General features: G+C 54.0%; 47 protein-coding genes and 1 pseudogene (2 of these 48 cut by a window edge). 28 read left to right on the forward strand and 20 right to left on the reverse strand.

The genetic code is table 11. The annotated features are described in order from the left end of the window. The 3 genes in view from B4923_RS03265 to B4923_RS03275 are tightly spaced (at most 36 nt apart) and all read right to left on the reverse strand, a layout consistent with a single transcriptional unit that may run on beyond the window. Window positions 1–535, reverse strand: the start of a protein-coding gene (locus tag B4923_RS03265; RefSeq protein WP_109053060.1) for an acetyl-CoA carboxylase biotin carboxylase subunit. Its footprint begins 851 nt before the window's first position; only the first 535 of its 1,386 coding nucleotides appear in the window; it begins with the start codon at window positions 533–535; its stop codon lies beyond the left edge, outside the window. Window positions 536–571: 36 nt separating this feature from the next. After that, a complete protein-coding gene (locus B4923_RS03270; RefSeq protein WP_109052929.1) occupies window positions 572–820 on the reverse strand; it encodes an acetyl-CoA carboxylase in 249 nt (82 codons plus the stop codon). 26 nt (window positions 821–846) lie between these two features. Next, the gene (locus B4923_RS03275) at window positions 847–1,620 is read right to left on the reverse strand and encodes a 5-oxoprolinase subunit PxpA (RefSeq protein ID WP_109052930.1); all 774 of its coding nucleotides are present in this window, start codon (window positions 1,618–1,620) and stop codon (window positions 847–849) included. 127 nt (window positions 1,621–1,747) lie between these two features. Here B4923_RS03275 and B4923_RS03280 point away from each other — a divergent pair, with 127 nt between their 5' ends. From B4923_RS03280 to yjiA, 4 genes are all read left to right on the forward strand, one after another. Continuing rightward, complete coding sequence (locus B4923_RS03280; protein WP_109052931.1) at window positions 1,748–2,662, forward strand: LysR family transcriptional regulator; 915 nt, start codon at window positions 1,748–1,750, stop codon at window positions 2,660–2,662. Window positions 2,663–2,922: 260 nt separating this feature from the next. Then, window positions 2,923–5,076, forward strand: a complete 2,154-nt coding sequence (locus tag B4923_RS03285) for a carbon starvation CstA family protein (RefSeq protein ID WP_109052932.1) — start codon at window positions 2,923–2,925, stop codon at window positions 5,074–5,076. 146 nt (window positions 5,077–5,222) lie between these two features. Continuing rightward, on the forward strand, window positions 5,223–5,426 hold the full coding sequence (locus tag B4923_RS03290) for a YbdD/YjiX family protein (RefSeq protein WP_109052933.1): 204 nt from the start codon (window positions 5,223–5,225) through the stop codon (window positions 5,424–5,426). 47 nt (window positions 5,427–5,473) lie between these two features. Next, window positions 5,474–6,436 (forward strand): GTPase, encoded by a 963-nt coding sequence (gene yjiA / locus B4923_RS03295; RefSeq protein WP_109052934.1) that lies wholly within the window; start codon window positions 5,474–5,476, stop codon window positions 6,434–6,436. A gap of 82 nt (window positions 6,437–6,518) precedes the next feature. Here the strand turns inward: yjiA and ybaK are convergent. From ybaK to copA, 3 genes and pseudogenes are all read right to left on the reverse strand, one after another. Further along, window positions 6,519–6,997: pseudogene (gene ybaK / locus B4923_RS03300) on the reverse strand (Cys-tRNA(Pro)/Cys-tRNA(Cys) deacylase YbaK). A 31-nt stretch (window positions 6,998–7,028) separates the two neighbouring features. After that, entirely contained in the window at window positions 7,029–7,832 is an 804-nt protein-coding gene (locus tag B4923_RS03305) for a TraB/GumN family protein (RefSeq protein WP_109052935.1), read from the reverse strand. 238 nt (window positions 7,833–8,070) lie between these two features. After that, the gene (gene copA / locus B4923_RS03310; RefSeq protein ID WP_109052936.1) at window positions 8,071–10,791 is read right to left on the reverse strand and encodes a copper-exporting P-type ATPase CopA; all 2,721 of its coding nucleotides are present in this window, start codon (window positions 10,789–10,791) and stop codon (window positions 8,071–8,073) included. 179 nt (window positions 10,792–10,970) lie between these two features. On the opposite strand from copA, the gene cueR reads away from it, so the two are divergent. Continuing rightward, on the forward strand, window positions 10,971–11,399 hold the full coding sequence (gene cueR / locus B4923_RS03315) for a Cu(I)-responsive transcriptional regulator (protein WP_109052937.1): 429 nt from the start codon (window positions 10,971–10,973) through the stop codon (window positions 11,397–11,399). 2 nt (window positions 11,400–11,401) lie between these two features. Here cueR and B4923_RS03320 read toward each other — a convergent pair whose 3' ends face one another. Both B4923_RS03320 and B4923_RS03325 read right to left on the reverse strand, forming a co-directional pair. Then, entirely contained in the window at window positions 11,402–11,857 is a 456-nt protein-coding gene (locus B4923_RS03320) for an NfeD family protein (protein ID WP_109052938.1), read from the reverse strand. Beyond that, window positions 11,857–12,771, reverse strand: coding sequence for an SPFH domain-containing protein (locus tag B4923_RS03325; RefSeq protein ID WP_109052939.1), 915 nt, complete (start codon window positions 12,769–12,771; stop codon window positions 11,857–11,859). Before B4923_RS03325 ends, B4923_RS03320 begins: the two co-directional genes overlap by 1 nt. A 316-nt stretch (window positions 12,772–13,087) precedes the next feature. Here B4923_RS03325 and B4923_RS03330 point away from each other — a divergent pair, with 316 nt between their 5' ends. The 5 genes from B4923_RS03330 to B4923_RS03350 all read left to right on the forward strand — a co-directional run bounded on the left by B4923_RS03330 (window position 13,088) and on the right by B4923_RS03350 (window position 18,193). After that, complete coding sequence (locus B4923_RS03330; RefSeq protein ID WP_109052940.1) at window positions 13,088–13,924, forward strand: ABC transporter ATP-binding protein; 837 nt, start codon at window positions 13,088–13,090, stop codon at window positions 13,922–13,924. After that, complete coding sequence (locus B4923_RS03335; RefSeq protein ID WP_109052941.1) at window positions 13,921–14,766, forward strand: ABC transporter permease; 846 nt, start codon at window positions 13,921–13,923, stop codon at window positions 14,764–14,766. Before B4923_RS03330 ends, B4923_RS03335 begins: the two co-directional genes overlap by 4 nt. A gap of 36 nt (window positions 14,767–14,802) precedes the next feature. Continuing rightward, window positions 14,803–15,774 (forward strand): ABC transporter substrate-binding protein, encoded by a 972-nt coding sequence (locus tag B4923_RS03340; RefSeq protein WP_109052942.1) that lies wholly within the window; start codon window positions 14,803–14,805, stop codon window positions 15,772–15,774. 14 nt (window positions 15,775–15,788) lie between these two features. Next, window positions 15,789–17,159, forward strand: coding sequence for an amidase (locus B4923_RS03345; protein WP_109052943.1), 1,371 nt, complete (start codon window positions 15,789–15,791; stop codon window positions 17,157–17,159). Window positions 17,160–17,401: 242 nt separating this feature from the next. Then, window positions 17,402–18,193 carry an isochorismatase family protein gene (locus tag B4923_RS03350; RefSeq protein ID WP_109052944.1) on the forward strand — a complete coding sequence of 264 codons (792 nt, stop codon included), beginning with the start codon at window positions 17,402–17,404 and terminating at the stop codon, window positions 18,191–18,193. A 12-nt stretch (window positions 18,194–18,205) separates the two neighbouring features. Here B4923_RS03350 and yfaE read toward each other — a convergent pair whose 3' ends face one another. From yfaE to ubiG, 4 genes are all read right to left on the reverse strand, one after another. Beyond that, window positions 18,206–18,466, reverse strand: coding sequence for a class I ribonucleotide reductase maintenance protein YfaE (gene yfaE, locus B4923_RS03355; protein WP_109052945.1), 261 nt, complete (start codon window positions 18,464–18,466; stop codon window positions 18,206–18,208). A 5-nt stretch (window positions 18,467–18,471) separates the two neighbouring features. Continuing rightward, on the reverse strand, window positions 18,472–19,602 hold the full coding sequence (gene nrdB / locus B4923_RS03360) for a class Ia ribonucleoside-diphosphate reductase subunit beta (RefSeq protein ID WP_109052946.1): 1,131 nt from the start codon (window positions 19,600–19,602) through the stop codon (window positions 18,472–18,474). A 124-nt stretch (window positions 19,603–19,726) separates the two neighbouring features. Further along, on the reverse strand, window positions 19,727–22,012 hold the full coding sequence (gene nrdA / locus B4923_RS03365) for a class 1a ribonucleoside-diphosphate reductase subunit alpha (RefSeq protein ID WP_109052947.1): 2,286 nt from the start codon (window positions 22,010–22,012) through the stop codon (window positions 19,727–19,729). 458 nt (window positions 22,013–22,470) lie between these two features. After that, window positions 22,471–23,190, reverse strand: a complete 720-nt coding sequence (gene ubiG, locus B4923_RS03370) for a bifunctional 2-polyprenyl-6-hydroxyphenol methylase/3-demethylubiquinol 3-O-methyltransferase UbiG (protein ID WP_109052948.1) — start codon at window positions 23,188–23,190, stop codon at window positions 22,471–22,473. Window positions 23,191–23,425: 235 nt separating this feature from the next. Here ubiG and gyrA point away from each other — a divergent pair, with 235 nt between their 5' ends. Together gyrA and rcsC are read left to right on the forward strand one after the other, a co-directional pair. After that, entirely contained in the window at window positions 23,426–26,068 is a 2,643-nt protein-coding gene (gene gyrA / locus B4923_RS03375) for a DNA topoisomerase (ATP-hydrolyzing) subunit A (protein ID WP_109052949.1), read from the forward strand. A 148-nt stretch (window positions 26,069–26,216) separates the two neighbouring features. Beyond that, the gene (gene rcsC, locus B4923_RS03380) at window positions 26,217–29,072 is read left to right on the forward strand and encodes a two-component system sensor histidine kinase RcsC (RefSeq protein WP_109052950.1); all 2,856 of its coding nucleotides are present in this window, start codon (window positions 26,217–26,219) and stop codon (window positions 29,070–29,072) included. 124 nt (window positions 29,073–29,196) lie between these two features. Here rcsC and rcsB read toward each other — a convergent pair whose 3' ends face one another. The 3 genes from rcsB to B4923_RS03395 all read right to left on the reverse strand — a co-directional run bounded on the left by rcsB (window position 29,197) and on the right by B4923_RS03395 (window position 33,893). Then, window positions 29,197–29,853, reverse strand: a complete 657-nt coding sequence (gene rcsB / locus B4923_RS03385; protein ID WP_109052951.1) for a response regulator transcription factor RcsB — start codon at window positions 29,851–29,853, stop codon at window positions 29,197–29,199. 155 nt (window positions 29,854–30,008) lie between these two features. Next, the gene (gene rcsD / locus B4923_RS03390) at window positions 30,009–32,711 is read right to left on the reverse strand and encodes a phosphotransferase RcsD (protein ID WP_109052952.1); all 2,703 of its coding nucleotides are present in this window, start codon (window positions 32,709–32,711) and stop codon (window positions 30,009–30,011) included. A gap of 3 nt (window positions 32,712–32,714) precedes the next feature. Further along, window positions 32,715–33,893, reverse strand: coding sequence for an MFS transporter (locus B4923_RS03395; protein WP_109052953.1), 1,179 nt, complete (start codon window positions 33,891–33,893; stop codon window positions 32,715–32,717). Window positions 33,894–34,911: 1,018 nt separating this feature from the next. Between B4923_RS03395 and menF the strand changes: the two genes are divergently transcribed. The 10 genes from menF to copD all read left to right on the forward strand — a co-directional run bounded on the left by menF (window position 34,912) and on the right by copD (window position 45,645). Beyond that, window positions 34,912–36,246: an isochorismate synthase MenF gene (gene menF, locus B4923_RS03400; protein ID WP_109052954.1), complete on the forward strand. Its 1,335-nt coding sequence runs from the start codon at window positions 34,912–34,914 to the stop codon at window positions 36,244–36,246. Window positions 36,247–36,353: 107 nt separating this feature from the next. Beyond that, window positions 36,354–38,030: a 2-succinyl-5-enolpyruvyl-6-hydroxy-3-cyclohexene-1-carboxylic-acid synthase gene (menD, locus tag B4923_RS03405; protein ID WP_109052955.1), complete on the forward strand. Its 1,677-nt coding sequence runs from the start codon at window positions 36,354–36,356 to the stop codon at window positions 38,028–38,030. Window positions 38,031–38,062: 32 nt separating this feature from the next. Continuing rightward, window positions 38,063–38,809: a 2-succinyl-6-hydroxy-2,4-cyclohexadiene-1-carboxylate synthase gene (gene menH, locus B4923_RS03410; RefSeq protein WP_109052956.1), complete on the forward strand. Its 747-nt coding sequence runs from the start codon at window positions 38,063–38,065 to the stop codon at window positions 38,807–38,809. Between the two features lie 5 nt (window positions 38,810–38,814). Beyond that, a complete protein-coding gene (menB, locus tag B4923_RS03415; protein ID WP_109052957.1) occupies window positions 38,815–39,672 on the forward strand; it encodes a 1,4-dihydroxy-2-naphthoyl-CoA synthase in 858 nt (285 codons plus the stop codon). Continuing rightward, on the forward strand, window positions 39,672–40,643 hold the full coding sequence (menC, locus tag B4923_RS03420; RefSeq protein WP_109052958.1) for an o-succinylbenzoate synthase: 972 nt from the start codon (window positions 39,672–39,674) through the stop codon (window positions 40,641–40,643). Before menB ends, menC begins: the two co-directional genes overlap by 1 nt. Continuing rightward, the gene (gene menE / locus B4923_RS03425) at window positions 40,631–42,037 is read left to right on the forward strand and encodes an o-succinylbenzoate--CoA ligase (protein WP_109052959.1); all 1,407 of its coding nucleotides are present in this window, start codon (window positions 40,631–40,633) and stop codon (window positions 42,035–42,037) included. Before menC ends, menE begins: the two co-directional genes overlap by 13 nt. A gap of 173 nt (window positions 42,038–42,210) precedes the next feature. Beyond that, window positions 42,211–42,753, forward strand: coding sequence for a YfaZ family outer membrane protein (locus B4923_RS03430; RefSeq protein ID WP_109053061.1), 543 nt, complete (start codon window positions 42,211–42,213; stop codon window positions 42,751–42,753). 247 nt (window positions 42,754–43,000) lie between these two features. Continuing rightward, on the forward strand, window positions 43,001–44,197 hold the full coding sequence (locus B4923_RS03435; protein ID WP_109052960.1) for a nicotinamide mononucleotide deamidase-related protein YfaY: 1,197 nt from the start codon (window positions 43,001–43,003) through the stop codon (window positions 44,195–44,197). 230 nt (window positions 44,198–44,427) lie between these two features. Continuing rightward, a complete protein-coding gene (gene copC, locus B4923_RS03440; RefSeq protein WP_425428583.1) occupies window positions 44,428–44,751 on the forward strand; it encodes a copper homeostasis periplasmic binding protein CopC in 324 nt (107 codons plus the stop codon). A gap of 3 nt (window positions 44,752–44,754) precedes the next feature. Then, on the forward strand, window positions 44,755–45,645 hold the full coding sequence (gene copD / locus B4923_RS03445; RefSeq protein WP_109052962.1) for a copper homeostasis membrane protein CopD: 891 nt from the start codon (window positions 44,755–44,757) through the stop codon (window positions 45,643–45,645). A 70-nt stretch (window positions 45,646–45,715) separates the two neighbouring features. Here the strand turns inward: copD and B4923_RS03450 are convergent, their stop codons facing one another. The 3 genes from B4923_RS03450 to tesA all read right to left on the reverse strand — a co-directional run bounded on the left by B4923_RS03450 (window position 45,716) and on the right by tesA (window position 48,244). After that, window positions 45,716–46,576: a co-chaperone YbbN gene (locus B4923_RS03450; RefSeq protein WP_109052963.1), complete on the reverse strand. Its 861-nt coding sequence runs from the start codon at window positions 46,574–46,576 to the stop codon at window positions 45,716–45,718. A 178-nt stretch (window positions 46,577–46,754) separates the two neighbouring features. Further along, window positions 46,755–47,531: an SDR family oxidoreductase gene (locus tag B4923_RS03455; RefSeq protein ID WP_109052964.1), complete on the reverse strand. Its 777-nt coding sequence runs from the start codon at window positions 47,529–47,531 to the stop codon at window positions 46,755–46,757. A gap of 29 nt (window positions 47,532–47,560) precedes the next feature. Continuing rightward, on the reverse strand, window positions 47,561–48,244 hold the full coding sequence (gene tesA / locus B4923_RS03460; RefSeq protein WP_109053062.1) for a multifunctional acyl-CoA thioesterase I/protease I/lysophospholipase L1: 684 nt from the start codon (window positions 48,242–48,244) through the stop codon (window positions 47,561–47,563). Between tesA and ybbA the strand changes: the two genes are divergently transcribed. Continuing rightward, a complete protein-coding gene (gene ybbA, locus B4923_RS03465; protein WP_210732687.1) occupies window positions 48,197–48,898 on the forward strand; it encodes a putative ABC transporter ATP-binding protein YbbA in 702 nt (233 codons plus the stop codon). The two genes, tesA and ybbA, sit on opposite strands and share 48 nt — an antisense overlap. Next, window positions 48,895–51,324: a putative ABC transporter permease subunit YbbP gene (ybbP, locus tag B4923_RS03470; RefSeq protein ID WP_109052966.1), complete on the forward strand. Its 2,430-nt coding sequence runs from the start codon at window positions 48,895–48,897 to the stop codon at window positions 51,322–51,324. Before ybbA ends, ybbP begins: the two co-directional genes overlap by 4 nt. A gap of 36 nt (window positions 51,325–51,360) precedes the next feature. Here ybbP and speG read toward each other — a convergent pair whose 3' ends face one another. Next, the gene (gene speG, locus B4923_RS03475; protein WP_109052967.1) at window positions 51,361–51,936 is read right to left on the reverse strand and encodes a spermidine N1-acetyltransferase; all 576 of its coding nucleotides are present in this window, start codon (window positions 51,934–51,936) and stop codon (window positions 51,361–51,363) included. 270 nt (window positions 51,937–52,206) lie between these two features. Between speG and B4923_RS03480 the strand changes: the two genes are divergently transcribed. From B4923_RS03480 to B4923_RS03495, 4 genes are all read left to right on the forward strand, one after another. Then, window positions 52,207–52,995 carry an IclR family transcriptional regulator gene (locus B4923_RS03480; protein ID WP_109052968.1) on the forward strand — a complete coding sequence of 263 codons (789 nt, stop codon included), beginning with the start codon at window positions 52,207–52,209 and terminating at the stop codon, window positions 52,993–52,995. A 4-nt stretch (window positions 52,996–52,999) separates the two neighbouring features. After that, window positions 53,000–53,905, forward strand: coding sequence for a dihydrodipicolinate synthase family protein (locus B4923_RS03485; protein ID WP_109053063.1), 906 nt, complete (start codon window positions 53,000–53,002; stop codon window positions 53,903–53,905). 9 nt (window positions 53,906–53,914) lie between these two features. Continuing rightward, window positions 53,915–55,882: a YjhG/YagF family D-xylonate dehydratase gene (locus tag B4923_RS03490; RefSeq protein WP_109052969.1), complete on the forward strand. Its 1,968-nt coding sequence runs from the start codon at window positions 53,915–53,917 to the stop codon at window positions 55,880–55,882. Between the two features lie 94 nt (window positions 55,883–55,976). Next, window positions 55,977–57,326, forward strand: a complete 1,350-nt coding sequence (locus B4923_RS03495) for a GntP family permease (protein WP_109052970.1) — start codon at window positions 55,977–55,979, stop codon at window positions 57,324–57,326. Between the two features lie 102 nt (window positions 57,327–57,428). Here B4923_RS03495 and B4923_RS03500 read toward each other — a convergent pair whose 3' ends face one another. After that, window positions 57,429–57,671: the 3' end of a TonB-dependent siderophore receptor gene (locus B4923_RS03500; protein WP_109052971.1), read on the reverse strand. It continues 1,878 nt past the right edge of the window; the window shows 243 of its 2,121 coding nt (coding positions 1,879–2,121); the start codon falls outside the window, past its right edge — the gene reads right to left on this strand; its stop codon occupies window positions 57,429–57,431.

The following is a 57,671-nucleotide window of genomic DNA, read 5'->3' on the forward strand; positions in this document are numbered from 1 at the left end:
GTTCCGCCTCATCGGCGACCACCCGAATGCCGCGTCCGCCGCCGCCGGCCGCCGCTTTTATCAGCAGCGGGTAGCCAATCTCTTCCGCACTGCGTAGGGCCTGTTCGAGATTGGCCAGCGCCTCTGAGCCGGGCACGACCGGCACGCCTGCCGTCTGTGCGGTGAGTCTGGCGATGGCCTTATCCCCCATCATCCTGATGGTTTGCGGTGCCGGTCCGATAAACAGCAGACCCGCCTGTTCAACCGCCTGGGCAAAGTCAGCGTTCTCAGAAAGAAAACCGTATCCTGGATGAATGGCGTTGGCGCCGCAGTGGTGGGCTCCCTGGAGTAGCGCTTCCTGATTCAGATAACTTTGGTCGGCACGCGCCGGACCAAGAATGCAGACCTCATCGGCAATACGTGCAGGCAGCGAATCCGTGTCCGCTTCGCTGCACGCCGCCACCGTCGGAATACCCAGACTTTTGGCCGCGTGAATGATGCGTAGCGCTATTTCACCGCGATTGGCGATAAGTAGTTTTTTTATTGGTATTTTCACCTTCTTCATCTCCTCAGAAAAACGTAACTATTGTCGTTATGTATTCGTTTTTATGATGGCTATTACCTGTCCTGGTTCGATCGCTTCACCGTTATTGACGTTAAACGATATTAATTGTCCGGCTTGTTCAGCATAAACTTCACTGAATTGTTTCATGACTTCAATTAAACCAATTATCGTGTTTTCAGTGACAGCCTCGTTTTCCTCAATAAAAACGGCGGCATCCGGCGCGGGCTGTCGATAAAAAACACCGGGCAAAGGCGAACACACCTCATATTCTTTCATCGTTAATTCTCCTTATCTTTATTAAATTAAGTCATGGCTATACCTGGGGATTTAACATGAATATCCGCTTGGTTAAGTCGCTCCCGCGTACGTTTAATTAATGCCAGCGCGCTGGGCGTATCGCTGTGAATGCAGATTGAATCAAATTCGACAGTAATATCATTGCCTTCAATGGTGCGGACTTTGCCTTCCTGACAGGCGCGCAGGACTTTTTTTGCCACCTGTTCAGGATCGAGTGCTCCCATGCGGCGGATAAACACGATCGAACCGCTGTCGTCATATTCTCTGTCGCCATAAAATTCACAGATAACAGGGTGTTGTATCTTTTTTGCTTCCTGCCATATCGCAGAACCATGCAGGCAGAACAGCAGCAAATTGGGTGCCAGCGTATGCAGCGTTTCCACAAATAATTGCGCGGCGGCCTGATCCCGCGCGAGATGCATATACAGTGCGCCGTGCGGCTTTATATGTTGCAACGGTAGCTGATGAAGCGTGGAAAATTCACGTAATGCGCCTAATTGATAAATAATGTCGTTGGTGAGTTCCTGGGGTTGAATATTAATATTGCGGCGTCCGAAACCCACTAAATCACGGAACCCTGGGTGAGCGCCAATCGCGACGCCATGAGATTTTGCCAAGGCAATGGTTTGGCTCATGGTATTCGGATCGCCGGCATGAAAACCGGTGGCAATATTGGCAGAACTTATATAAGACATTATTTCTTTATCGACGTTATCGCCAATTGTCCACGGGCCAAAGTTCTCCCCCATATCGGAATTTAGATCGACTTTATATTTCATAATTATTTCTTATTTGTAATGGCTTTGTTTAAAAATAATATAGAGTGAATTTTTTCCATTCGGAAAGAAGTATTTTCAGATGAATGTGTATCTGAAAAACAGAACGCTTAAAATATAAGGGAACGCTATGATCACATTTCGTCAGATTCGATATTTTGTGGCCACTGCCGAAATGGGCCAAATATCTCAGGCGGCTATTCAGTTGAATATTTCACAGTCAGCGGTCACCACGGCGATTCAGGAACTGGAGCACATGTTGGGAAAACCGCTGTTCCTGCGATCGGTTCACGGTATGACGCTGACCGAAAATGGCAGTTACTTTCTGAATCACGCCTATTCCATTTTGCGCAGCGTTGACGATGCGATGAGGATGCCTCTCACGGATAACCGTATCAACGGAACGCTGAATATGGCGGCGAGTTATACGGTAATGGGCTATTTTCTGCCGTTTCATCTGCAACGCCTGTCCTATGGTTTTCCGCATATCACCATCAATCTGAATGAACGGGAACGCAGTGATATTGAACAGGGGCTGCTCAATCGTGCCTTTGATATCTCGCTGGTATTGACTGATAACCTTACTCACCCGGAAATTGTTTCGGAAAAATTGTTTAATTCCGAGCGGCGCTTGTGGTTACCCAGTCGTCATCCGCTGTGTAAAAAGCCGGAAGTGAGTCTGGCTGATGTCGAGAAAGAGCCTTTCATCATGCTCACGGTCGATGAAGCGGATCACAGCGCCATGCGCTATTGGGATTTGAGCGGATATCGGCCGCGTACCATGCTGCGGACCAGTTCGGTAGAAGCCGTGCGCAGCATGGTGGCTAATGGGCTGGGCGTGGCTATTTTATCGGATCTGGTTTACCGGCCCTGGTCGCTGGAAGGGCGGCGTATCGAAACCCGCTCCCTGAAAGATGTCGTGCACCCGATGAGTGTCGGGCTTGCCTGGCGCCGTGATGCGGATTTTACCCCGGCGATGCAGGCTATGCGCGAATATTTCCGCAGTGTGTTCCTGACGCCGCAACTGAATGTGTCACGACGCTGATATCGATGTCGCTATCGGCGCTTTGCCTGCGGGTATTTCCCGCGAACCGCTCACCGGGCGATTCTAACCGCTTAGCTCGCTATTCTGCCTCCTACTCAAATACCCACCGTCCCCCCCCACGCGATGCCGTAATGTGCCGCCATTATTTTCTGTATCCGAACGAGGCGATAACCCGTGTTATCGCATGAGGTGTTACCAGGGTTTACCTTTCCACAGCTAACTAAATCAAACAATGACGATTTTCAATTGAAGGATGTCTTATGAAGAGCAGTACTATTCTTAAACACATCCCCTGGATGATCCTTGGGGTCATAGGGGCTGCCTGTCTTGGCGTAGTCGCACTGCGCCGCGGCGAGCATGTCAGTGCGTTATGGATTATTGTCGCTTCTGTCGCCGTCTACCTTGTGGCTTACCGATACTACAGCTTGTATATCGCGCAAAAAGTCATGCAGTTGGATCCGACCAGAGCGACGCCGGCCGTGGTCAATAACGACGGCCTTAACTATGTTCCGACCAACCGCAATGTGCTATTTGGGCACCACTTTGCCGCTATCGCGGGCGCGGGTCCGCTGGTTGGGCCGGTACTGGCCGCGCAGGTTGGTTATCTGCCGGGCACGCTGTGGCTGCTGGGCGGCGTGGTGCTGGCGGGTGCCGTTCAGGACTTCATGGTGCTGTTCATTTCGACCCGTCGTAACGGCGCGTCGTTAGGCGAAATCGTTAAGAAAGAGCTGGGTCCGATTCCAGGCACGATCGCACTGTTTGGCTGCTTCCTTATCATGATCATCATTCTGGCCGTACTGGCATTGATTGTGGTTAAAGCGCTGGCAGAAAGTCCGTGGGGGGTGTTCACCGTGTGTTCCACGGTGCCGATCGCGCTGTTTATGGGCATTTACATGCGCTTTATCCGTCCGGGCCGCGTTGGCGAAGTTTCGGTTATCGGGATTGTGCTGCTGGTGCTGGCGATCTGGTTTGGTGGCGTTGTCGCGCATGACCCGTACTGGGGTCCGGCGTTGACCTTCAAAGACACCACCATCACCTATACGCTGATTGGCTACGCCTTTGTTTCCGCGCTGCTGCCGGTATGGCTGATTCTGGCGCCGCGTGACTATCTGGCCACTTTCCTGAAAATCGGGGTTATCGTCGGTCTGGCTATCGGCATCGTGATCCTGAACCCGGATCTGAAAATGCCTGCGGTGACGCAGTTTGTGGATGGCACCGGCCCGGTATGGAAAGGCACGCTGTTCCCATTCCTGTTTATCACCATTGCCTGTGGCGCGGTCTCTGGCTTCCACGCGCTGATTGCTTCCGGTACGACGCCGAAACTGCTGGCTAACGAAATGGATGCGCGTTTCATCGGCTATGGCGCCATGTTGATGGAGTCCTTCGTCGCGGTAATGGCGCTGGTTGCGGCCTCTATTATCGAACCGGGTCTGTACTTTGCGATGAACACCCCGCCTGCGGCGTTGGGTATCACCATGCCGGATCTGCACCGACTGGGTACGGCCGATGCGCCGATGATCCTGTCACAGTTGCAGGATGTTTCCGCGCACGCTGCTGCGACGGTCAGTTCCTGGGGCTTTGTCATTTCTCCTGAGCAAATCCTGCAAACGGCGAAAGACATTGGTGAACCTTCTGTTCTGAACCGTGCGGGTGGCGCGCCGACGCTGGCGGTGGGTATTGCGTACGTGTTCCATCAGATCATTCCAGGCGCCGACATGGGTTTCTGGTATCACTTCGGTATCCTGTTTGAGGCGCTGTTCATTCTGACCGCACTGGATGCGGGTACGCGTGCCGGCCGCTTTATGTTGCAGGATCTGCTGGGCAACTTTGTTCCATTCCTGAAGAAAACCGACTCGCTGGTGGCGGGTATCATCGGTACGGCTGGTTGCGTGGGGCTGTGGGGTTACCTGCTGTATCAGGGCGTTGTCGATCCGCTGGGCGGCGTGAAGAGCCTGTGGCCGCTGTTCGGTATCTCTAACCAGATGCTGGCGGCTGTGGCGCTGGTATTGGGTACGGTTATCCTGATTAAGATGAAACGTGCGCAGTACATCTGGGTGACGTTAGTACCGGCTATCTGGCTGCTGATCTGCACCACCTGGGCGCTGGGCCTGAAACTGTTCAGTGATAATCCGCAGTTGGAAGGCTTCTTCTATATGGCCAACATGTTCAAAGGCAAGATCGCCGAAGGCGGCGCCGATCTGAGCGCGCAGCAGATTGCGAACATGAACCATATTGTGACCAACAACTACACCAACGCGGGTCTGAGCATTCTGTTCCTGATCGTGGTGTACAGCATTATCGCGTACGGTATCAAAGCCGCGCTGGAAGCCCGGAAAGCGCCGGGGCGTACGGATCAGGAAACGCCGTATGTGCCGGTTCCTGAAGGTGGCGTGAAAGTTTCTTCCGGTCACTAAGTATCACTATCCCGTCAGATTTTGAGAGACGGCCAGCACGGTCGGAACGCAAAAGATGACGGGTATGTCTACCCTGTATAATGTATAACGTTATACAGGGTATTTTTCATATAGCGACCGTCGTTTGCGGTGGCCCGGAGGTGATAATGTTTGGCAATCTGGGAAAAGCAGGAAAGTATTTGGGCCAGGCGGCGCGTATGCTGGTTGGTATGCCGGACTACGATACCTATGTGCAGCATATGCAGACTAACCACCCTGATAAACCGATGATGACTTACGAAGAATTTTTCCGCGAGCGCCAGCAGGCGCGTTATGGCGGAGATGGCAAAGGCGGGATGCGTTGTTGTTAACAAATAAATGGTTAACAAAATAAGCTGTTGGCAAATCGGGAGCAGTTATGACTCAACCACTCTATGTAACCATACTTACCGGCTTTCTGGGCGCGGGCAAAACCACGTTGTTACGCCATATTCTGAATGCCGATCATGGTTACAAGATTGCCGTAATTGAAAATGAATTTGGTGAAGTACCGATTGATAATGCGCTGATTGGCGAGCGGGCAAGCCAAATCACGACGCTGAGCAACGGCTGTATCTGCTGTAGCCAGGCGAATGAACTGGCGGACGCGTTGCTTGATCTGTTGGATGGCGTTGATAGCGGCAAGCTGGATTTCGATCACGTCATCATTGAATGTACCGGCATGGCCGATCCTGGTCCGGTGGCGCAGACGTTCTTCTCCCATGAGGTGCTCTGCGAGCGCTTTGTGCTGGACGGCATTATTACGCTGGTTGATGCGGTACATGCTCAGCAGCAGCTCGATCAATTTACTATTGCCCAGTCGCAGATTGGCTACGCCGATCGGATTCTGCTGACGAAAACCGATGTGGCGGGCGAAGATGATACCTTGCTTGCGCGCCTCCAGCGTATCAATGCCCGCGCGCCGATCTATCCGGTGATACATGGCGATATCGATCTGGGCGTGTTGTTCAATATCGAAGGCTTTATCCTTAATGACAAGCTGGCGGTGAAAACACCGGTGTTTCGCTTTATCGCGCCGACGGAAAACAATGTTCAGTCGATAGTCGTGTATCTGGATAAACCGGTTGAACTGCCAGCCGTATCGGATGTGATGGAGAACCTGCTATTGCAGTTTTCCGATAACCTGTTGCGTTACAAAGGCATTCTGTCTATCAACGATGATGCCCGCCGCCTGCTGTTTCAGGGCGTTCAGCGTTTGTATAGCGCTGACTGGGACAGAGAATGGCAGGACGGCGAGGAAAGGCAAAGCGTGCTGGTCTTCATTGGTCAGGATCTTCCTGAACAGGAAATTCGCGACGCATTTGCTCGTCTGACGGCATAAATGATCCTCCTTGTCGCTGGCCTTGTCAGGTCAGCGATGCGCTTTCTCTCTTGACATCTTCTTGCCCGGCATACCCGGTTGATCAATCGTGTTTGGCGATATCGGCGAAGGTGGCGCGTAACAGACGCGCCAAATCATCGGCGGCCAGCTCGATATCCAGCCCGCGTTGCCACCCGAAATAAAAATCGTACTGAACTGGCGAGCCGGTTCGTCAATCACGGTGGGCAACAGTTTTTTCTGTCCCAGTGGACTGATGCCCCCCACCAGATAACCGGTGACCCGTTGAGCAATGGCCGGATCGGCCATATCGGCTTTTTTCGCCGAGAGGGCACGTGCCACTTTCTTTAAATCCAGCATTCCGGCAACCGGCGTCACGGCCACCGCCAGATTTTTGGCGTCGCCATTCAGTGAAACCAGCAGCGTTTTATAAACCTGTTCTTTATTTAATCCCAGTTTTTGAGCGGCTTCTTCGCCAAAGTTCGTTTCTTCACTGTCGTGGTGATAGCTATGCAGCGTAAAAGCAATCTTGTTTTTCTCTAAGAGTTTTACTGCCGGTGTCATGATTCAAATATCCTTACGGGCGACGTTTCGCTCAATTTGCCTGTAACAAGGTCGGTAGGTTGTCATCACCATATAAATGCAGCGCGCCCACGGCAACCACATAGTTACCGGAAGGCAGCGCCTGAAGTTGTTTCTGCCAGCGACGGTTGCGCTGATTCATCAACAAATCGGTCATTTCATTGCTGAACGTGGCCGGCATCTCCGGTGGGAGCTTGCCGGGCTTACGCTCCAGCCACCAGCCAATCATCGTTTGCAGCAGACGGGCGTTGGTGTGCCAGTGCCTGATCGTATCTTCCAGCAACAGCAGTCCGCCCTGTGGCAACTGCTGTAACAGCGCGATCTGGGTATCCTGTCCCTCAAGCTCGATGATGGGCAAGCCTTGAGATTTTGCCGCCGTAATCAGTTGATAATCAATGCCGTAATCGGGTCTGAGCCCCAGTCTCTGAGCCTGATGCGCCTGTAACATCAGAGCGGCCTGCCAGGCTGGCAAATGGTCGATGGTGTTTTCACCGATCGGCAGCGATTCGCAGATTTGCTGTAATTGATGATAGTCGGCCGGATTCAGCCGCTGTGAAAGTGGAACGTCGATTTCCGACGGTGCAAAAGGAAAACCGGTATCCGAGATGTCTGCTTCGACAATCAGGGCGGTGGCACGCTGTAGCTGTTGCAGCAGTTCGCCGGGTAATGGCGACATATCCAGACTGCCCATATGAATACTGCCAACCAGGTGAAACTGGCGTTCGTTCGCAAGTTGAACATCGATCGCGGGATAGGCATAAGTCAGCGGCGAAATAAACCCAAGGAACGTCGCTATCCTGCGCAGTTGCTGCCACATAAATTCTGTCTCCGGACGTGAAGAACCCTATGCTAAACGCTAATGCAATCAAGTTGTACTGGTTATCGGATGAAAAATGCAGATGCGGGTAAATCGGGTGGCAAATCAGGGCAGGGGGCCGTTACGTCTGGCTGCGTCCGCCGTACTCGGGTCGTCATGCCTGCGCACAAAAACAGGTTCAGTGTCGTTGTGCGCAGGGACAATGTTGTTGCATATGGCTTTATGCCGGTAAAGCCGATCACGACTTCGGTTTGAAGCGCAATAACCGATTGGCGTTACTGACGACGGTAATGGATGACAATGCCATCGCCGCGCCGGCAACGACCGGGCTCAACAGCGTACCCGTCAGCGGATAGAGCACGCCGGCTGCAATGGGAATACCGAGCGAGTTATAGATAAAGGCCCCCAGCAGGTTCTGTTTCATATTACTCAGCGTGGCTCTGGAAAGGGCCAGCGCGTCGGCAACGCCGTGCAGGCTGTGGCGCATCAGGGTAATGGCCGCGGTTTCGATAGCAATATCGCTGCCGCCTCCCATGGCGATCCCTACGTCAGCCTGCGCCAGCGCAGGCGCATCATTAATGCCGTCGCCAATCATGGCCACGCGTTTCCCCTGTGCTTGCAGCTTTTTGATGGCGTCAGCTTTGCCGTCCGGCAGAACGCCGGCAATCACCCGATCGATTCCGGCGTCTTTGGCGATGGCATTCGCCGTCAGCGGATTATCACCCGTCAGCATGACCAACTGGTAACCTTGCTGATGCAGACGTTGCAGCGCCGTAACGCTGTCCTGACGTAGCGGATCCTGAATGGAAAACACGGCGGCAATATGACCGTTTGCCGCCAGCAGCACGGGGGTAATACCACGCCGCGCCTGCTCATTAATCCAGCTCTCTCCGGCCTCGATATCTATCTGATGCTGTTTTAGCAGCGCCGGATTGCCGAGTAACAGCGAGTCATCGCCGATGTCGCCACTGACGCCAAGGCCGCGAAGGGTCCGGAACTGTTCAACCGCTGTCAACGGCGATTCTGCGGCCCGTTCGACCAGCGCTTTAGCCAGCGGGTGGCTGGAACCCTGCTCCAGCGATGCCGCCCAGATCAGCGCCTGTTGTTCGGTTATCGACCCAAACGTATGCACATCGACGACGCGCGGCTGCCCTTCAGTGAGCGTGCCGGTTTTATCGAACACCAGAACGTCCAGTTTACTGGCCTGTTGCAGAGCGTCGGCATCCCGAACCAGCACGCCCAGTTCTGCCGCACGACCAACGCCGGAAATGATCGACATCGGCGTTGCCAATCCAAGCGCGCACGGGCAGGCGATGATCAGAACCGTCGTGGCAATGACCAGCGTATAGACGATTTGTGGCGGCGGCCCGACGAAATACCAGATTGCACCGCTGATGATGGCAATCGCGACCACGACGGGCACAAACACCGCAGAAATACGGTCGGCCAGTTGGCCGATCGCCGGTTTGCTGCTCTGCGCCTGCCTGACCAACCGGATGATGCGTGACAGCGTGGTTTGATTGCCGATGGCATCCGCCCGGAATAATGCGCTGCCATCGGCGACCAGCGTACCGGCATGCACCGTATCACCGCGGGCTTTCTGCTGAGGAATGGGTTCGCCGGTCAACATGGCTTCATCGACCCACAATTCCCCTTGCAGGATTTCGCCGTCAACAGGAATGCGATCGCCCGTTGTCAGTCTCAGCGTCATTCCGGCCTGCACGTCGGACAGCGGGATGGTTTTCTCTCCGTCCGGCGTGACAACGCGGGCGCCCGGCGGCGTCAGGTCCAACAGCCTTTCCAGCGCGCGTGAAGAACGTTGGCGGGCACGCTGTTCCAGAGCATGGCCGAGATTAATCAGACCGATAATCATGGCGCTGGCTTCATAGTAGAGATGGCGCGCCGCCATAGGAAACACGTCCGGCCACATGTTGACGGTAATGGAATAGAGCCAGGCGGCGCCGGTGCCGAGTGCGACCAGCGTATCCATCGTTGCGCCGCCATTTTTCAGGCTACGCCAGGCGTTGCGATAGAAATGTCCTCCGGCGAAAATCATCACGGCCAGCGTCAGCAGACCGACCACCAGCCACGGCGTGCGGCTTTCCGGCGTCAGCGTCATGCTGCCGCCCAGCACGCCCCAGATCATCAGCGGTACGCCCAATAGCAGGCCTAATGCGGCCTGCCATTGGAAGCGGCGGATGTTTTGTTGCGCGGTTTCCTGCTGACGTGCCCGGCGTTCGTCTTCATCCAGAATGATTTCTGCGCCATAGCCTGCCTGTTCAACCGCCGCAATCAAGGCTTGGTGTGTGGCGTGTCCGCTGACCAGCGCGCTGCGTTCCGCCAGATTGACGCGTGCCTGCGTCACGCCTTCGACATTCAGCAAAGCATGCTGAACGCGGTTAACGCAGCTGGCGCAGCTCATGCCCTGAAGCAGAAGCTGTACGCTGTCATCATGATCGCTATCCGCGGTGAGCGTTGCCGGAAGATCGTTCTGGGCCGCTGGCAGCGCTTCCGGCGCGATCGCTACCTGTGCCAGCGGCTCAGTTTTTGGGTGAGCGGTTTCCAGTACGCTGGCCTGATAGCCGGCCTGTTCGACGGCATTAACCAGGGCGACAGCGTCAGCATCGCCATAGATTTGGGCCTGTTCTTTTGACACTTCAGTCGCGATAACGCCCGGAACGGCTTCCAGAGCCTTGCGCGTGGAAGCCACGCAGTGATTGCAGCTTAACCCTGAAAGCTGTAATGAAACATCGGGCGTGGTGGCGCGATTGGCTTCATAGCCCGCCTGCTCGATACTGTGAATCAGTGCCTGCACATCCGTATCGCCGGTGATTCTGGCGTAGTTGAGCGTGACCTCGGCCTGTTCGACGTCAGGCATCGCTTCCAGCGTTTTTTTGACTCGTTGTATACAATGTCCACAGGTGAGACCCTGTAATGACAAGACGGTCGTTTGTGACATAATCTTCTTCTCCTGTGAGTTCAGCCGTGGTTAACGGTGGACTTCATCTTGTAGTCTTTCAGGTTGCGGAAAAAAGACAGTGGAAAAAGATAAAACCATGTATCTCGATCGGCTGTCTGATTTCTGTGACTGTTGAACAGGTTAAACCTTCCAGCAAGGGGAGGGTCAAGGGGGAAATGATGAATATCAGCGATGTGGCAAAAAAAACCGGCCTCACCAGTAAAACGATTCGTTTCTATGAAGAGAAAGCGTTGATGACGGCACCGCTACGTTCTGAAAACGGCTATCGTAGCTATGATGCTCATCATGTCGAAGAACTTACTCTGCTGCGTCAGGCTCGCCAGGTGGGGTTTAATCTGGATGAGTGCCGGGAGCTGGTGGCGCTGTTTAACGATCCTTTGCGACACAGCGCAGACGTTAAAGCCCGCACCATGCAGAAAGTACATGAAATTGAAGTGCATATTGAAGAACTGAAAGCGATGCGCCAGCGTTTACTGCTTTTGGCGGAACAATGTCCGGGCGACAGCGGCACGGATTGCCCGATCATCGACAATCTTGCAGGGTGTTGCCATACGGAAGGAACGTATCCTTCCGATAATGACGACTGAGATTAAGACTTCACTTCGCGCACGTACAAGGTTATGCCTTCAACGGCAATCACTTCAATGTGCGTACCGGCAGCCAAATCCTGTGCTGATTTTACCCGCCAGGTGCTGTCGCCGATGCGGGCCCGGCCAAAACCATTGACGACGGGCTCGCTCAGCGTCGCGCGCAGACCAACCAGCTGTTTCCCGCGTTGATTCAGCACACTCTGTGGTTGCGCAAGCGTTCGCCTGCGTAGCCAGTACCACCAGAGCAGAGCGGTGATGATCGTCAGCACGGAAAAGGCGATGCCTTGCCACGGCCACGAAAATGGTACGGCCCATACCAGCAGACCGACCAGTATCGCAGAGATACCGCTCCAGAGCAGATAGCCGCTGGCTCCCAGCATTTCGGCCGCCAGTAACAGGCCGCCGAGCGACAGCCAGAACCAGTGCGCATTTTCCACCACCAGTTCGATGTCCATTATTGGCCTCGGCTATCTTTACTGTCTTTGATCAATTCGGTGATACCGCCGATAGCGCCCATCAGATTACTGGCTTCCAGCGGCATCATGATGACCTTGCTGTTATTGGATGAACCAATCTGTTGCAGGGCATCGGTATATTTCTGGGCGACAAAGTAGTTGATTGCCTGAATGTTACCGGCGGCAATCGCCTCTGATACCATTTTGGTTGCCTGCGCTTCCGCTTCTGCCGCACGTTCACGCGCTTCAGCTTCAAGGAACGCGGACTGACGCTGGCCTTCCGCTTTCAGGATCTGCGACTGTTTTTCGCCTTCAGCGCGCAAAATAGCGGCCTGACGCACCCCTTCCGCTTCAAGAATGTCAGCACGTTTGTTACGTTCGGCTTTCATCTGGGCATTCATTGCCGCAATAAGTTCGGCCGGCGGGCGAACATCGCGGATTTCGATACGGGTAATTTTCACGCCCCACGGATTGGTTGCCTCATCGACAATGTGCAACAGGCGGCTGTTAATGCTGTCACGCTGAGAAAGCATTTCATCCAGTTCCATTGAGCCCAGTACGGTACGGAAGTTGGTCATGGTCAGGTTGACGATGGCCTGTTCCAGATTACTGACTTCATAGGCCGCGCGCGCGGGATCGATAACCTGAATAAAGCAGACCGCATCGATCGCCACATTGGCGTTATCGCGCGAAATGACTTCCTGAGACGGGATATCCAGCACCTGTTCCATCATGTTGATTTTCCGGCCAATGCGATCCATGAACGGCACCACCAGATTAAGACCCGGCATCAGCGTTTTGGTGTAGCGGCCAAAGCGTTCAACGGTCCATTGGTAGCCCTGGGGCACAATTTTAATGCCTGACCAGACGAGGATCAGTGCGACAAAGATCAATACAGGAATCACGGTAAGCATTATCTAAAACCTCCCAGTTGTTTTATCAGATGTTAGTGTAACCCAAGCGTAGCCGGAATCCGTTGCGCTGTGGTTATTTTCCACCGTTTTGTCGCTTTCGGCAGTCTTTGTCCTGTTCTTGTCCCGTTAGTGAAAAACCGGGGCAGGGGAAAACCAGCGAAAAATATGACAGCTTTGATAAGTTTGTCATATTAGACAAGTTTGGAAAGTTTTTGCTACGGTGAATCGACTTCATTAATCCTTGGTCTATATATCCGGCGATACGCCCGTGCTGCGGCAAGGGGTATCCGGAGATGCTGTTAATCAGGAGTATGTGATGAGCCCTTCACCTGCAATAAAAAAAGCGCCGCCTAACGATCCCGCCTCGCCTCCGGTAGCCATCTCGATGAAAGGAGTGAAAAAGCAGTTTCTGGATCACGATGAAAACGTGGTGGATGTGATTAAAGACATCTCAATTGATATCTATCATCGGGAGTTTATCAGTATTGTCGGCCCCAGCGGATGCGGCAAGACCACCATGTTCAACATGATTGCCGGACTGCTGACGCCCACTTCCGGTGATATTCAGGTGTTTGACCAATACTACGCCATTCCCAAGAAAGGGCGGGTGGGTTACATGCTGCAAAAGGATCTGCTGTTTCCCTGGCGCACCATCCTCGATAACGTCTGTCTGGGGCTGGAAATCAGTGAAGTGCCGAAGAAAGAGCGCCATGAGCGCGCCATGGACTACCTACAGAAATATGGTCTGGGCGATTTTGCCCATGCTTATCCCGCCACGCTTTCCGGGGGGATGCGCCAGAGGGCGGCGCTGATCCGTACGCTGGTGATCGACCCGGACATCATCCTGCTTGATGAGCCGTTCTCCGCACTGGATTACCAGACCCGTCTGGTGCTGGAAGAAGAGATCCTGTCGATTCTTAATGAATACGGCAAAACGGTGGTGCTGATCACCCATGACATTGGCGAAGCGATCTCGATGTCCGATCGCATCGTGGTGATGTCGCAGCGGCCGACGTGGAATAAAAAAACCTATGAAGTCGGTCTGGCCAAGCAACATGGCTCTGCCATGGGCGCCCGTAAAGATCCGCGCTATCAACAATTTTTCGACGCGATATGGGCCGATATGGACATTCAACTGGGAGGCCGGCCATGAATACGCCTGTTACCGCTGCGGATAAAAACCGTTCCCGTCTGTCGGCCCTGAGCCGTCGGCGCAAAAAGAAATTTCAGTCGCTGCTGAAAGATAATGGCTGGCGGGCGCTGATCCTCATCACGCTGGTGGCGCTGTGGCAATACGGCGTAGACACCGGCATGGTTAATGCCTTTCTGATGGGCTCTCCGGCGGGGATCTGGCAAGAGTTTGTCCGGTTGCTGGCGAACGGCGAACTGCTGACCAATACCTATGTCACGGTTTACGCCACGGTGACCGGCTTTGTGCTGGGCAGTCTGCTGGGGTCGTTGTCCGGGCTGCTGCTGTGGTATTCACCTACGCTGGCGCGCATCCTCGATCCGTTTTTTATTGCTCTGAACGGACTGCCGAAAATTGCGCTGGCGCCCATCATTATCATCTGGTTCGGCTCCGGGCTGTTTTCCAAAATCGCGCTGGCGTTTATCGCGACTTATATCGTCGCGCTGCTGTCGGCGTGGCAGGGAACGCGCCAGATTGATGACAATCAGGTGAATTTGATGCGTTCGCTGGGGGCCAATAAGAATCAGATTTTCCGCAAAGTGGTGATCCCGTCCACGCTGCCGTGGATCATCTCAGCCTTCCGCCTGAACATCGGTTTCGCGCTGATTGCCGATATCGGTGGGGAATTTATCTCCTCTGATTATGGCCTGGGCAAAATGATTTTCGTCGCCGGTAACCTGTTCAACCTCAATGTGGTGTGGGTCGGCGTCTTTACCCTGCTGTTTGTCGCTATTGTGCTCTATCTGCTGGTTATCCAACTACAGCGCTGGCTGCTGCCCTGGGAACGCCAGTCCGGTAATCGTTAGTCATGCCTTTAACCCATTAATCGAAGGAATTCACAGATGAATAAAATTGTTTCATGGCTGTGTGCCGCCGTCTTTACCCTGGGCTCTGCCGGCGGTTTCGCCGCCGATGGCAAGGCCGATCGCGTACTGGTGACCGAGGCGTTTCACACGCTGTTGTATCTGCCGGTTTATGTGGCGAAACATCAGGGGATGTTTGCTCAGAATCAGATTGATGTGACGACCATCCGCTCGGCCGGCTCCGGCCCTACCGCGCTGGCGGCCGTGCTGTCCGGCGAAGCGCAGTTCTCGGTTCACGGGCCTGAGCATGTGGGATTCGCTCAGCAGAAAGGCGGCAAAGCCAAAGCCGTCAGCGCCGTCGCCAATAGTGCGCCGGTGTGGATACTGGCCAGGCCGGACTTTACCTTTAACTCACCCGCCGATCTGAAAGGTAAACGAGTGGTGTCGGGGCTGGCGCCCGGCACGTCCAATACGCTGCTGCTGCGTTTGCTACAGCAACAGGGTCTGAACGCGAAGCAAGATGTCACGATTGAAGAGGTACAGAACGGCTCGGAGCTGGGACCGTTGCTGGCCGGCAGAGCGGACGCGGCGGTGGTCTATGAGCCTCAGGCGGATCAGGGCATCGGGCAGGGGTTGAAAGTGATTTACGACTTTACCCGCGATTACCCAGAGTATGCGTTCTCCACCATCAATACCTCAGAGAAAATCATCGCCGATAATCCGCAGCTGGTTGCTCGTTTCGTCAAATCCATCAATGAATCGCTGGCCTTTATTCACCAGCATCCGGATGAAGCGAAAAAGGTGGCCCGTCTGGAGTTTGCCTCTCTGGATAGCAAGGTGGTGGATGCCGCGGTGCAGCGCATGATCGACAGTAATGTCTATCCCGCGAACGCGGTTATTTCACCTTTGGCATTCACCACCGCGATCGATATTCAAAAATTCGTCGGCAATATCACGCAGGATATGCCTTATGAACAGATTGTTGACGGTCAGTTCGCCAGCCAGCCCTGATAAGGATCGGTTCTATGAATAATGTGTTAGACCATTCTCCTTTTGCCACGCTTGCCGCCACCCGGCGGCTGTTGGCGGCAGGTAAAGTCTCGCCAAGCGAGTTGCTGAATCACTTTCTGGCGCGTATTGATGAGCGCGATGGTCAGATTAAAGCCTGGCGTTATCTCGACCGGGACGGCGCCAGACGACGGGCGGCGGAGCTGGATCGGCAGATGGCGGCGATTGCCTGCAAACCGGCGCTATTTGGCATTCCCTATGGCGCCAAGGATATCTTCCACACCCGCGGGCTGCCCACCGAGGGCGGTTCTAAAGTTTGTCAGGGGGTGATCTCCACCGAGAACGCCAGCGTTATCGACCGGCTGGATGAGATGGGGGCGCTGTTGCTCGGTAAGCTGACCACAACGGAGTTCGCCAATTTAGGCACGCCGCCGGAAACCGGCAACGCCTGGAATCCACAGCATACGCCCGGTGGTTCAAGCAGCGGTTCCGCGGCGGCGCTTGGCGCGCGCATGGCGCTGATGACGCTGGGTACGCAGACGGCCGGATCGCTGTCCCGTCCGGCGGCGTTTAACGGGGTTACGGTGCTCAAGGCAACCTATGGCCGTATCAGCAAAGCCGGGGTTATCCCGGCCAGTTGGTCGCTTGATCATGTCGGCGCCTTTACGCACACCGTTGAAGATGCGGTGTTGGTGTATAACGCGCTGTCAGGGCCGGACCCGCGGGATGAAACCACCCAGACGCTGCCTTACACGCCGTTGCAACTGAGGGAAAAACACGATTATACCGTCGGCATCGTGGAACATCCGTGGTTTGACTGCGTGGATGATGAGATCGGCGTTGCCTGCCGGAAGGCGATGGACGAACTGGCCGGACGCGGCGTTCGAGTGCGGCGCATCGGTCTGCCGGAGAGCTTTGAGGCGGCCTGTCAGGCCCATCAGATTGTGATGCAGGCGGAATGTGCGGCCTATCACCGCACGACATTCCTGCAAACGCCGACGTTGTTCGGCGCCTATTTACAGGAATTTCTGCAACAAGGTCTGGCTATTTCCGCCCATGAGTATCTGCAAGCTCAGCAGACTCGTGCCCGTTACCGCGCGGATCTGGCGGCGCTGTTTGACGGAGTGGATCTCCTGATGACGCCGGCTGCGCCGACGCTGGCGCCTTATAGCCTGGAACGCACCGGTTCGCCGGCGTTTAATATGCCGTTCACCAATGCCGGCGTGCCGACGCTGACGCTGCCGGTCGGTTTTTCCCGTTCGGGATTGCCCATCGGTATGCAGTGGGTGGCCCGGCACGGTAATGAACAGGCGCTGGTGGACCTGGGGTTATACTATCAGCAGATGACCGACTGGCATGCCTGTTTACCTCCGGTCTGTCAGCACTGAAAATAACCCGCTCGCTGGTGTAGTCTGGTCCAGCAGGCGGGAGACAAACGCATGATGATTTTTTTGATGACGGGTCGTCACGTTGTGACGTTGAAAAACGCTTCCGGCGTTTTTTTATGACGGGCTATCCCTGCCGTCCCCCTGTGGGCCGTCGCAAGCGACGTTAAAAAATGCTCCAGACGTTTTTTTAAGCGCACGGTCTGTGCGCGGTAGTCTTTTCCGGTTAACCAGGATGGCGTGTTATGTACGATAAATTATTGACGGTGTCTGATGCGGCAAAAATGTTGGGGATTTCCGCCAGCACCTTAAGGCGTCTGGAGGAAAATGGTGAGGTGAAAACCTATGGCCTCAAGGTGGTTTATACCCCCGGCGGCCAGCGCCGCTATCTGGCCGATGAAATCCAGCGTATTTATTCACAGACGGGGTTTGCCAGCCAAATTGGTTTCGGCTCTAAAGCGGCCATTCTGATACGGGACGTGACCTATGCCTTTATGGATTCGGGTTCCACGCTGGCGATCAACACGTCGTTCAATAAAATCGCCCTGCGTCAACTGCTGGAAATGGCGAAACAACGTCAATTGCCGACGGTTTTTACCCGCACGGTTTATCAGGAAGATCATCCTTTTTCCCGCATGTGGGGGAAAAAGTTTTCCTCCATTACCGTCCTGACCGATGGGGCTTATCTCAACCGGATCGATGCGGCGCTGGAGGATATCTCGTTCGATCGGATGCAGTCCACGTGCTATATCTCCGATTTTCACGGCCACGATCTGGCTAACTGGTTAAAGCAGCGGGACGTTGATACGGTAATTCTGGGGGGCGTAACCGCCAGCGGCAGTTTGCGCGCCACGGCGATTGAAGCGTTTCAGGAGGGGTTTCATGTGGTGGTGCCGCGGGAGCTGGTCGGCGACAGAAGTCAGTCGGTACTGGATTTTACGCTGTTGGATCTTAATGCCCGCTATGCCGATGTGCTTGGCATTGACGAGGTATTTGGCTGGCTGGCCGATCAACCGGTTCTGGCGGAACCGGTGTAACCGGTCGATGCGTCACATATCCAGTTCGATATCGTTCAGCGGCATACAGCAACAGGGCAGGATTTCCCCCTGTTGCAGGCAAGCTAACGGCGTCTGGCGATAAGCGACTTTGCCTTTGAGCAGACGCAGGCGACAAGAGCCGCAGTACCCGGATCGGCACTGGTATTCGACGCTCACCTGATGAGACTCCAGCACATCCAGCAATGAATGCCCGTTGTCGGTGCAGGCGATCTGCGCACCTGACGTGCGCAGCGTGATGGTTGCGTTATCCATGGCGGTTAAAGCTGGAAATCACTCAGATCGTCAGCATTCATTTCAGAATCAATCTGACCGACCAGATAAGAGCTGACCTCGACTTCCTGCGGCGCGACCTGAACATTATCGGAAACCAGCCAGGCGTTAATCCACGGAATCGGGTTGGTGCGCGTTTCAAACGGCAACGACAGACCAACGGCCTGCATACGGATGTTGGTAATATATTCCACGTACTGGCACAGAATATCTTTGTTCAGGCCAATCATCGAACCATCGCGGAACAGATATTCCGCCCACTCTTTTTCCTGCTGTGCGGCGAGCACGAACAGGTCGTAGCATTCCTGCTGGCACTCTGCGGCAATTTTAGCCATCTCCGGATCATCATTCCCGGAGCGCATCAGGTTCAGCATATGCTGGGTGCCGGTCAGATGCAGCGCTTCATCGCGGGCAATCAGCTTGATGATTTTGGCGTTGCCTTCCATCAGTTCACGTTCCGCAAAGGCGAATGAACAGGCGAAGCTGACGTAGAAACGGATCGCTTCCAGCGCATTGACGCTCATCAGGCACAGATAAAGTTTTTTCTTCAGTTCATACAGGTTAACGGTAACGGTTTCGCCATTGACCTGATGCGTTCCTTCTCCCAGCAGGTGGTAGTAGCTGGTCATTTCGATGAGCGAGTCGTAGTAACCGGAAATATCTTTGGCGCGCTTCAGAATTTCTTCATTGGTAACGATGTCGTCAAAAACCAGCGACGGATCGTTAACGATGTTGCGGATAATATGGGTATATGACCGGGAGTGAATGGTTTCGGAAAACGCCCAGGTTTCTACCCAGGTTTCCAGCTCAGGAATGGAAATCAGCGGCAGCAGCGCTACGTTCGGGCTACGGCCCTGAATGGAATCCAGCAGAGTCTGGTATTTCAGGTTGCTGATAAAAATGTGTTTCTCATGCTCAGGCAGCGCCTGATAGTCGATACGGTCACGGGATACGTCAACTTCTTCCGGGCGCCAGAAGAAGGAAAGTTGTTTTTCAATCAGTTTTTCAAAGATCTCATATTTTTGCTGATCGAAACGGGCAACGTTAACCGACTGACCGAAGAACATCGGTTCGAGTAACTGGTCGTTTTTATTCTGTGAAAAAGTGGTATAGGCCATGGGTCTCTCCGAAAAAAATGCCTGGAGCATTTTTTAACGCCGCTTATGGCGGCCCGTAGGGGGGCGGGCAGGGATTGCCCGCCATAAAGGATAAAAGGCTGCCGTGCAGCCCCTTGATACTGGCTTAAATCTTACACGCGCCGCCTTCGCAGCCATCATCCTGCGGTTCTGCCAGCAGGTCATCCTGCGCATCTTCCGCGCCGTCGCGGGTGTTCTGGTAGTAGAGCGTTTTTACGCCGAACTTGTACGCCGTCAGCAAATCTTTCAACAGTTGCTTCATCGGCACTTTCCCTGACGGGAAGCGTGACGGATCGTAATTGGTATTGGAAGAAATTGCCTGATCGACAAATTTCTGCATCACGCCAACCAGTTGCAGATAGCCGTCGTTGTTTGGCATTTCCCACAGCAGTTCATAAGCGTCTTTCAGCGTTTCATATTCCGGCACAACCTGACGCAGGATGCCGTCTTTTGACGCTTTGACGCTGATGTGTCCGCGCGGCGGCTCAATGCCGTTGGTGGCATTGGAGATCTGCGAAGACGTTTCGGAAGGCATCAGTGCCGACAGCGTCGAGTTGCGCAGGCCGAATTCCTGAATGTCTTTACGCAGCGCTTCCCAGTCATAATGCAGCGGTTCGCTACAAATCGCGTCAAGATCGCGTTTGTAAGTGTCAATCGGCAGCACGCCCTGAGAGTAGGTGGTTTCATTGAACCACGGGCAGGCGCCTTGTTCGCGAGCCAGCACGTTAGAGGCTTTCAACAGGTAGTATTGAATGGCTTCAAAGGTTCTGTGAGTCAGGTTGTTGGCGCTGCTATCGGAATAACGCACGCCATTTTTCGCCAGATAGTAAGCGAAGTTAATCACGCCGATACCCAGAGTACGACGTCCCATTGCGCCTCGCTGGGCTGCCGGAATCGGGTAGTCCTGATAATCCAGCAGGGCGTCCAGCGCGCGAACCGCCAGCGTTGCCAGTTCTTCCAGATCGTCCAGACTGTCGATGGCGCCGAGGTTGAACGCGGACAGCGTACACAGGGCAATCTCGCCGTTTTCGTCATTCACGTCATCCAGCGGTTTGGTTGGCAGCGCAATTTCCAGACACAGGTTGGACTGGCGCACCGGCGCGACCTGTGCGTCAAACGGACTGTGCGTATTGCAGTGATCCACGTTCTGGATATAGATTCGGCCAGTGGACGCGCGCTCTTGCATCATCAGCGAGAACAATTCGACCGCTTTGATCCGCTGTTTGCGGATGCTGTCATCCTGCTCGTATTGCACATACAGACGTTCAAATTCATCCTGATCGGCAAAGAAGGCGTCATACAGTCCCGGAACGTCAGATGGGCTGAACAGCGTGATGTCTTCACCTTTGACCAGACGCTGATACATCAGCTTGTTCAACTGTACCCCGTAGTCGAGATGACGAACGCGGTTGCCTTCAACGCCGCGGTTGTTTTTCAGTACCAGCAGGCTTTCCACTTCCAGATGCCACAGCGGGTAGAACAGCGTAGCGGCGCCGCCGCGCACGCCGCCCTGAGAACAGGACTTCACCGCGGTCTGGAAATGTTTGTAGAATGGGATACAGCCGGTATGGAAGGCTTCTCCGCCGCGGATCGGGCTGCCGAGCGCACGAATGCGGCCTGCGTTGATACCAATCCCCGCCCGCTGGGAAACGTATTTCACGATGGCGCTTGAGGTGGCGTTGATGGAATCCAGGCTATCGCCACATTCGATCAGTACGCAAGAGCTGAACTGACGAGTGGGGGTGCGCACGCCGGCCATGATGGGGGTTGGCAGCGAAATCTTGAACGTTGAGATCGCATCGTAGAAGCGTTTGATATAGCCCAGACGGGTTTCTTTGGGATAGCCGGAGAACAGACAGGCGGCGACCAGAATATACAGAAACTGGGCGCTTTCGTAGATATCGCCGGTTACGCGGTTCTGAGCCAGATATTTCCCTTCCAGCTGTTTAACTGCGGCATAAGAGAAGTTCATGTCACGCCAGTGATCGATAAAGGCGTCCATTTCAGCGAACTCTTCCGCACTATAGTCTTCCAGCAGGTGTTTGTCGTATTTTCCCATCTCGACCATTTTGGCGACGTGATCCAGCAGTGCCGGCGGTTCAAACTGGCCGTAGGCTTTTTTGCGCAGATGGAAGATCGCCAGACGCGCAGCCAGATATTGGTAATCCGGGCTTTCACGGGAAATCAGGTCGGCAGCCGCCTTGATGATGGTTTCATGGATATCAGAGGTTTTGATGCCGTCATAAAACTGAATGTGGGAGCGCAGTTCCACCTGAGAAACGGAAACATTGTGCAAACCTTCTGCGGCCCAGGTAATGACGCGATGGATCTTATCCAGATTGATTTTTTCTTTTGTGCCATCACGTTTGGTAACGAGCAAGCTCTGGTTCATGAGAAGTAACACCTTTGGTTTTTCTGCCCCATCCTTCGTGCGTGCGAAAAACGGCACGGCGGGCACACTTGTGCCTTTCTGCCAGAAGCAAACACTATATGTAGGGGGTTGGGTTTGGTTTGACAACAAGATAATGAGAAAAATGTGTTATTGCAAGTGAACAAAACCGCGGTAATTTGTGGATAACTTAGGGAGGAAATGTTATTGATTCGCTAACTGCCTGTTTGCTCGGGCTCTCCGGTATTGTCAACCGGTGGGGAGAAAAAACGAAATAATTGATCGGTTGGCGTTTTATTGTGCGTGTCGAAAATTATCATATTGATCAAATCGTAAAGCGGAAAAATAAACTCGGACTTATCTGATGATTAAGGCTGAGGTTTTGGCCGGCCTGCGAACCGGTTCCGTCATCCCCGCGAAGACAGAAAGTCGTTCACTTCGCGGGGGATGGGAGAACGTATTTATGCTTCGTGCCGGGTATGCAACATATAGTTCACATCCACATTCGGGCCGAGCTTGAAGTGGTCCATCAGCGGGTTGTAATGCAGTCCGATGATATGTTTCTCACGCAGCGGGGTGGTATCAATCCACGCCATGAGTTCAGCCGGACGGATGAATTTTTTTATGTCGTGCGTGCCGCGCGGCACCATTTTCAGAACATATTCTGCGCCGATCACCGCCATCATCCAGGCTTTGGCGTTGCGGTTGATGGTGGAAAAAAAGACATGGCCGCCCGGTTTGACCAGCCTGGCGCAGGCCTGAACGACAGACTGCGGATCGGGAACATGCTCCAGCATTTCCATACAGGTGACGACGTCGTATTCGCCGGCGTGCGCCTGCGCATGGGACTCTACGGTTTCCTGCACATAATTTACCGCCATGCCGCTTTCCAACGCGTGCAAACGTGCAACCTGTAAGGGTTCCGCTCCCATATCCAGACCGGTTACCTCGGCGCCTTCACGCGCCATGCTTTCGGCCAGAATGCCGCCGCCGCAGCCGACATCCAGGATTTTCTTGCCAAACAAACCTTCCGCCCGCTGGGCGATATAGCCCAGGCGCAGTGGGTTGATGCGGTGTAGCGGTTTGAATTCGCCTTCCAGATCCCACCAGCGGGAAGCGATCGCCTCGAATTTGGCAATTTCCTGATGATCGACGTTTGGGGTTTGATGTTCAGCGTTCATTTACAATCACGACCTTTGGTTATCTTCAATTAAACGCGAGTATATCGATACCGTTCACGATGTTGTAGCGCTCATCGATTTGCTCCCGGGATGATTTAGCCACTGTCCGTTATTTCTGCTGGTGCGAAGTATCACGTCATTGATTGCGGGGAGTTTCCCCCGAAACGGCGGTTTGTGATATAATTTTCCACCTTTTGAACTCGGGTAGATGCATAAATAGAGGGATAGCGGCTCCATGAGCGACCTTGCCAGAGAAATCACACCGGTCAACATTGAAGAAGAGCTGAAAAGCTCGTATCTGGACTATGCCATGTCCGTTATTGTCGGGCGTGCGTTACCAGATGTTCGTGATGGACTAAAACCGGTACACCGTCGCGTACTGTACGCGATGAGCGTATTGGGGAACGACTGGAATAAACCTTATAAAAAATCGGCCCGTGTTGTCGGGGACGTGATCGGTAAATATCACCCGCATGGTGATACTGCGGTCTACGATACCATTGTGCGTATGGCGCAACCTTTCTCACTGCGTTATACGCTGGTGGACGGGCAGGGTAACTTCGGCTCCATTGACGGCGACTCCGCGGCGGCGATGCGTTATACCGAAGTTCGTATGGCGAAAATTGCCCATGAACTGCTGGCCGATCTGGAAAAAGATACGGTTGATTTTGTGCCTAACTATGACGGCACGGAGCAGATTCCTGATGTTATGCCAACCCGTATCCCCAACCTGTTGGTCAACGGGTCTTCCGGTATTGCGGTTGGGATGGCGACCAACATTCCGCCCCATAACCTGACGGAAGTGGTGAACGGCTGTCTGGCCTATATCGACGACGAAAATATCAGCCTTGAAGGCCTGATGGAGCACATTAAAGGGCCCGATTTCCCGACGGCCGCCATCATCAACGGCAGACGAGGTATTGAAGAGGCGTACCGCACCGGGCGCGGCAAGATCTACATTCGCGCGCGCGCTGAAGTAGAAGCCGACGCCAAAACCGGACGCGAAACCATTATCGTGCATGAAATTCCTTATCAGGTGAACAAAGCGCGCCTGATTGAGAAGATTGCCGAACTGGTAAAAGACAAGCGAGTTGAAGGCATCAGTGCACTGCGTGACGAGTCTGATAAAGACGGTATGCGCATTGTCATTGAGATCAAGCGTGACGCCGTGGGCGAAGTCGTCCTGAATAACCTTTACTCTCAGACGCAACTGCAAACGTCTTTCGGCATCAACATGGTGGCACTGCATCAGGGCCAGCCTAAGATCATGGCGCTGAAAGACATTCTGGCTGCTTTTGTGCGCCACCGCCGTGAAGTAGTGACGCGCCGTACCATTTTTGAACTGCGCAAAGCTCGCGACCGGGCCCATATTTTGGAAGGCCTGGCGATCGCGCTGGCGAATATCGATCCGATTATCGAACTGATTCGTCGCGCGCCGTCACCGGCAGAAGCGAAAGCCTCGCTGATTGCCGAGTCGTGGGAGCTGGGTACGGTGGCGGCCATGCTGGAACGTTCGGGTGATGATGCTGCGCGTCCTGAATGGCTGGAACCGGAATTTGGTATCCGCGAGGGCCGCTATTATCTGACCGAGCAGCAGGCTCAGGCGATTCTGGATCTGCGTTTGCAGAAACTGACCGGTCTTGAGCATGAAAAACTGCTGGATGAGTATAAAGAACTGCTGACTCAGATCGCCGAGTTGCTTTATATCCTGAACAGCCCGGACCGCCTGATGGAAGTCATTCGTGAAGAGCTGGAAGCGATCAAAACGCAATACAGCGATGAACGTCGTACTGAGATCACCGCTAACACGGCCGACATCAACATCGAAGATTTGATCAACGAGGAAGATGTGGTGGTGACCCTGTCTCATCAGGGGTATGTGAAATATCAGCCGCTGAGCGACTATGAAGCCCAGCGTCGTGGCGGTCGCGGTAAGTCTGCCGCGCGTATTAAAGAAGAAGATTTCATCGATCGTCTGCTGGTGGCCAACACCCATGACACGATCCTGTGCTTCTCCAGCCGTGGTCGTCTGTACTGGATGAAGGTGTATCAACTGCCGGAAGCCAGCCGTGGTGCTCGCGGTCGTCCGATCGTCAACCTGTTGCCGCTTGAGGCGGATGAACGTATCACGGCAATTCTGCCGGTTCGCGAATATGAAGAAGGTCGCCATGTGTTTATGGCAACCGCCAGCGGTACGGTGAAAAAGACCGCACTGACGGAATTCAGCCGTCCGCGTAGCGCCGGTATTATCGCCGTCAACCTGAATGACGGTGATGAACTGATTGGCGTCGATTTGACCGACGGTCAAAACGAGGCGATGCTGTTCTCGGCGGAAGGGAAAGTGGTGCGCTTCTCTGAAGGCGCGGTACGCTCTATGGGCCGGACGGCTACCGGGGTTCGCGGCATCAACCTGCAAGGCGAAGATCGCGTCGTATCGTTGATTATTCCTCGCGGTGAAGGCGATATTCTGACCGTGACGCAAAATGGTTTTGGTAAACGTACCGCCGTCAGCGAGTACCCGACCAAATCCCGCGCCACGAAAGGGGTTATCTCCATCAAGGTGAGCGAACGTAACGGTAAAGTGGTTGGCGCCGTTCAGGTTGACGCTGCCGATCAGATCATGATGATCACCGATGCGGGAACGCTGGTTCGTACGCGGGTGTCTGAAGTCAGTATTGTGGGCCGTAACACCCAGGGTGTTACGTTGATCCGTACGGCGGAAGATGAACATGTCGTCGGTCTGCAACGCGTTGCTGAACCGGTCGAGGATGAAGAGTTGGATGGCGTCGTAAACGTTGAAGGTGAAATAGCCGAAGACGAAGACATCGCCGACGATATCGACGCCGATGATGACGTAGCGGAAGACGACGAAGATTAAGTTTTCGTTATACCCTGGAGTTTGGCGGGGATATCGGTAATAAACCTGAGCCAGCGCGTGATGCGCTGGCTTTTTTTATGCAGGATCGGTAGTGTATCGGCAGGTGTGCAACACTGGTTAATCTTTTTCTCAATTCAACGGTATCCACTTGAAATATCTCGCCTCGTTCCATACGACATTAAAAGTCTCCCGTTATTTATTTCGGGTGCTGGCAATTATGCTATGGGTGCTCGGCGCGCTGATATCCGTGTTTTATATCAGTAACGTATTGAATGAAAAAGAATCGGATTTACGTCAGGAATATAACCTGAGTTTCGATCAATCGCAGGGATATATTCGCCACGCGGCTGATATTGTTCGTGAGCTTAAATATCTGGCTGCCAATCGTCTGGCGAGTCCGGCAGAAAAAACGGATAGTCCGATAGATAACGATCCCGGTCTATCTATTTATCCGATTTTGCCAGGTGCTGATTGTTACGATGGGGATCATAATCACTCACTGGTGTCGTTAAGTGATTTTTTTGATGGCTGGCGAGAAAACTTTTCAGCGGTATACGATCTCAATCGGGTATTTTTTGTCGGGGGCGATCAGCAGTGCATGGTGGATTTTGGCATCCGCAACCAGTCGCTGGATCGCGATAATCTGTTTAAAAATGTCCAGAATCGTTTTCAGGAACAGAAGAATGCTATTCGGTCGGCATCTCAGGATGAAACGGTCTACTGGATTACACCCGCACAGGCACCCGATGTCGGTTATTTATATGCGCTGACGCCGATTTATGTAGGGAATAAGCTTGAAGTTATCATGGGGATTGAACAGACAATCCGCCTGGATGATTTCGTGTCGGTCGGGAAATTCCCGATCAGCGTGCAATTGATTAACCAATATAACCAGCCGATTCTGCATTTTTCCGAAAGCAAAAGCCGCAACGTTCCTTCCGCCAGCACAAACCCGATAGACCACAACTATTTCGGCTATGTGAACGGCTATGATGAAATCATCCTGAAAAAGAGCCTGCCTCCCACGGCGTTCAGTATTATCTATTCGCTTCCTCTGCGAGTATTGCTGTCCCATATCAGCACTCTGATCATTAATATGGCGCTGTTCAATACGCTGTCAGCCATATTGCTGTTTGTGCTGGCCTGGATCTTTGAACGGAAAATGCTGTTGCCCGCGGAAGTGAATGCTTTCCAGCTAGAGGAAAACGAGCAGTTCAACCGTAAAATCGTGGCCTCTGCGCCGGTGGGCATCTGTATTCTGCGGATTAACGATGGCACCAATATTCTCAGTAATGAGCTGGCGCATAATTATCTGAATTTGCTGACCCATGAAGATCGGCTGCGTATTACCCGTATTATTTGCGAGCAGCAATCCAAATTTGTCGATGTGCTGACCAGCAGAAATCATCATCTGCAAATCAGCTTCGTCCATTCCCGCTATCGTAATGAGAATGTGGCGATCTGCGTACTGCTTGACGTCAGCGCGCGCGTAAAAATGGAAGAGTCGCTACAGGAAATGGCCAATGCCGCCGAGCAGGCCAGCCAGTCCAAATCCATGTTTCTGGCGACGGTAAGCCATGAATTGCGCACGCCGCTGTATGGCATTATCGGCAACCTGGACTTATTACAGACGAAAGCGTTGCCTAAGGACGTGAGTCGTTTGGTCGCGGCGATGAATAACTCCTCATCGCTATTGTTGAAGATCATCAGCGACATTCTCGATTTTTCCAAGATCGAGTCAGAGCAGCTGAAGATTGAACCCTGCCAGTTCGCTCCACACGAAGTGATCAGCCACATCACCAGCAACTATTTGCCGCTGGTGGTGAAGAAACACCTTACGCTGTACTGCTTTATCGATCCCAATGTTCCGGTCAGTTTGTCTGGCGATCCCGTTCGTTTGCAGCAGGTACTTTCCAACCTGCTGAGTAATGCCATCAAGTTCACTGATACGGGATGCATTATTTTTCAGGTGGAATGTCGGGATGGTTATCTGGAGTTTCTGGTGCGTGATACTGGCGTGGGGATCCTGCCGCGTGAAGCAGCGAAGCTTTTTGATCCCTTCTTTCAGGCTGGTAGCGGGGTGCAGCGCCATTTTCAGGGCACTGGGCTGGGGTTGGCGATCTGTGAAAAGCTGGTCAATCTGATGGATGGCGATATCTCGATCGAATCGGAACCTGGACTGGGCAGCCAGTTTGGTATCAGAATTCCGCTCTATAAGGCACATTATGCTCCGGTCCCCATCAATGCTGGTTTGCAGGGGAAAATGTGCTGGCTGATGGTGCGCAATATCCGGCTGGAGTCTTATCTGCTCGCCTTTTTACAGGAGCACGGTTTGCGGGCTTGCCGTTACCAGCGTCAGACCATTGGTAGTGATGATGTGATTATCAGCGATTCCGACGTGTCTGAATCGCTTGATGCCCGTGCACGGATCGTTATCAGTGGTTCACATACGGGGTCTGCGCAGGAAATCAGCCCGGGATACTGGCTGCACAGTACGTCTATGCCGCAGTATTTGCCGGATTTGCTGGAAAGAATATATCGTCCGCAAACGGAAGATGGTTCGTCCGCGGCGCTTTCAACGCCGTTGACCAACTATAGCCGGACCGAGAACGGCGATGTCATGATTCTGGTCGTTGACGATCATCCGATTAACCGACGGTTGTTGGCGGATCAGCTTGGCTCACTGGGTTATATGGCCATGACGGCAAACGATGGGGTTGATGCGCTGAGCGTGTTGGGTAAAAACGATGTCGATATTGTGCTGACGGACGTCAATATGCCGAATATGGATGGTTATCGGTTGACGCAATGTCTGCGGGAGCAGGGACGACATTTCCCGGTCATCGGCGTGACGGCGAATGCGTTGGCGGAAGAGCGGCAGCGCTGTTTACAGGCGGGAATGGACAACTGTTTATCCAAACCTGTAACGTTGGATACCCTGCAACAAACGCTGTCCTATTACAGCGATGTGGTGCGTCAATCCAGAGCAGCCACTGAAACCTGAATGACCCGGACTTTCCCCCGTGAAGAGAAGCGCCCGGGATAAACCAAACCAGAAGGTTGGTCATCAAACCCAGGCAACGTTATCTGTTGCCTGGTGCGCACCGGCTATGGCGCTTTGGCTCAACTTACTCTTTTTCTGTCGAGGTGGAGTTGATGTTCACAGAAGAAAGGTAGTTCAGCAGCGCGATATCGTTATCGACGCCGAGTTTTGTCATCGCTGATTTCTTCTGGCTGCTGATGGTTTTGATGCTACGGTTAAGTTTTTTGGCAATCTCGGTTACCAGAAAACCTTCGGCGAACAGACGCAGCACTTCGCTTTCTTTCGGAGACAACCGTTTGTCTCCATAGCCGCTGGAGCTGATTTTTTCCAATACTCTGGTGACGCTTTCCGGCGTGAATTTTTTGCCTTTTTGCAGTGCGGCCAATGCCTTGGGTAAGTCGGTTGGCGCACCTTGTTTTAGTACAATCCCTTCAATATCCAGATCCAGAACCGCACTTAAAATAGCCGGGTTATTGTTCATGGTCAGAACGATAATGGAGAGATGGGGAAAATGACGTTTAATGTATTTAATTAAGGTAATACCATCGCCATATTTATCACCCGGCATGGACAAATCGGTAATTAAAACGTTAGCGTCCAGTTTTGGCAGGTTATTGATCAGCGCGGTTGAATCTTCGAATTCACCCACGACGTTGACCCACTCAATTTGTTCAAGTGACTTTCTGATGCCAAAAAGGACAATAGGATGGTCGTCGGCAATAATTACGTTTAGGTTACTCATCGGTTAGGTTACTCATATTGTTGGCTACCTTGCTGTATATCCTTCATCTTTCAAGTTGCAGGTGTGCTGGCTTCATCACTTGGCTCTCTCTGGGCCTCACGGCTACCGGCAGCGTTCAAATCCGCGCCAGGCAATTTGTTACCCGAATTACATACTCAGGTAAGCCCATCGGGGCGCTTTCGGTCGCCGCCTTCCTGCTTCCCGGAATCTATTGGGGATAGTAATGCACTGACAAATTTTTCAATTTCATGAAGGTCATTTTCGATCTGTGCACCATCGTGCGCGGTAATATGTTGTTCAAGTCGCTCACACAACTGTTTGCCAGGATGCAGGTTTAACATGGCAAACACGCCTTTCAGCCGATGTGCCGTTTGTGAAAGTGACATAAAATCGCCATTTTCCGCTTCAGTATACAGCCTCTTTAAATCATCGGGTACTGTCTCAATAAACAGGGAATAATAATCACTTGACGCCAGCTGACCGGCGTAGAACGCGTCATCATGCTCATCGTCTGTTAGCCCCGTATCGGTTGGCGCTTCCAGTTGTTGCTCAATCAACTTAAGCAATGCCCCCAGCAAAAGCTGACTGATATTATAATTCGCTCTCAATCGATGAGGACCCAGCGGAATTATGGCCGGGTCATCACCACTTAGTAATATAGAATAATCAGCGGTTCTTTCCGGATCGTCGGTGATGCAGATATCCACTTCCTGATTAATCTGCCGTTCATCACTGATGAGATAATTGGCTCCCCAGCCAGTGATAAGATGGCTGACAATATGTTGCACCTCATCGGCGGTGATATCCAGTAATACGGTAATGCCATCCAGCAGCTTTTCTTCCTCGGCCGGAAGGGGATCTGGCGTCATTTTTACCGTCAGGATGTAGTGTGTGCCGAGTCCTTTCTTACTGTGAATATTTAACTGGCCGCCAAGTTTATTGCACAGCTGATTGCACAAAAACAGGGTTAATCCCGAGTTTTGGCCAAAGCGGTCCGCCGTGGTCGGATTCAGGAAGGGATGATTGAGATTATCCTGTTCCGTACCCGAAATGCCTGCTCCGGTATCACTGATTTGTACGATTAGTTTTTCCGGCGCGGTTTGGTCACTGGCGATCGAAACGGTAATTTTTCCATATTCGGTATTGGTAATGGAATAATTCAGCAGGAGCGACAGGGTCTTTTTCAGCAGTTCACTATCACCCACATAGGTTTGATTGATATCCAGTTTGTAATGACTGAACAGGCAAAGCCCTTTCTGATTAATACGGGGGAGCCACGCCAGCAATAAACTGTCTATCATGGTCAGTGGAGAGAAACTCTCGTTAACCAGTTTCCACTCCTGAACTTCCAGTTTTTCCTGTAGGGCAATATTATCCAGTAGTTCGATAGCACAGGCGGTATCGACCGTAAGTTGTTCAGTTAACTGCTGCTGTTCGCTTTTGTCATTGGTATGGCGCATCGCTTGTAAATTTTTATGCAGCGACAGCAAGGGTTGTTTGAATTCGCTCAGCAGGTTTCTGAACAGGCGCTTTCTGGCCTGCACATTTTTCTCATATTCACGCTGCGCCAACTGGAGCTTTCGATTGACCAGAATCTCTTTGTCTTGCTCGCGCAGCAGGAACAGGCAATAGTCGGCGGAGTATTGGCTGCGGAACTGGCGAATTTCAAACATCTCATTATTCACCGTTACCTGAATCACGCCTTGATGTTCATCCGCCATATTGGCGACTTTTTGCAAGCTCAGGTGCGGCAGTAAATGTTCCGCCTGTTCATTCTGAACAATCACTTTGTTACTGCCAAAATCATAAATCAGCACGCCCATCGGAATACGACCGATAGTCTCATGATAAATGTTGAGCTGCTTTCTCAGCCTGTGGGAAAGATCTTCATCCGGATGGGAGTATTTCTGGCGGAAAATATAAAAACCGGCGATGGAAAATAGCAATAACGCCAGATTAAGCAATAGCAGCCAGACATTATTGCGCAGAATGTCAATGAGCAACACTTTTATCGGGGTCTGAAACACAATTTTCACTGGCGCATTCACCAGCGGCGACGATATTTCAATCAGCGATCTACCCAACTGGATATCCGTCATATCTTCGCTGCTGCTGTTCGTATCAATATTATTGGCCGAAGGCGTGTCTTGCCTCAGTTGGAGGCCTTCGCGCGGCAGGATGGACGGAATCAAATCGTTAATCGGTAAATCGAAAGCAATAATGGTTGCCAGATGACCGGGCTGATTAAACGTGGTGCGCAATGTGAAGTAGTAATCATCATAAAAGCGCAGCTTGCGCAGCGGAGAGAAACTTTCACGTTCATCCAGTGCGTTGGCCTGTTGCAGCATTTCCGTTCGGCGCGCCTCGGCAATTGCCGTAATGTAACTTCCGCGGAATTGGGATGAGATATCCTTCAACGTCTGCGTTGAGATCATCGTCAGGCTATTATCCACCCCGTTCAGGTAATACATGGAATACACGTTAGTTTCCGCCCCCCACAGAATATCCAGCGAGCGGGAGATCCGGCGAACGGAATGGAGCGTCGATACATCATGCTGACCAAATATCAGGGCATCCGTTTTCTGGCCGTTCTTTTCTACGTAAAAAACGTTGGGCATCAGGTTGATGGCGTTGATACCCTCCTCGCTGGAGAGCGGATCGTTATTCAGGTCACCATAAATCTGGTAAGTGAAAAAGCGGTAGGCATCAATACGTTTCTGCACACCCTGGGTCAGATCGATCAGGGCAAGCTTCTTTTCCGCCAGCCAGTTACTGAAGTAGTTATAGCCAAGCGCGCCGGTTACGAAGCACAGTAGCAGGGTAAGCAGAGCAAAATAACGCATGATGATGGCTGGCATTGATCAATGTTCCTGATTACGGGTAATGGCTCGCGCACTGGCGCAGACAATCAGTAACAGCAATGCCACACATCCAAACGCGAGTGACAGGCTGCTGAGTTGAGCGATGAAACCCAATAGCGTCGGGCCAGCCAGAATACCAGCGTAACCTACAGTTGTAATGGATGCGATAGCCAGATTTGCCGGCATGATTTTCTGATTGCCTGCCGCGCTGAACAGAATCGGGACTACGTTTGATGCGCCGATCCCCACCATGACGAAACCGAGAATCGACGTCAGCGCGTTGTCGATACTGATGGTCAACAACAGACCCAATGCGGCGCAAAGACTACCGCCCGCAAGGATCGCGTAGCGTCCGAGCGCATTGACCACGCGATCGCCGTTCAGTCTGCCGAGCGTCATTGCGACAGAAAACGCGGCGTAACCGATACCCGCTTGCGCGCTGCTCAGGTGACGTTCGACGGTTAAAAACAGCGCGCTCCAGTCCAGAATTGCGCCCTCAGCCAGAAACATGATGAAGCATAGCAGGCCGATAAACATGACCCAGCCGCGTGGAATCACAAAGAACGGACCGCCCTCGCCCTCATTAGTGGTACGCAGCAGATGCGTTTGCGCCATCGACATCAAGACCAGCAACAGTGCAACAATGACCCAAATGGCCATCAGCGGTGACAGGCCAAGCCACAATAAGGCGCTGACGCCACCGGCCCCGGCAATCCCGCCAACGCTAAAGAAACCGTGGAAACCGGACATCATGGCTCGACCGCTTGCGCGCTCGACAATAACGGCCTGAATATTCATTGATACGTCAATCATGCCAATTGCCGCGCCGAAAAAGAGCAGAGTCACGGCCATGACCGGGATCGTACCTGCCTGCGTCAGCATCGGCAGAATCACACACAGTAAGGCACTGGCGATCAGAATGACGGTGCGGCAGCCGAGTTTGCCGGTGAGTAATCCGGCAAACGGCATTGCCAGTAGCGAACCAATGCCCAGAGAGAGCAGCAGCATGCCCAAAGACGCGTCGTTGATGTCCAGACGATGCTTAACAAAAGGAACCAGCGGCGCCCAGGAAGCCATAGCGAAGCCTGCGACAAAAAAACAGATGCGAGTTGCCGCCTGCGCTTTTCGGCCGGGTTGCTGTTCGGTATATAACGATTCGGAATTCAGCGCTGAGCTCATATCCTTGACGACACTATCGGGTAGACGTAATAAGGGATTCTTTCTACCATAATTAAGTTATTGAATCGAAGGATTCATGATCCGTCGATGTCCTATGGACGTATTATCAGATAAGTTAACGTATGTTGCACGCAAGATATCCGCACGCTCAGTGCGGTTGATAACGTCTGTGCTTCAACCTAGGGTGAATAGTCCTGATGTTGTGTCGGTAATACCATATGGATGTCATATCGTATGAGGACCTCTGATGAGGGAAAGAAAAAGAAGCAGGCGTATAACCCTCAAAAAATAAAAAAATGCCGGTTAAAAAAACCGGCGAAAGGAATAAGGTTAATTAGAGAAATAATGATGAGGGATTATTCTAATGGTAATGCGTAATATTGTTTTGTCGTTTCATGCGATCAATGCCTCGCCTGGTCAGAATGTTTAATTGGGATGTGACAGTCACTATTGGTAACGATATGAGAAAAGCGGGGGCAGCTATAATTGGCGTTGAATAAAATAATGCTTTCACCTTGTTAATGTTTAATCTTTCTTATTTATATCAATGTGTTGTTATTTTGGTGGTATGTCGGGTTATTATTTTTTTGTGCAGACTTCATTTAAATTGTCAATGCGTTTTTTCTGATAAAATAAACTTATTCAGTAATGATAAATTCTATCTATAGTTGGATTCGTTATTCCAAATTATTATTATTTCATGACTTATGTGGCGCTGACGATTAAAAGATTGGCGTTTTGTCCGTATTACGTGGCGACAACGGCGGTTATTATCTGACGGGAATGGCATCAGCGGCTGGAAATGCTTTGATGCCCAATCAGCGCCATCCGATTCTAACGCTGGCGACGGGGGATGTCCTTTTGCCAGATGCTTAACATGGCTTCATTCATTTCTCATCTTGTGAAGCGGTTAACCTGATGGCGCGTATTACCATTTTTTATCCTGAATAACCTCTCACCCAAAGTGTCTTTTTTTACCGTATAATCCTGTGCTTTACGTTAGGTTACCGGGGTTAGGGTGAAACAACTTTCCGACCTGTTGTGGCATATGCAGCAGGATTTACGCGAACCACAGCCTGAGAGTGCGGGTTTCAGACAGATAACACGTTCATTGATCCTCAGTGAACGTGAACCGTCCGGGTTGCTGTCATGGCTGGCAACTCAGCCTGCGTATCCCCAGTTTTACTGGCAACATCGTCAGGACGATGAGGAAGCCGCCGTGTGTGGTCTGGTTTGTGGTTTTCATCACGCTCAGGAAGCGGAAGATTTCCTTTTGCAGCATGGCTGTGACAGCCATGTGCGTATCTGGGGATTGAATGCCTTCGACCAGACGCCGCGTGAGTATCGGTCTGGAATTTCCCCCAGCTATCTTTTTCTGCCCCGCGTGGAGCTGTTGCGTCAGGGGAATACGCTGAGCCTGCGAATTAATTTATTCAGTGGGGCATCGCTACAGCAGGACGCTGATGAAGCCTCTGCATTCATCAAGTTCTTGCTGCCGATACGGCCGCTGCCGCCCTTGCAGGCGGAAGTGGACGTGGTTGACCATCGGCCGGATCGGCAGAATTGGATCAAACTGTTGCAACAGGCGCTGCACAATATTGCGACCGGGGAGATGGAAAAAGTGGTTCTGGCAAGAAAGACCACGTTGACCCTGAAACAGCCGCTGCAAGCAACAACCTTTATGGCCGCCAGCCGGGCGGCCAACCATCATTGTTTTCATTTTATGCTGGCGCATAATGCCCGACAGGCTTTTCTTGGCTCCAGCCCGGAGCGGCTTTATCGCCGTGATGACACGCGGCTGGAAACCGAAGCGTTGGCGGGTACGGTTGCCAGCGACAAGGATGATGAAAAAGCGGCGGCATTTGCACATTGGCTGATGAAAGACACCAAAAACCAGTGCGAGAACATGCTGGTGGTGGACGATATCTGTCAGCGTTTGCAACAGTCGGCGCTATCGCTGGATGTCATGCCGCCGGAAGTGGTGCGGCTACGCAAAGTGCAGCATCTGCGCCGCGCGATTCAGGCGACGCTGAGACAGCCGTCAGATGTCGTTTGTCTTGATAACTTGCAACCGACCGCGGCCGTTGCCGGATTGCCAAGACGGGTCGCCCGGCGCTTCATTGCTGAGAAGGAACCTTTCGAACGCGGCTGGTATGCGGGGTCTGCGGGTTACCTGTCTCGTCGACAGGCCGAGTTTTGCGTCGCACTGCGTTCGGCAGAGATCAATAACAACATTTTGACCTTGTATGCCGGAGCCGGAATTGTCGCCGGATCTGATCCAGAACAAGAATGGCAGGAACTGGAAAACAAAGCTGCGGGTCTGAAATCGCTGTTAGACGGCGATATGTCATAGTTTTGTTTTATCTTTGTTGTATCAGGTACTGGTTTATATCAAAGTTGGCGCTGTAAAAAAAAATATAATTATTTTCGGAATCCGCAACCTGAGCTGTTGAGTAAATCATGGCAACAAGTGTATTTAATCGTCGCTGGGCCGCGTTGCTGCTTGAAGCGCTGACCCGTCATGGTGTCCGCCACATTTGCATTGCGCCCGGTTCCCGTTCCACACCGCTGACACTGTCAGCGGCCAATCATGATGCGCTGACGTGCCATACCCATTTTGACGAACGGGGATTGGGGCATTTGGCTTTAGGGCTGGCAAAAGGCGCTCATGAACCGGTGGCTATTGTGGTGACCTCAGGTACGGCGGCCGCGAATCTCTATCCGGCGATCATTGAAGCGGGTCTGACGGGGGAGCGGCTGGTGGTCTTGACCGCCGATCGTCCTCCCGAACTGATTGATTGCGGAGCCAATCAGGCTATCCGCCAGCATGGGCTGTATGCCTCCCATTCAATGGCCGCGCTGAATTTGCCGCGGCCGACGCCGGACATTCCTGCCAGTTGGCTGGTTTCCTCGCTCGATAGCGCCATGGCGCAGTTAACGCACGGCGTGTTGCACATTAATTGTCCGTTTGCCGAGCCGTTATATGGCGCGGATGATGACGCGGCTTTCCAGGACTGGTCACTGACGCTGGGTGACTGGTGGCAAAGCGGGGAACCCTGGCTGCGTGAAATGCATCAAACCACGCTAACGGTTCAGCCGGACTGGCATGAATGGCGGCAAAAACGCGGGGTGGTGATCGCCGGTCGCATCAGCCCGGAGCAGGGGGCGCTGGTTGCGCAGTGGGCGAGCGAATTAGGCTGGCCGCTGATTGGCGACGTTCAGTCACAAAGTGGTCAGCCCTTGCCCTGCGCGGATATCTGGCTGGCGAACGCCGCCGCGCAGGAACGATTGCGGCAGGCTGAAATTGTCGTGCAATTCGGCGGTAGCCTGACTGGAAAACGTCTGCTGCAATGGCAGGAAAAATGTCAGCCACAGACGTTTTGGCTGGTGGATGAGCTGCCGGGGCGTCTTGATCCCGCACATCACCGTGGTCGCCGTCTGATTGCCGACGTCAGCGACTGGCTGGCCGCTCATCCCGCTATTACACAAGCCCCCTGGGCGGACGAATTGAACGGCATCGCCCTTCATGCCCAACAGCAGGTTACCGAATATTTGAGCGATCGTTTTGGCGAGGCGCAACTTGCCCAGCGGCTTCCTGAACTGCTTCCCGGCGACGGTCAACTGTTTGTGGGTAACAGTCTGGTTGTGCGTTTGATCGATGCGCTGGCGCAACTGCCGGCACATTATCCGGTATACGGTAACCGTGGCGCCAGCGGTATTGATGGGTTGATCTCGACGCTGGCCGGCGTTCAGCGTGCGACGGGCAAGGCTACGCTTGGCATCGTGGGCGATCTTTCCGCGTTATACGATCTCAATGCGCTGGCTTTACTGCGTCAGGCGCCCGCGCCGCTGGTGCTGATTGTCGTCAATAACAATGGCGGACAGATTTTTTCGCTGCTGCCGACGCCTGCTGAACAGCGGGAAGCATTTTACTGCATGCCGCAACACGTCGAATTCGGTCACGCGGCTGCCATGTTCGGCCTTAACTATGTCCGCGCCGAACGCTGGGAACAGATAGCGGATACCGTAGCCAGAAGCTGGGCGCAGGGTGGCGTCACGCTGCTGGAAGTGATGGTGCCGCCGAAAGATGGGGCGGAAACGCTGAACGCGCTGGTATCACAGGCGGCAACGTGGTGACGCTAAGCTGTCGGAGGTTCACGCCGGCGGCGATGACGCCCGCGCAGCCGTGGCTGATATGCTTACATGGCCTGCTGGGCAGTGGTGAAGACTGGCGGCCCATCATGCCTTTTTGTCATGAATGGCCGTTGCTGCTGGTGGATTTGCCGGGACACGGCGCATCGCGCAACGTGGCCGCGGGGGATTTCGCACAAATCAGCCAGCAACTGGCATCGACCATCGCGCAACAGGGCATTGAGCGCTATTGGCTGCTAGGATATTCGCTGGGCGGACGGCTTGCCATGTATCACGCTTGCTTTGGCCGGCATCAGGGCATGCAGGGCCTGCTGGTGGAAGGCGGTAATCCCGGACTTGACGATGCTCGCCAGCGCGAGGCGCGTTTATTGCACGATGCCCGCTGGGCGCGGCGCTTTCGCGATGAGGCGCTGGAAACGGTGCTGAACGATTGGTATCAGCAGGAGGTGTTCGCCGATCTGGATGCCGCACAGCGGAATGCGCTGATTGCCCGGCGTCGCCATAATCATGGCGCGGCGGTGGCGGCGATGCTGGAGGCCACCTCGTTAGGGCATCAGCCCTGGCTGGTGGACAAGCTTCGGCAGTTGGTTATCCCATTTGGTTATCTGTGCGGCGTCAAAGACATGAAATTTCAGGCGCTGGCAATGCAGTATGGTCTGCCCTTAATGCGCGTGGCGCAGGCCGGCCATAACGCACATCAGGCGAATCCGGCGGAGTATGCCGCCCGGATATTTTCTTTTATTTCGCATCCCGTTAAGGATTAATACTTATGCTTTATCCCAGTGAAGAACTGCTTTACGCCCCGGTAGAATGGCACGATTGCAGCGGTGATTTCACCGATATCCTCTTCCATAAATCGACGGATGGCATTGCCAAAATCACCATTAACCGTCCGCAGGTACGCAATGCTTTCCGCCCGCAAACGGTAAAAGAGATGATCCACGCGTTGGAAAACGCGCGTTACGACGACGGGATTGGCGTGATTATTCTGACGGGCGCCGGTGACAAGGCATTCTGTTCCGGCGGCGATCAGAAAGTTCGTGGCGACTATGGCGGCTATCAGGACGACAGCGGCGTACATCATCTGAATGTGCTGGATTTCCAACGCCAGATCCGCACCTGTCCGAAACCGGTGGTGGCAATGGTGGCGGGCTATTCCATCGGCGGCGGCCACGTGCTGCACATGATGTGCGACCTGACGATTGCGGCGGAAAATGCCATTTTCGGTCAGACCGGGCCGCGCGTGGGGTCCTTTGATGGAGGCTGGGGCGCATCCTATATGGCGCGTATCGTCGGACAGAAAAAAGCCCGCGAAATCTGGTTCCTGTGCCGCCAGTATGATGCCGCCCAGGCGCTGGATATGGGGTTGGTCAATACCGTCGTTCCGCTGGCCTCCCTGGAAAAAGAAACCGTTCGCTGGTGCCGTGAAATGCTGCAAAACAGTCCGATGGCGCTGCGCTGCCTGAAAGCGGCGCTGAATGCCGACTGTGACGGACAGGCTGGGTTGCAGGAACTGGCGGGCAACGCCACCATGCTGTTCTATATGACTGACGAAGGTCAGGAAGGCCGCAATGCCTTTAATGAAAAACGCCAGCCCGATTTCAGCAAATTCAAACGGAATCCGTAATGCGTCAGGTTAAGGTTTATCGCTACCGTGTGCCGATGGAAGCGGGGGTGGTGCTGCGTAATCAGCGCCTGAAAACCCGCGACGGGCTGATCGTCTGCTTGCAACAGGGTGAGCAGCAAGGCTGGGGGGAAATTGCGCCGCTGCCGGAGTTCAGTGTGGAAACGTTGGCGGAAGCCGAATCCGCCACGCTTGAACAACTCACGCGTTGGCTGGCGGGTGATACATGGTCTGACGCACTGCCGCCGTCCGTCGCGTTTGGCCTGAGCTGCGCGGCGGCAGAGCTGGAACAGCGCTTGCCGGTAGCGGCGGATTACCGTAAAGCGCCGCTTTGTAATGGCGATCCTGACGAACTGTTCGCCATGTTACAGGCGTTGCCCGGTGAAAAAGTGGCGAAGGTCAAAGTCGGTCTGTATGAAGCGGTCCGCGACGGCATGATCGTCAACGTGCTGCTGGAAGCGTTGCCTGACCTGAAGTTGCGTCTGGATGCCAACCGCAGTTGGACGCGAGCCAAGGCGGATGGCTTTGCCCGTTATGTCGCGCCCGCCCTGCGTTCCCGCATTGCATTTCTGGAAGAGCCTTGCAAGACCCGTCAGGAATCCCGCGAGTTTGCACAGGAAACCGGCATTCATATCGCCTGGGATGAAAGCGTGCGCGAAGCGGATTTTCGAGTGGAAGCCGAGCCGGGCGTGAGCGCGATTGTGATCAAGCCGACGCTGGTGGGCAGTCTTGCCCGTTGCCAGCAGCTGGTACAGGATGCGCATCAGGCGGGATTAACGGCGGTAATCAGTTCCAGCATTGAATCCAGCCTGGGGCTAACCCAGCTGGCGCGGCTGGCGCACTGGCTGACGCCGGACACTATTCCCGGGCTGGATACGCTGGATTTGATGCAGGCGCAGATAATACGGCCGTGGCCGGAAAGTCCGTTACCGCTGCTGCCAGCCGGGCAACTGGAACGGGTATGGCAAGCCTGACCGACTGGCCCTGGCATTATTGGGCCGGACAGACGCCATCTTCCGTCGCGTTGATTGATGGAGAGGTCCGCTGGCGTTGGCGGCAGCTTGCCCAGCGGGTGAATCAGTTGGCCGCGGGGTTCGAACAGCAGGGAGTGATGCCCGGTTGTGGCGTGGTGTTGTGCGGTAAAAACAGCGGGACGATGTTGTGCTGCTATCTGGCGCTATTGCAATGCGGCGCGCGTTTGTTGCCGCTTAATCCTCAGTTGCCCGAATCATTAACCGAAAATTTGCTGCCTTCCCTCAATATGCAATACGGGCTGTTTCTGGATGAGCAACCGTTGCCGCCTGATTTGATCGCTTTGTCGTGTGTATCGGATGCGTTTCCCTCGGCATCTCAATCCGCTTTACCGCGCTGGCAACCCGATCAACTGGCGACGCTGACGCTAACTTCGGGGTCGAGTGGATTGCCTAAAGCCGCCGTGCATACCTTTTCTGCCCATCTGGCGAGTGCGGACGGCGTGCTGGAAATGATGGCTTTCTCCGCAGAGGATAGCTGGCTGCTGTCACTGCCGCTGTTTCATGTTTCCGGACAGGGAATCGTGTGGCGCTGGTTGGCGGTCGGGGCGACGATTGTCGTACGGGCGCATCAACCGCTGGAATCCGCTTTGCGGGATTGTACCCACGCTTCTCTGGTCCCGACTCAGCTATGGCGTCTGTTATCGCAAAATACGCTCCCCCCCACGCTGAATGCGGTGTTGCTGGGCGGCGCGATGATCCCGCTGGCGCTTACGCAGCAGGCCGAATCCCTCGGCGTTCGCTGTTGGTGCGGCTATGGCCTGACGGAACTGGCCTCCACGGTGTGTGCCAAGCGCGCCGATGGTCGGGGAGGGGTAGGATTACCGCTGCGCGGACGTGAAATTCGTCTGGTTGGTGAGGAAGTGTTATTGCGCGGTAGCACACTGGCTGCCGGCTATTGGCGTGATGGCCGGCTTTTCCCGCTGGCGGATGAAGCGGGGTGGTTCCACACCCGGGATCGCGGCGTTTTTGACGAGGGCGAATGGCGCATTCTTGGTCGTCTGGATAACCAGTTTTTCAGCGGTGGGGAAGGCATCCAACCGGAAAATATCGAAACGGCGCTGCTGGCGCACCCCGATATTCAGCAAGCCTGTGTGGTGCCGGTTGATGACGCAGAGTTTGGCCAGCGTCCCGTTGCCGTTGTGGAAATCACCGGCACAACGACGTTGGCGGCCATTCGCGATTGGCTACTGCCGCAGCTCGCCGGATTTCAGCGTCCGGTAGCCTATTATTCACTGCCTGAGGAATTAAAAAACGGCGGAATTAAAATCTCCCGTCAACAGGTGAAGGCGTGGGTGCAGGCGACGGCCCGCGAGAGCGATCGCAAAAAAGGGTAAGCAGAGGAATGATGCTTATCAGACGACAGTTGTCACAACTTTTCAGATGATTAAAAGAATAAATTGGGTTTTAGGCCGATTTTGTACTGGAGCATAGGGACGTTTGCGGTAAAATCGCCGAGGATATCGATATGTTTTGCACGGCGTTTAATGACTATTTTAAGGATATTGAAATGAAAAAGTTTGTAATTGCCTGTGCAGGAAGCTTGCTGCTCGCCAGCGCTTCTGTACATGCCATTAGCCTTTCAGGGGAAGCGGGGCGCGACTATTCCGGCGCCAATGTCGGGTTTGGTTTGGGCGTACCCGGACTGGCCGGCAGCGTGAGTTATTCCCACGGCGACAACAACAACGATGTCTACGGGTTTGGATTAGGCTATACCATTCCTGTCGGCCCGTTGAAACTGACTCTCGGCGGCAAAGCGTTGTATCTGAATCAGGATCGCGCCACTGACGGTCATGCGCTGGCGCTGGGCGGTGGTCTGCAATGGCCGATTAACCGTTACTTCTCCATCTACGGCGAAGGTTATTATTCCCCGGACGCGTTTTCCAGCCACGTCGATCACTACGTTGAAGGCAAAGCGGGCGTTCGCTGGCAGGTCTTCGGCCCATTAAACGTGGATGTGGGTTATCGCTACATCAACCTGGCGGGCGAAAGCGGTCGTTCAGATAACAAACTGGCTGATACGGCCTATATCGGGGTTGGTTTGAACTTCTGACGGCCAGTTGAAAGACGCAAGGTCACTAAAAAGAGCGTGAATCATCACGCTCTTTTTACGTTCAACATCTTTTACATTCAACCTCCGCTAGCTGACGGAGGGCAACCAGCCGGCTACCGTCGCGCATTGAATCATAATGATGCTTCATCTATCGGGGAAAATCGCCGGAGGTATTGCCAGAAAGAAACGTTGTGTTTCACCAACCGAGTTTTTAAAGTGGGTAAAGCGTAATCACGAGGAGTAAAAGATGCTTAGGGTCGAGATGTTATGTACCGGCGATGAAGTGCTGCATGGTCAGATTATTGATACCAATGCGGCCTGGCTGGCGGACTATCTGTTTCAACAGGGATTACCGATGACCAGCCGTATGACGGTTGGCGATGACCTCGATGCCTTGGTGACAACGATTACACAACGTAGTCAGATTGCGGATGTTCTGATTGTAAATGGCGGACTGGGGCCGACCAGTGACGATCTCAGCGCGTTGGCGGCTGCCACGGCCGCCGGGGAAGGCTTGGTTGAACATGCTGAATGGCTGGCGCGGATGGAGGCATTTTTTACCGAACGGGGACGGGTAATGGCGCCCAGTAACCGGAAACAGGCGCAGATCCCCGCCAGCGCCGAAATGGTCGATAATCCCGTGGGGACGGCATGCGGCTTTGCAATGCAGCTCAATAAATGCCTGATGTTTTTTACGCCGGGCGTACCCTCGGAATTCAAGGTGATGGTGGATCAACAGATCATGCCACGTCTGCGCGATCGTTTTGCCATTTCCGAACCGCCGCTGTGTTTGCGGCTCACCACGTTTGGGCGATCTGAAAGCGATCTGGCCAGTCAACTGGATGGACAATCACTCCCGCCGGGGGTGGTTCTGGGCTATCGTTCTTCCATGCCGATTATTGAACTGAAACTAACCGGACCCGCCGCGCAACGGCCGGCAATGGAACGGCTGTGGGAACGGGTGCGCACCGTGGCGGGTGAAAACGCCATCTTTGAGGGGACGGAAGGCCTGCCGGCGCAGCTGGCGCGCCGGTTGCGCGAGCGGGATCTTAAGCTGGCGATCGGCGAAGACTTTACTGCCGGTTTGCTGAACTGGCAGTTACAGTCCGCCAGCGTGCCATTAGCGGGGGGTGAACTGCGGGTGAATAGCGCTGAGCAGGATTTGCAGCCGTTTGCCGATGACGCGCGTCAGCTGGCAGAGCGTCATGGAGCGCCGCTGGCGCTGCGAGTAGGAGGCCGGCGGGGCGACCGGCTGGTGATTGCCCTGCATACGCCGCAAGGCACATTTGCGCAGGCCATACAGTATAACGTTCCGCGCTATAGTCTGAACACGCATCAGGACGTTGTGGCCATGTTTGCCATGAACATGTTGCGCCGCTGGTTGAATGGCTGGTCTGTTTACGGCGGTCACGGATGGATCAATGTACTGGAGACGTTAGCGTAAGAGACCTCTGATTAATCGGATGGCCGCTCGCCGGCTTTTGCCGGCGACAGGGACGAATAACTGCGGCGTGATTTTTTACCCTTTTTAGCGTGCAAAACTTTTCTCATTTTCCCTTTGTGGGCTGTCGTGGATTTTTTTACTGGTTTCCCATTTCTGATGCAACAGGATGAATGAATATGACATTGAAGCTGAAGAGCTTGCTGGGCGGCGCTCTGCTGGCCGCCTCGACGATGGTGTTTTCTCCCTCGGTATGGGCGCATGCTCATTTGAAAAGTCAGGTCCCGGTAGCCGACAGTACCGTTGAAACGGCGCCCGATGCGCTTACGCTGACCTTCACGGAAAATATTGAACCCGCGTTCAGCGGCGTTGAAATCATTGATGACGCCCGGCAATCGCAGTCAATAAGCAAAACCTCGGTTACGCCTGAAGCGCGTAATCAGATGAATGTGACGTTGGCGAAACCGCTGGCAAGCGGGCGTTATCAGGTCAACTGGCACGTTTTGTCCGTTGACGGCCATAAACTCAAAGGTAGCTACCGTTTTACGGTGAAATAACCGGTGGCGTTGGATAGCCTGTATGTGGCGCTGCGCTGGGGATATTTTTCTGCCCTGATGCTGACAACCGGCGGCGCCTTTTATGTTGTCTGGCTGGCACAGGGCGATTTCAGGCGCTATCTGGCCGGTCGGCTGAATCTGGTATTGCGAAGTACCCTGTGGGTTACGCTGGGATGCGCGAGTGTCATCCTGTCGCTGCAACTGGTTATCATGAGCGGCGACTGGCGCAACCTGACGGAGAGCGATATCTGGCAGGCGGTGCTGACCACTACGGTCGGCAAGGCATGGGGCGTACAGATATTGCTGGCGCTATTGGCGTGTCTGGGGCTGATTGCGCATGATGTTTCCCGGTACCGGTTTATCTTGCTGGTTTGCGTAACGCAGTGGTGCGGCATGGCGTATATCGGACATGCCGCCGGGCTGGAAGGCGGGTTGGGAATGGCGCAGCGGGCTAACCATGTGCTGCATCTGATCTCGTCAGCATTATGGGCCGGCGGTCTGCCGCCATTGCTGTACCTGATGGCTGAAGGGCGAAATCCGGCAATGCGTAAGGATGCCATTGCCACAATGATGCGTTTTTCCCGCTACGGGCATGTTTGGGTCATGCTGAATATCGTGACCGGTGCGTTCAGCGCCCTGCTGCTATTGGGATGGCCTCCGCCGGTTAGCCTGTACAGTGGGTTATTGCTGGTCAAGGCGGCGTTAGTGCTGGTGATGATCGCGCTGGCATTGTTCAATCGGTATTGGCTGGTTCCCCAACTGGGGAGAGAGAACGGAGAATCGGTGTTGCGTAAGCTGGTCACGTACGTTTGGATAGAGATTGGGCTGGCATCGCTGGTGCTTCTGCTGGTGAGCTATTTTGCTACGCTGTCTCCCTATCCGGTAAACGGCTAACAACCAGAACGGCACGATATTCCCCTGTTGAATTCTGGTGGATGTCGTGCCGAAATCTGTAAAGCCGCAATCAGTAAAGCAGGGAGTAGAGCTGGCGGCGGTAGCGGGCGGCCAGTGCGTCGCCGGTACCCAGCGCGGCCATAATATCCATCAGCGTCTTGCGGGCGTTACCGTTGGCGGCCCCCAGATCTTTCGTCAGAAAACCCATCAACAGCTCAAGGGACTCTTCATTGCGTCCAACCTGATGCAGTTGCAAAGCCAGTTGTACCGCCAGATCCGCGTTTTGCGGGTCAGCGTCCAACTGCTGCTGTAACTGTTGAATCTCCGGCGTATCCGCGGCCTGCTTGAGCAATTCAATCTGCGCCACCAGACTATGGTAACGGGTATCCTGATCCTGCAATGGAACCGTCGCCAGCACCGCTTCGGCGTCTTCGCTGCGGTTAAGCTGAATCTGGACTTCCGCCAACATCAGACCGATATCGCTGCGCTGTTGGCTCAACTGCCAGGCTTCTTTCAGCAGCGGCATGGCCTCTGGTAACTTACCTTCCTGAATCAACTGCTGCGCTTCAGCTACCTTCAGCTCTTCTTCTTTCGGCAGCGCGCGTTTTAACAGTTCACGCACCGCTTCTTCCGGCTGCGGCCCCTGAAAACCATCCAGCGGCTGACCGTCTTTAAACAGATAGACGGTTGGAATGGCGCGCAAACCAAATTGGGCGGCAACGTGCTGTTCCGCATCGCAATCGACTTTTGCCAGAATAAATTGCCCGGCGTATTCCTGCGCCAGTTTGTTCAGTATCGGTTCCAGTTGCAGACAGTGCTGACTGCGTTCGGACCAAAAATAAAACAGTACGGGTAATGTCGTGGAATGTTCCAGCACCTGATGCAGGTTGGATTCGTTGACATCAATGATATTGGCTTGTTGTTCTAGCATTATGCGTTCTCTCTTATCCTCGTCCGTCTTGGCTATTAATGGGGGCGAAATGCGCCACTTCAAGCCAATCCCCGTCATCTTTCAGGTTGCCGGTGTGTTGGCTACGATCAGCGATTCGGCCCACCCGTTGGCCCCGATCCGCTGGGGCAGCTGCTTGCCGCCTTCCTGCAACGCGATATCAGGAGCGGGTTCGTAATACATTGTCCAGATAGCGTCCCGGCAGCAGGCGGCGTAGCCATGATAACGAGTGGGCAACCAGCGTCACGGGGTAGCGCAGTCTGGGCCGGGGACTTTCCAGCGCGTGATACAGTTTAGGCAATACGGCTTCCGGCGGCAGCGTGAATCGTCGGGCGATGCCGGGATTGGTAACCGGTTTGTCCGTTTGCGTCTGATCGACATTGTCGGTAAAACGCGTGCTGAGCGGTCCGGGTTCAATCAGGCTGACGTGCAAACCGCTGCCATACAGTTCCATCCGCAGGGCATCCGACCAGGCCTCCAGTGCGAATTTGCTGGCGGCATACGCGCCACGCCCCGGCGTGGCGACCAGTCCCATCACCGAACTGGTCTGAATAATCCGTCCTTCGCCGTGTGGCAGCATGGCGGGCAGCAACAGCTGCGTCAACTGATGCGTCCCGAACAGATTGCTGGAGAACTGATGTTCCAGCTGTTGGCGCGATATACTGTTCAGCGGCCCGTATAATCCGTATCCGGCGTTATTGAATAAGCCATACAATCGATTATCGGTCAGTCTGATGACGTCGGCGGCGGCGTTTTCAACGCTGGCGGCGTCATCCAGATCCAGTTCAATCCCTTCCAGCCCCAGCGCGGACATACGTGCGACGTCATCGACCCGGCGGCAGGCGGCAAGCACGCGATAGCCGCGCTGTTGCAGAGCCTGTGCGGCAATCAGACCAATACCGCTGGAACAGCCGGTAATGAAAACCGTTTTTTGCATAACTTTACCTAATTCAAAAGCCCTATTTATCAAGACTCATGGTTAACTAAGGGTTCCAGCTGTTGCGCCATCCAGTCAGCGATAAACGGTTGGGCATCACGGGTGGGGTGGATGCCATCCTCCATTATCCACTCGGGTTTTTGATAAACCTGCTCCATAAAAAAGGGTAGCAGCGGAAGCGCAAACTGCTTCGCCAACCGGGGATAAACGTCGCTGAACGATTCCGTATAGCGGCGTCCATAGTTGGTCGGCAGACGAATTTGCATGAGCAGGGGTTCGGCGTTGGCCTGCTTGACCAAGGTGATGATTTTGGTCAGGTCCTGTTCGATATTTTGCGGAGGAAAACCCCGCAGTCCATCATTGCCGCCAAGTTCGATCAGAACCCAGCGCGGCTGATGCTGTTCCAGCAATGCCGGAAGACGTGCCAGCCCTTGTGCGGCGGTATCGCCGCTGATGCTGGCATTAACCACGTTGGCGCCTTTTTGCCGGCTCTGCCACTGTTTGTTCAGCAAGGCTGGCCAGGCGTTGGCCGCCGGCATCTGGTAGCCCGCGCTGAGGCTATCGCCCAGAATCAATAAAGTGTCCGCGGCGAAAGCGCGTACACTGCATAATCCCAGAAGCAAAAGGACGAAAACATGTTTGCAAAGACCAGTCCAGCGAGTGCTATGCCAACCAAAACCGGGCCCGCGGAAAACATTCTTGAAGTTCATCATCTTAGTAAGCACGTTGGTCAAGGAGAGAATCGGCTTTCCATCCTTACCGGAGTTGAGCTCATTGTCAAACCCGCACAGACAATTGCGCTGATCGGCGAGTCTGGATCGGGTAAATCGACGCTACTGGGCATTCTCGCCGGTCTGGATGATGGCAGTGAAGGTGAAGTCAGCCTGATGGGCGAGTCATTAAGCAAACTGGATGAGGAAGGGCGCGCGGCGCTGCGAGCCAGAGACGTGGGATTTGTCTTTCAGTCTTTTATGCTGGTGCCGACGTTGAATGCGCTGGAAAACGTCCAACTCCCCGCGCTGTTACGCGGCGAGAGTGATAGCCATAGCCGCGGTCAGGCAGAGCAACTGTTGCAGCAATTGGGGCTGGGTGAACGCTTACATCACCTGCCGGCCCAGCTTTCCGGCGGCGAACAGCAGCGCGTGGCGCTGGCGCGGGCTTTTAGCGGTCGTCCCAAAGTGCTGTTTGCCGATGAACCGACCGGGAATCTGGATCGCAAAACTGGCGAGCGTATTGTCGATCTGCTGTTTTCTCTGAACCGCGATTATGCCACCACGTTGATTCTGGTCACCCATGATGAACAGCTTGCGGCTCGCTGTGAGCGCCGGCTGCGTCTGATAGATGGCAAGCTGAGGGAGGACGCATGATCTGGCGGTGGTTCTGGCGCGAATGGCGCTCTCCTTCCTTATTGATTGTCTGGCTGGCGTTAACGCTGGCCGTGGCTTGCGTGTTGGCGCTGGGCAATATCAGCGATCGCATGGAAAAAGGGCTGAGCCAGCAGAGCCGGGATTTTCTGGCTGGCGATCGGGTGTTACGCGCATCGCGTCCGGTGGATGAAGCGTGGCTTCAGACGGCGCAACAGCAAGGGTTGACGCTTAGCCGGCAGATTTCATTTATGACCATGACGTTTGCGGGCGATACGCCTCAGCTGGCGAGGATCAAGGCGACCGATCGGCGTTATCCGCTGTACGGTCAATTACAGACGCGACCGGCCGGGTTGCATGCCGAAGCGGGAACCGTGCTGGTGGCGCCAAGACTGCTGGCATTGCTGGGATTGAACGTCGGCGACATGCTGGACGTGGGAGATACCTCCCTGCGTATTGCCGGGGAACTGATTCAGGAGCCGGACGCCGGGTTTAACCCGTTTGATACCGCGCCGCGTGTCTTGATGAACCTGGATGATGTGGAAAAAACCGGGGCCATCCAACCCGGCGGCCGGATTACCTGGCGCTATATGTTTGCCGGAGATGAGCAGCAAATCAGCAGGTTCAGTGATTTCGTCAAGCCGCAGCTCAAACCCGATCAGCGCTGGTACGGCATGGAGGATTCCGAAGGCGCGCTGAGTCAGTCGCTGAAGCGTTCTCAGCAATTCCTGTTGCTGTCGGCTCTGCTGACGCTGTTGCTGTCCATTGCGGCGGTAGCGGTTTCCATGGGGCATTATTGCCGCAGCCGTTATGATCTGGTGGCGGTGCTAAAAACGCTGGGAGCAGGGAAAAAGGCGCTGCAACGGTTGATTGTCGGCCAATGGCTATCGGTGCTGGGACTGGCGGCGCTGTGCGGCAGCCTGGTCGGGCTCGGGTTTGAAGCGTTGTTGATGAAAATGCTGGCGCCGGTATTGCCTGCGGCATTGCCCGCATCGGGACTATGGCCGTGGATCTGGGCGCTGGGTTCATTAGTGCTGATTTCATTGCTGGTCGGGCTGAGGCCTTATCGCCTGCTGCTGGCGACGCAGCCGCTGCGCGTATTGCGTCAGGACGTGGTGGCGAATGTCTGGCCGCTGCGTTATTACCTGCCGATAGTGTTGGCGATAGTGGTTGGTCTGCTTGCTATTCTGTCCGGCGGCGGTTCGCTGCTGTGGGCATTGCTGGGCGGGATGGCGGTACTCTCGTTGTTATTGGGCGTAATTGGCTGGGGCGGATTGCTGCTGTTACGACGCCTGACGGTCAAGCGGCTGGCGATGCGGCTGGCGATTAACCGTTTGTTGCGCCAACCCTGGTCGACGCTCAGCCAGTTGGCGGCATTTTCACTGTCGTTCATGCTGCTGGCTTTGCTGTTGGTGATGCGGGGAGATTTACTGGAGCGTTGGCAACAACAGTTGCCGCCGGGCAGCCCGAACTATTTTCTGCTGAATATGACCGCAGAACAGGTGCCGCAGGTCAAAACCTTTCTTGAACAGCATCAGGTCGATCCGGGGCAATTTTATCCGATCGTGCGTGCGCGCCTGACGGAAATTAATCAGCAGGTGGCAACGGAAGTGATTCATGAGGACGATCCCGGCGGCAATACGGTCAATCGTGAGCTGAACCTGACCTGGATGAACGGTATTCCTGAACATAACGTCCTGGTTGAGGGGGCAGCGCCGCAAGCGGGCGAAGTCTCGATGGAAGCGGAAGAAGCCAAAGAGATGGGTATCAAAATCGGGGATACGCTGACCTTTACCGGCGACACGCAGCCATTCAGCGCCAGAGTAACCAGCTTCCGGCAGGTGGATTGGGAAAGTTTGCGCCCGAACTTTTTCTTTATCTTTCCCGCGGGCGCGTTGGATAGTCAGCCGCAGTCCTGGCTGACCAGTTTCCGCTACGACGGTGATGAAAAGATGATTACGCAGCTTAATCGTCAGTTCCCGACGTTGAGCGTCATGGATGTTGGCAGCATTCTGCGTCAGATTGGACAGGTATTGGAGCAGGTGAGCCGGGCGCTGGAAATCATGGTCATTCTGGTGTTGTTCTGTGGCGTGCTGTTGCTGCTGGCGCAGATTCAGGTTGGCATGCGCCAGCGGCGGCAGGAACTGATGGTATACCGTACGCTGGGCGCCGGACTTCGTCTTCTGCGTACCACGCTATGGTGCGAGTTTGCGGTTCTGGGGCTGGCGGCCGGTATTGCCGCCGCCATTGGCGCGGAAGCGGCGCTGTGGTTATTGCAGCGCAAGGTCTTCAACTTCCCGTGGGAACCGAATATCGTCATGTGGGTGACATTGCCGCTGTCCGCCGCTTTCCTGCTGTCGCTGTGCGGCGGCTGGCTGGGGATTCGCCTGCTGCGCGGCAAGGCGCTGTTCCGGCAGTTCGCGGGGTAAGATCATAGGCCGGGTGATACCGGCCTTGTTTTACGATTATTGGCTGATTGAACTACCCGGTGTGGGGCCGCCGGTGCCCGTTACCGTTTTGTGCTTCGCCAGATATTGCTGCTGGAAAATGCACATGCGGATGGTGTTGCGGTATTCGCCGTTGATGAAGAACTCGTGGATCAGTTCGCCTTCCACTTCAAACCCCAGCTTGCTATAGATGTGAATCGCTCTCTTATTCTCTTTATCTACAATCAGATACAGCTTATACAGGTTCAGCACCGAGAAACCGTAATCCATTGCCAGTTTTGCCGCGGCGCTGGCGTATCCGCGGCCCTGATAGGCGGGATCGATAATGATTTGGAATTCGGCGCGCCGATGGATGTGATTGATTTCTACCAGTTCGACCAAACCGACCTTGGTCTGTTCGTGCTCAATGATAAAACGCCGCTCGCTCTGATCGTGGATATGTTTGTCATACAGATCGCTGAGTTCAACAAAAGCCTCATAAGGTTCTTCAAACCAGTAACGCATGACGCTGGCATTGTTATCCAACTGATGGATAAACGTGAGATCGTCCCGTTCCAGTGGTCGTAGCCGAACGGCGTTGCTCGTACCGGACATAGTGCATCCTTAAAATTTCAATTTTTTCTGCCAATAAAATTGCCTTAATCATAGACTCATTCGAGTTAGCAGTGCATTAGGCCGGCAAATATTTTTGCTGTCTTTAGCCGAAAAATAACGGTTATGTCAGCCAGCTTTCAGTCATTTATTCACCAAAACCCGTATTGGATCACGTTTCATTCGCCTATCTCGGTTCAGCCTGTTGAACCAGGCGTATTTTCCGCTTTTCAGGGCGGATAAACTTTATTTCAACAGAGGACGGGAGTCGTTATGAGTGGTAAAGGCTGTAATTCATTAATTAGAGCGGAAAAAATACTCACGCATATCGCCTATGTCGGCATGGCGAGTTTTATGGAGCTGTTAAGAGAATTTCAGTATCCGAAAAGTAGCCTGCTGAATTTATTAAATGTGATGGTGGAGTGCGGCTTCTTAATTAAGAGTGAACTGAATCAATATTCTCTGGGAATTAAAACTTATGAGCTTGGCTGTCAGGCGCTGCACCGGAAAAATATCTTTGAAGTCACCAAGCGCCCGATGCAGGAACTGTCGATGAAAAGTGGCCTGGTTTGTCATTTAGGGGCGATGGAAAGTTATTCCGCGATTTATCTCGATAAAGTCGAAAGCCCGGATTCGGTACCGACGCGGAAAAGCTGGATTGGTAAAAAGCTGGAATTACATATTACTGCACTCGGCAAGGCGTTGCTGGCGTGGAAGAGCCGTGAAGAGATTGATTATTTTCTCGATGCGTTAGTTCTGAAAAAACACACTCGCAATACGTTTACCGATAAAAAATTATTTCGCGAAGAGTTACAGAAAACGCGTTTGCGCGGATGGGCGATCGACAATGAAGAATCAACCTATGGCGCCGTATGTTTAAGTATGCCGGTCTTCGATATGTATAACCGGGTTAATTATGCGATCTCACTGTCGGGTGATCCGGTGGTGTATTCAGGCAAGAAGGTCGATGGTTATCTCGAGCTGCTCAGGCAATGCGCCAGGCAAATATCGCATGGGCTGGGATACCGTGATGAAAATGAATATTCAAGAAAAGGAAACTGATGTAATGAAAAAATTTAGCGGCATTATTCCGCCGGTCTCCAGCACCTTTGATAGTAATGGCAATATTGATAAAGCCGCCATGAAAGCGGTCGCCGATTTTCTGATTAATAAAGGCGTCGATGGCCTTTTTTATCTGGGCACCGGCGGGGAATTTAGCCAGATGAACGCGCAGCAGAGAATGGCCTTCGCCGAGGAAGCCGTTGCGGTAGCCGCCGGGCGGGTGCCGGTGTTGATTGGCGTGGGCTCCACGTCAACCGACGAGGCGGTAAAACTGGCCCGTCACGCCGAATCCTGCGGCGCGGAGGGGATTGTCGCCATTAACCCCTGGTACTGGAAAGTGGCGCCGCGCAATCTGGACGACTATTACCAGCAAATCGCCCGTAGCGTCAGCCTGCCGGTGATCCTTTACAACTTCCCGGATCTCACCGGGCAGGACTTAACGCCGGAGGTCGTCAAGCGTCTGGTGCTGCAAAACGAAAACATCGTCGGCATTAAAGACACCATCGACAGCGTCGGCCATCTGCGCGCCATGATCAACACCGTCAAAGCCGTGCGCCCGACGTTTTCCGTGTTCTGCGGTTTCGACGATCATTTACTTAACACCCTGCTGCTGGGCGGCGATGGGGCGATTACCGCCAGCGCCAACTTTGCTCCGGATTTATCCGTTGGGATTTACCGGACCTGGCAGGAGGGCGATCTGGCGACGGCGGCCGCGCTCAATAAGAAACTCCTGCAACTACCGTCCATTTATGCGTTGGAAACCCCGTTTGTCTCGCTGATTAAATATGCCATGCAATGCGTGGGGCTGCCGGTAAATACCCGGTGCCTGCCGCCAATTCTGGACGCCTCAGCAGAGGCGAAAGAGAAAGTTCGTGAGCTATTAGTCGCGCAGGAAATTTTAAAATCATAGGGGGACACCATGTCTGTTTGCGATATTTATGATGACGATAACCCGGACATTTACCGCGTCAGAACCCATGCCGCTGGCCCGCAGGGCGAGCTGCCGCTGACGTCGGAGATGCTAATTAATCGTCCCAGCGGCGATATTTTCGGTATGACGATGAATGCCGGGATGGGCTGGGAACCGGACGAGCTCGACCGCGACGCCATTCTGCTGCTGAGTACGCTTGGCGGCCTGCGCGGCGCCGACGGCAAGCCTGTTGCTCTGGCGCTGCATCAGGGACACTACGAGCTGGATATCCAGATGAAAGCGGCGGCAGAGGTGATCAAAACACACCGCGCGCTGCCCTATGCCGTGTATGTCTCCGACCCTTGCGACGGGCGTACGCAGGGCACTACCGGCATGTTTGATTCGCTGCCCTATCGCAATGACGCATCGATGGTGATGCGCCGCCTGATCCGCTCGCTGCCCGATGCGAAAGCGGTGATTGGCGTGGCGACCTGCGATAAAGGGCTACCGGCGACCATGATGGCGCTGGCGTCCCAGCATGACAAAGCGACGGTGCTGATCCCCGGCGGCGCCACACTGCCCGCGCGGCACGGCGAAGATAACGGCAAGGTACAGACCATTGGCGCGCGTTTCGCAAACGGTGAGTTATCACTACAGGACGCGCGCCGGGCGGGTTGCCAGGCGTGCGCCTCATCCGGCGGCGGCTGTCAGTTCCTCGGCACCGCCGGCACGTCGCAAGTCGTGGCCGAAGGCCTGGGCCTGGCGATCCCGCACTCCGCGCTGGCGCCCTCCGGCGAACCGGTGTGGGAAGAGATTGCCCGCGCCTCCGCCCGCGCGGCCTTGCGTCTGACGCAAAAAGGCATCACCACCAAAGCGATCCTCACCGATAAAGCCATTGAGAATGCCATGATGGTGCACGCCGCGTTTGGCGGGTCCACCAATTTGCTGCTGCATATCCCGGCGATTGCGCACCAGGCGGGCTGCCGCATTCCCACCGTCGAAGACTGGATCCGCATTAATAAACAGGTGCCACGGCTGGTGAGCGTGCTGCCAAACGGCCCGGTCTATCATCCGACTGTGAACGCGTTTATGGCGGGCGGCGTGCCGGAAGTGATGCTGCATCTGCGCCAGTTGGGTCTGTTGCATGAAGATGTGATGACCGTCACCGGTCACACGCTGAAAGAAAATCTCGACTGGTGGGAACAGGCCGGGCGTCGGCAGGCATTTAAAGATCTGCTGCGCAAACAGGAGCAGGTGGAGCCGGACGACGTCATTATGTCGCCGCAACAGGCGTTAAAACGCGGATTAACCTCGACCATCACCTTCCCGGTGGGCAATATTGCGCCGGAAGGCTCGGTGATCAAATCCACCGCCATTGACGCTTCCGTTATTAATGAAGAGGGCGTTTATTATCATAAAGGTGCGGCGAAGGTATATCTGTCAGAGAAAACCGCCATTTACGATATCAAACACGACAATATCAAAGCCGGCGATATTCTGGTGATTATCGGCGTCGGCCCATCCGGCACCGGGATGGAGGAAACCTATCAGGTAACCAGCGCGCTGAAACATCTCTCCTACGGTAAACATGTTTCGCTGATTACCGATGCCCGTTTTTCCGGCGTATCCACCGGGGCCTGTATCGGCCACGTCGGACCGGAAGCGCTGGCCGGCGGCGCAATAGGTAAATTACGCACCGGAGATATTATTGAAATTAAAATCGACTGCAAACAGCTTAAAGGCGAAGTGAATTTCTTAGGCGCTGGCAGCGATAAAATATTACCCACACGCGAGGAGGCCACCGCTATTTTAAATGCCAGAAGTCGTCATCCCGATTTAATTCCTGACCCTGATTTACCCGATGATACCCGGTTGTGGGCAATGCTCCAGGCGGTAAGCGGCGGGACATGGACTGGGTGTATTTATGATGTCAATAAAATAAGCGAAGCACTAAGCGAATATATTAATAAACACTGAAAGAAATAAAAACATCCTTATCCGAAATCATTCAGGCGCCGCGCTCGCCCCGCCTGAACGATAACTGATTGCTATCTGATAATGAGAGGACATTATGCCACTGTTAATTGTTGTGGCAGGTATTGCTGTACTCCTGCTTTTAACCATAAAAATTAAACTAAACACATTTGTTTCATTAATTATTGTCTCGATCGGTGTCGCCATCGCCAGTGGAATGGGACTGAATAAGGTTGTCGCTTCGGTCGAATCCGGCCTTGGCGGCACGCTGGGACATATTGGCCTGATATTCGGCTTCGGCGTCATGCTCGGCCGTTTATTATCCGATGCCGGGGGCGCGCAGCGTATTGCGCTGACGATGCTGAAATATTTCGGCGCCAAAAAACTGGACTGGGCGGTCGTCTGTTCCGCCTTTATTGTCGGGATTGCGCTATTTTTCGAAGTGGGTTTGATTCTGCTGGTGCCCATTTTGTTCGCTATCGCCCGCGAAGCCAAAATTTCGCCGATGTATATGTGTGTGCCGATGTTATCCGGTTTGCTGGTGGCGCACGGTTTTCTGCCGCCGCACCCGGGGCCGACCGTTATCGCCAGGGAATATGGCGCGGATGTCGGTATGGTGCTGATTTACGGTATCATTGTCGGTATCCCCACCTTTATTCTGTGCGGCCCGCTGTTGAATAAAGTGTGCCAGCGCCTGATCCCGGAGGCGTTTAAAAAAGAGGGCAACATCGCGTCGCTTGGCGCTACCAAAAGCTTTAGTGAAAGCGAAATGCCGGGGTTTGGTATCAGCTTTTTAACCGCCATGCTGCCGGTGATCCTGATGGCGCTGGTGACCATCATGCAGATGGCGCGGCCAAAAGATGCCGGCGACCCCAGCGCGCTGTACAACATGTTCCTGTTTCTGGGCAACTCCACCATTGCAATGCTCATTTCGCTGCTCTTCGCCATTTACACCATGGGCGTGGGCAGAGGGAAAACCATTGCGGAACTGATGGACTCCTGTAGCAAGGCGATTGCCGGTATCGCCGGTCTGTTGCTGATTATCGGCGGCGGCGGCGCGTTCAAGCAGGTGTTGATTGATTCCGGCGTCGGCCAGTATATCTCTACGCTGGTATCGGGGATGGATATCAACCCGATCCTGATGGCGTGGGGCGTGGCGGCTTTCCTGAGGATCTGTCTGGGGTCCGCCACGGTGGCCGCGATTTCAACCGCCGGGTTAGTAATCCCGCTGCTGGCCGTGCATCCGAATACCAACCTGGCGTTGATTACGCTGGCGACCGGCGCGGGTTCCTGTATTTGCTCTCACGTCAACGATGCCAGCTTCTGGATGATTAAGGATTTCTTCGGCCTGACCACCAAAGAGACGCTATTGTCCTGGACGCTGATGTCGACCCTGTTATCCCTCTGCGGGCTGATTTTTATTCTTCTCGCCAGCATGGTGATATAAAAAACACAGCGCAGGCGCTTAACCCGAAGGCTGGCTTTATGCCAGCCTTCGGGCTTTTTGCGTGACAGAAACTTCACGTACTTAATGCAGGACGGCAGGGCATCAGAAATCGACGCTGGCGCGCAGTACCACCTGACGCGGCTCGCCAACGGCGATGCGCAGGTTATTGCCGCTGGACGGATAATAGGTTTTATCAAACAGATTTTTCACGTTGATCTGCCATTTCACCTTATAGCCGTTAAGCGGCAGGCTATAGGCCACAAACGCATCGGCCACCGTGTAATCATCCAGATAGAAACTGTTTGCCGCATCACCTGCGCGGCGGCTTACATAACGCGCGCCCGC

The sequence above is a fragment of the Brenneria roseae subsp. americana genome (assembly GCF_003115815.1).
GTDB classification, from domain to species: Bacteria; Pseudomonadota; Gammaproteobacteria; order Enterobacterales; family Enterobacteriaceae; genus Brenneria; species Brenneria roseae.

What these genes read in the sequence shown, in the direction of transcription:
- B4923_RS03270 (WP_109052929.1), bottom strand. Translation starts at nt 820, where the DNA reads ATGAAAGAATATGAGGTGTGTTCGCCTTTGCCCGGTGTTTTTTATCGA.
- B4923_RS03275 (WP_109052930.1), bottom strand. Translation starts at nt 1,620, where the DNA reads ATGAAATATAAAGTCGATCTAAATTCCGATATGGGGGAGAACTTTGGC.
- B4923_RS03280 (WP_109052931.1), top strand. Translation starts at nt 1,748, where the DNA reads ATGATCACATTTCGTCAGATTCGATATTTTGTGGCCACTGCCGAAATG.
- B4923_RS03285 (WP_109052932.1), top strand. Translation starts at nt 2,923, where the DNA reads ATGAAGAGCAGTACTATTCTTAAACACATCCCCTGGATGATCCTTGGG.
- B4923_RS03290 (WP_109052933.1), top strand. Translation starts at nt 5,223, where the DNA reads ATGTTTGGCAATCTGGGAAAAGCAGGAAAGTATTTGGGCCAGGCGGCG.
- yjiA (WP_109052934.1), top strand. Translation starts at nt 5,474, where the DNA reads ATGACTCAACCACTCTATGTAACCATACTTACCGGCTTTCTGGGCGCG.
- B4923_RS03305 (WP_109052935.1), bottom strand. Translation starts at nt 7,832, where the DNA reads ATGTGGCAGCAACTGCGCAGGATAGCGACGTTCCTTGGGTTTATTTCG.
- copA (WP_109052936.1), bottom strand. Translation starts at nt 10,791, where the DNA reads ATGTCACAAACGACCGTCTTGTCATTACAGGGTCTCACCTGTGGACAT.
- cueR (WP_109052937.1), top strand. Translation starts at nt 10,971, where the DNA reads ATGAATATCAGCGATGTGGCAAAAAAAACCGGCCTCACCAGTAAAACG.
- B4923_RS03320 (WP_109052938.1), bottom strand. Translation starts at nt 11,857, where the DNA reads ATGGACATCGAACTGGTGGTGGAAAATGCGCACTGGTTCTGGCTGTCG.
- B4923_RS03325 (WP_109052939.1), bottom strand. Translation starts at nt 12,771, where the DNA reads ATGCTTACCGTGATTCCTGTATTGATCTTTGTCGCACTGATCCTCGTC.
- B4923_RS03330 (WP_109052940.1), top strand. Translation starts at nt 13,088, where the DNA reads ATGAGCCCTTCACCTGCAATAAAAAAAGCGCCGCCTAACGATCCCGCC.
- B4923_RS03335 (WP_109052941.1), top strand. Translation starts at nt 13,921, where the DNA reads ATGAATACGCCTGTTACCGCTGCGGATAAAAACCGTTCCCGTCTGTCG.
- B4923_RS03340 (WP_109052942.1), top strand. Translation starts at nt 14,803, where the DNA reads ATGAATAAAATTGTTTCATGGCTGTGTGCCGCCGTCTTTACCCTGGGC.
- B4923_RS03345 (WP_109052943.1), top strand. Translation starts at nt 15,789, where the DNA reads ATGAATAATGTGTTAGACCATTCTCCTTTTGCCACGCTTGCCGCCACC.
- B4923_RS03350 (WP_109052944.1), top strand. Translation starts at nt 17,402, where the DNA reads ATGTACGATAAATTATTGACGGTGTCTGATGCGGCAAAAATGTTGGGG.
- yfaE (WP_109052945.1), bottom strand. Translation starts at nt 18,466, where the DNA reads ATGGATAACGCAACCATCACGCTGCGCACGTCAGGTGCGCAGATCGCC.
- nrdB (WP_109052946.1), bottom strand. Translation starts at nt 19,602, where the DNA reads ATGGCCTATACCACTTTTTCACAGAATAAAAACGACCAGTTACTCGAA.
- nrdA (WP_109052947.1), bottom strand. Translation starts at nt 22,012, where the DNA reads ATGAACCAGAGCTTGCTCGTTACCAAACGTGATGGCACAAAAGAAAAA.
- ubiG (WP_109052948.1), bottom strand. Translation starts at nt 23,190, where the DNA reads ATGAACGCTGAACATCAAACCCCAAACGTCGATCATCAGGAAATTGCC.
- gyrA (WP_109052949.1), top strand. Translation starts at nt 23,426, where the DNA reads ATGAGCGACCTTGCCAGAGAAATCACACCGGTCAACATTGAAGAAGAG.
- rcsB (WP_109052951.1), bottom strand. Translation starts at nt 29,853, where the DNA reads ATGAGTAACCTAAACGTAATTATTGCCGACGACCATCCTATTGTCCTT.
- rcsD (WP_109052952.1), bottom strand. Translation starts at nt 32,711, where the DNA reads ATGCCAGCCATCATCATGCGTTATTTTGCTCTGCTTACCCTGCTACTG.
- B4923_RS03395 (WP_109052953.1), bottom strand. Translation starts at nt 33,893, where the DNA reads ATGAGCTCAGCGCTGAATTCCGAATCGTTATATACCGAACAGCAACCC.
- menD (WP_109052955.1), top strand. Translation starts at nt 36,354, where the DNA reads ATGGCAACAAGTGTATTTAATCGTCGCTGGGCCGCGTTGCTGCTTGAA.
- menH (WP_109052956.1), top strand. Translation starts at nt 38,063, where the DNA reads ATGACGCCCGCGCAGCCGTGGCTGATATGCTTACATGGCCTGCTGGGC.
- menB (WP_109052957.1), top strand. Translation starts at nt 38,815, where the DNA reads ATGCTTTATCCCAGTGAAGAACTGCTTTACGCCCCGGTAGAATGGCAC.
- menC (WP_109052958.1), top strand. Translation starts at nt 39,672, where the DNA reads ATGCGTCAGGTTAAGGTTTATCGCTACCGTGTGCCGATGGAAGCGGGG.
- menE (WP_109052959.1), top strand. Translation starts at nt 40,631, where the DNA reads ATGGCAAGCCTGACCGACTGGCCCTGGCATTATTGGGCCGGACAGACG.
- B4923_RS03430 (WP_109053061.1), top strand. Translation starts at nt 42,211, where the DNA reads ATGAAAAAGTTTGTAATTGCCTGTGCAGGAAGCTTGCTGCTCGCCAGC.
- B4923_RS03435 (WP_109052960.1), top strand. Translation starts at nt 43,001, where the DNA reads ATGCTTAGGGTCGAGATGTTATGTACCGGCGATGAAGTGCTGCATGGT.
- copC (WP_425428583.1), top strand. Translation starts at nt 44,428, where the DNA reads ATGGTGTTTTCTCCCTCGGTATGGGCGCATGCTCATTTGAAAAGTCAG.
- B4923_RS03450 (WP_109052963.1), bottom strand. Translation starts at nt 46,576, where the DNA reads ATGCTAGAACAACAAGCCAATATCATTGATGTCAACGAATCCAACCTG.
- B4923_RS03455 (WP_109052964.1), bottom strand. Translation starts at nt 47,531, where the DNA reads ATGCAAAAAACGGTTTTCATTACCGGCTGTTCCAGCGGTATTGGTCTG.
- ybbA (WP_210732687.1), top strand. Translation starts at nt 48,197, where the DNA reads ATGCCAACCAAAACCGGGCCCGCGGAAAACATTCTTGAAGTTCATCAT.
- tesA (WP_109053062.1), bottom strand. Translation starts at nt 48,244, where the DNA reads ATGATGAACTTCAAGAATGTTTTCCGCGGGCCCGGTTTTGGTTGGCAT.
- ybbP (WP_109052966.1), top strand. Translation starts at nt 48,895, where the DNA reads ATGATCTGGCGGTGGTTCTGGCGCGAATGGCGCTCTCCTTCCTTATTG.
- speG (WP_109052967.1), bottom strand. Translation starts at nt 51,936, where the DNA reads ATGTCCGGTACGAGCAACGCCGTTCGGCTACGACCACTGGAACGGGAC.
- B4923_RS03480 (WP_109052968.1), top strand. Translation starts at nt 52,207, where the DNA reads ATGAGTGGTAAAGGCTGTAATTCATTAATTAGAGCGGAAAAAATACTC.
- B4923_RS03485 (WP_109053063.1), top strand. Translation starts at nt 53,000, where the DNA reads ATGAAAAAATTTAGCGGCATTATTCCGCCGGTCTCCAGCACCTTTGAT.
- B4923_RS03490 (WP_109052969.1), top strand. Translation starts at nt 53,915, where the DNA reads ATGTCTGTTTGCGATATTTATGATGACGATAACCCGGACATTTACCGC.
- B4923_RS03495 (WP_109052970.1), top strand. Translation starts at nt 55,977, where the DNA reads ATGCCACTGTTAATTGTTGTGGCAGGTATTGCTGTACTCCTGCTTTTA.